38 protein-coding genes and 6 pseudogenes are annotated in these 41,715 nt (G+C 63.5%); 28 read left to right on the forward strand and 16 right to left on the reverse strand.

The window, feature by feature from the left end:
- From AC1RQK_RS38570 to AC1RQK_RS38585, 4 genes are all read left to right on the forward strand, one after another.
- Positions 1 to 7,824 (forward strand): amino acid adenylation domain-containing protein (locus AC1RQK_RS38570; protein WP_492814744.1); only part of this gene is annotated, 7,824 nt, incomplete at its 5' end.
- Positions 7,825 to 7,913: 89 nt separating this feature from the next.
- Complete coding sequence (locus AC1RQK_RS38575; protein ID WP_492814746.1) at positions 7,914 to 10,136, forward strand: TonB-dependent siderophore receptor; 2,223 nt, start codon at positions 7,914 to 7,916, stop codon at positions 10,134 to 10,136.
- A gap of 60 nt (positions 10,137 to 10,196) precedes the next feature.
- The gene (locus AC1RQK_RS38580) at positions 10,197 to 11,357 is read left to right on the forward strand and encodes a PepSY-associated TM helix domain-containing protein (protein WP_492814748.1); all 1,161 of its coding nucleotides are present in this window, start codon (positions 10,197 to 10,199) and stop codon (positions 11,355 to 11,357) included.
- The gene (locus AC1RQK_RS38585; protein WP_492814750.1) at positions 11,354 to 11,548 is read left to right on the forward strand and encodes a hypothetical protein; all 195 of its coding nucleotides are present in this window, start codon (positions 11,354 to 11,356) and stop codon (positions 11,546 to 11,548) included. Before AC1RQK_RS38580 ends, AC1RQK_RS38585 begins: the two co-directional genes overlap by 4 nt.
- Here AC1RQK_RS38585 and fhuF read toward each other — a convergent pair.
- The gene (gene fhuF, locus AC1RQK_RS38590; protein ID WP_492814752.1) at positions 11,490 to 12,272 is read right to left on the reverse strand and encodes a siderophore-iron reductase FhuF; all 783 of its coding nucleotides are present in this window, start codon (positions 12,270 to 12,272) and stop codon (positions 11,490 to 11,492) included. The two genes, AC1RQK_RS38585 and fhuF, sit on opposite strands and share 59 nt — an antisense overlap.
- 173 nt (positions 12,273 to 12,445) lie before the next feature.
- On the opposite strand from fhuF, the gene AC1RQK_RS38595 reads away from it, so the two are divergent.
- The 4 genes from AC1RQK_RS38595 to AC1RQK_RS38610 all read left to right on the forward strand — a co-directional run bounded on the left by AC1RQK_RS38595 (position 12,446) and on the right by AC1RQK_RS38610 (position 17,731).
- Entirely contained in the window at positions 12,446 to 14,104 is a 1,659-nt protein-coding gene (locus tag AC1RQK_RS38595; protein WP_492814754.1) for a cyclic peptide export ABC transporter, read from the forward strand.
- A 27-nt stretch (positions 14,105 to 14,131) separates the two neighbouring features.
- Entirely contained in the window at positions 14,132 to 15,130 is a 999-nt protein-coding gene (locus tag AC1RQK_RS38600) for an alpha/beta hydrolase (RefSeq protein WP_492814756.1), read from the forward strand.
- 95 nt (positions 15,131 to 15,225) lie between these two features.
- Positions 15,226 to 16,293 (forward strand): GNAT family N-acetyltransferase, encoded by a 1,068-nt coding sequence (locus AC1RQK_RS38605; protein WP_492814809.1) that lies wholly within the window; start codon positions 15,226 to 15,228, stop codon positions 16,291 to 16,293.
- Between the two features lie 67 nt (positions 16,294 to 16,360).
- Positions 16,361 to 17,731, forward strand: coding sequence for a lysine N(6)-hydroxylase/L-ornithine N(5)-oxygenase family protein (locus AC1RQK_RS38610; RefSeq protein ID WP_492814758.1), 1,371 nt, complete (start codon positions 16,361 to 16,363; stop codon positions 17,729 to 17,731).
- Here AC1RQK_RS38610 and AC1RQK_RS38615 read toward each other — a convergent pair.
- Entirely contained in the window at positions 17,695 to 18,345 is a 651-nt protein-coding gene (locus tag AC1RQK_RS38615; protein WP_492814760.1) for a 4'-phosphopantetheinyl transferase family protein, read from the reverse strand. The genes AC1RQK_RS38610 and AC1RQK_RS38615 overlap by 37 nt on opposite strands.
- Before the next feature lie 363 nt (positions 18,346 to 18,708).
- Here AC1RQK_RS38615 and AC1RQK_RS38620 point away from each other — a divergent pair, with 363 nt between their 5' ends.
- The 4 genes and pseudogenes from AC1RQK_RS38620 to AC1RQK_RS38635 form a co-directional block, all read left to right on the forward strand.
- A complete protein-coding gene (locus AC1RQK_RS38620) occupies positions 18,709 to 19,260 on the forward strand; it encodes an RNA polymerase factor sigma-70 (RefSeq protein WP_492814762.1) in 552 nt (183 codons plus the stop codon).
- A gap of 166 nt (positions 19,261 to 19,426) precedes the next feature.
- On the forward strand, positions 19,427 to 19,690 hold the full coding sequence (locus AC1RQK_RS38625; RefSeq protein WP_492814764.1) for a hypothetical protein: 264 nt from the start codon (positions 19,427 to 19,429) through the stop codon (positions 19,688 to 19,690).
- Positions 19,687 to 20,865, forward strand: a complete 1,179-nt coding sequence (locus AC1RQK_RS38630) for a hypothetical protein (RefSeq protein ID WP_492814766.1) — start codon at positions 19,687 to 19,689, stop codon at positions 20,863 to 20,865. The genes AC1RQK_RS38625 and AC1RQK_RS38630 overlap by 4 nt, the downstream gene beginning before the upstream one ends.
- A gap of 569 nt (positions 20,866 to 21,434) precedes the next feature.
- Positions 21,435 to 22,084 (forward strand): annotated as a pseudogene (locus tag AC1RQK_RS38635) (Tn3 family transposase); the annotation flags it as partial.
- 313 nt (positions 22,085 to 22,397) lie between these two features.
- On the opposite strand, the gene AC1RQK_RS38640 reads toward AC1RQK_RS38635, so the two are convergent.
- The 7 genes and pseudogenes from AC1RQK_RS38640 to AC1RQK_RS38670 form a co-directional block, all read right to left on the reverse strand.
- The gene (locus AC1RQK_RS38640) at positions 22,398 to 23,213 is read right to left on the reverse strand and encodes a hypothetical protein (protein ID WP_492814768.1); all 816 of its coding nucleotides are present in this window, start codon (positions 23,211 to 23,213) and stop codon (positions 22,398 to 22,400) included.
- Positions 23,214 to 23,381: 168 nt separating this feature from the next.
- Entirely contained in the window at positions 23,382 to 24,668 is a 1,287-nt protein-coding gene (locus tag AC1RQK_RS38645) for a hypothetical protein (protein ID WP_492814770.1), read from the reverse strand.
- Between the two features lie 298 nt (positions 24,669 to 24,966).
- Entirely contained in the window at positions 24,967 to 26,121 is a 1,155-nt protein-coding gene (locus tag AC1RQK_RS38650; protein ID WP_492814772.1) for an ATP-binding protein, read from the reverse strand.
- A 377-nt stretch (positions 26,122 to 26,498) separates the two neighbouring features.
- Entirely contained in the window at positions 26,499 to 27,185 is a 687-nt protein-coding gene (locus AC1RQK_RS38655; protein WP_492814774.1) for a hypothetical protein, read from the reverse strand.
- Positions 27,186 to 27,241: 56 nt separating this feature from the next.
- Positions 27,242 to 27,523: pseudogene (locus AC1RQK_RS38660) on the reverse strand (DNA-binding protein); the annotation flags it as partial.
- Between the two features lie 149 nt (positions 27,524 to 27,672).
- Positions 27,673 to 27,912: a hypothetical protein gene (locus AC1RQK_RS38665; RefSeq protein ID WP_492814776.1), complete on the reverse strand. Its 240-nt coding sequence runs from the start codon at positions 27,910 to 27,912 to the stop codon at positions 27,673 to 27,675.
- Positions 27,913 to 27,947: 35 nt separating this feature from the next.
- Positions 27,948 to 28,331, reverse strand: a pseudogene (locus AC1RQK_RS38670) (DUF4158 domain-containing protein); the annotation flags it as partial.
- A 422-nt stretch (positions 28,332 to 28,753) separates the two neighbouring features.
- Between AC1RQK_RS38670 and AC1RQK_RS38675 the strand changes: the two are divergent.
- The 9 genes from AC1RQK_RS38675 to AC1RQK_RS38715 all read left to right on the forward strand — a co-directional run bounded on the left by AC1RQK_RS38675 (position 28,754) and on the right by AC1RQK_RS38715 (position 32,154).
- Positions 28,754 to 28,951, forward strand: a complete 198-nt coding sequence (locus AC1RQK_RS38675; RefSeq protein ID WP_492814778.1) for a type II toxin-antitoxin system VapB family antitoxin — start codon at positions 28,754 to 28,756, stop codon at positions 28,949 to 28,951.
- A complete protein-coding gene (locus AC1RQK_RS38680) occupies positions 28,948 to 29,319 on the forward strand; it encodes a type II toxin-antitoxin system VapC family toxin (protein WP_492814780.1) in 372 nt (123 codons plus the stop codon). Before AC1RQK_RS38675 ends, AC1RQK_RS38680 begins: the two co-directional genes overlap by 4 nt.
- Before the next feature lie 85 nt (positions 29,320 to 29,404).
- Positions 29,405 to 29,647: a hypothetical protein gene (locus AC1RQK_RS38685; protein WP_492814782.1), complete on the forward strand. Its 243-nt coding sequence runs from the start codon at positions 29,405 to 29,407 to the stop codon at positions 29,645 to 29,647.
- Positions 29,648 to 29,690: 43 nt separating this feature from the next.
- The gene (locus AC1RQK_RS38690) at positions 29,691 to 29,867 is read left to right on the forward strand and encodes a hypothetical protein (protein ID WP_170302018.1); all 177 of its coding nucleotides are present in this window, start codon (positions 29,691 to 29,693) and stop codon (positions 29,865 to 29,867) included.
- Between the two features lie 12 nt (positions 29,868 to 29,879).
- On the forward strand, positions 29,880 to 30,452 hold the full coding sequence (locus AC1RQK_RS38695; RefSeq protein WP_492814784.1) for a DUF4337 domain-containing protein: 573 nt from the start codon (positions 29,880 to 29,882) through the stop codon (positions 30,450 to 30,452).
- 7 nt (positions 30,453 to 30,459) lie between these two features.
- Complete coding sequence (locus tag AC1RQK_RS38700; RefSeq protein WP_492814786.1) at positions 30,460 to 30,651, forward strand: hypothetical protein; 192 nt, start codon at positions 30,460 to 30,462, stop codon at positions 30,649 to 30,651.
- A 16-nt stretch (positions 30,652 to 30,667) separates the two neighbouring features.
- Positions 30,668 to 31,294 (forward strand): PIN domain-containing protein, encoded by a 627-nt coding sequence (locus AC1RQK_RS38705; RefSeq protein WP_492814788.1) that lies wholly within the window; start codon positions 30,668 to 30,670, stop codon positions 31,292 to 31,294.
- Positions 31,295 to 31,560: 266 nt separating this feature from the next.
- Positions 31,561 to 31,758 carry a hypothetical protein gene (locus tag AC1RQK_RS38710; RefSeq protein ID WP_492814790.1) on the forward strand — a complete coding sequence of 66 codons (198 nt, stop codon included), beginning with the start codon at positions 31,561 to 31,563 and terminating at the stop codon, positions 31,756 to 31,758.
- A gap of 132 nt (positions 31,759 to 31,890) precedes the next feature.
- Positions 31,891 to 32,154: a hypothetical protein gene (locus AC1RQK_RS38715; protein WP_492814792.1), complete on the forward strand. Its 264-nt coding sequence runs from the start codon at positions 31,891 to 31,893 to the stop codon at positions 32,152 to 32,154.
- 263 nt (positions 32,155 to 32,417) lie between these two features.
- Here the strand turns inward: AC1RQK_RS38715 and AC1RQK_RS38720 are convergent, their stop codons facing one another.
- The 3 genes and pseudogenes from AC1RQK_RS38720 to AC1RQK_RS38730 form a co-directional block, all read right to left on the reverse strand.
- The gene (locus tag AC1RQK_RS38720) at positions 32,418 to 32,738 is read right to left on the reverse strand and encodes a helix-turn-helix domain-containing protein (protein WP_441637171.1); all 321 of its coding nucleotides are present in this window, start codon (positions 32,736 to 32,738) and stop codon (positions 32,418 to 32,420) included.
- A pseudogene (locus tag AC1RQK_RS38725) lies at positions 32,728 to 33,095 on the reverse strand (type II toxin-antitoxin system RelE/ParE family toxin). The gene AC1RQK_RS38720 and the pseudogene AC1RQK_RS38725 overlap by 11 nt, the downstream one beginning before the upstream one ends.
- A gap of 220 nt (positions 33,096 to 33,315) precedes the next feature.
- On the reverse strand, positions 33,316 to 33,594 hold the full coding sequence (locus AC1RQK_RS38730; RefSeq protein WP_492814794.1) for a hypothetical protein: 279 nt from the start codon (positions 33,592 to 33,594) through the stop codon (positions 33,316 to 33,318).
- 219 nt (positions 33,595 to 33,813) lie between these two features.
- Here AC1RQK_RS38730 and AC1RQK_RS38735 point away from each other — a divergent pair, with 219 nt between their 5' ends.
- Together AC1RQK_RS38735 and AC1RQK_RS38740 are read left to right on the forward strand one after the other, a co-directional pair.
- Positions 33,814 to 34,404 (forward strand): IclR family transcriptional regulator, encoded by a 591-nt coding sequence (locus AC1RQK_RS38735; RefSeq protein ID WP_492814796.1) that lies wholly within the window; start codon positions 33,814 to 33,816, stop codon positions 34,402 to 34,404.
- Positions 34,405 to 34,520: 116 nt separating this feature from the next.
- Positions 34,521 to 35,113, forward strand: a pseudogene (locus AC1RQK_RS38740) (Tn3 family transposase); the annotation flags it as partial.
- 48 nt (positions 35,114 to 35,161) lie between these two features.
- On the opposite strand, the pseudogene AC1RQK_RS38745 reads toward AC1RQK_RS38740, so the two are convergent.
- Both AC1RQK_RS38745 and AC1RQK_RS38750 read right to left on the reverse strand, forming a co-directional pair.
- Positions 35,162 to 35,251, reverse strand: a pseudogene (locus AC1RQK_RS38745) (LysR family transcriptional regulator); the annotation flags it as partial.
- A 56-nt stretch (positions 35,252 to 35,307) separates the two neighbouring features.
- Positions 35,308 to 36,519: an MFS transporter gene (locus AC1RQK_RS38750; protein WP_492814811.1), complete on the reverse strand. Its 1,212-nt coding sequence runs from the start codon at positions 36,517 to 36,519 to the stop codon at positions 35,308 to 35,310.
- A 119-nt stretch (positions 36,520 to 36,638) separates the two neighbouring features.
- Here AC1RQK_RS38750 and AC1RQK_RS38755 point away from each other — a divergent pair, with 119 nt between their 5' ends.
- From AC1RQK_RS38755 to AC1RQK_RS38765, 3 genes are all read left to right on the forward strand, one after another.
- Entirely contained in the window at positions 36,639 to 37,595 is a 957-nt protein-coding gene (locus tag AC1RQK_RS38755) for a LysR family transcriptional regulator (RefSeq protein WP_492814798.1), read from the forward strand.
- A gap of 262 nt (positions 37,596 to 37,857) precedes the next feature.
- Complete coding sequence (locus tag AC1RQK_RS38760; protein WP_492814800.1) at positions 37,858 to 38,154, forward strand: hypothetical protein; 297 nt, start codon at positions 37,858 to 37,860, stop codon at positions 38,152 to 38,154.
- 97 nt (positions 38,155 to 38,251) lie between these two features.
- Complete coding sequence (locus tag AC1RQK_RS38765; protein WP_492814802.1) at positions 38,252 to 38,704, forward strand: hypothetical protein; 453 nt, start codon at positions 38,252 to 38,254, stop codon at positions 38,702 to 38,704.
- Positions 38,705 to 38,816: 112 nt separating this feature from the next.
- Here AC1RQK_RS38765 and AC1RQK_RS38770 read toward each other — a convergent pair whose 3' ends face one another.
- Positions 38,817 to 39,074, reverse strand: a complete 258-nt coding sequence (locus AC1RQK_RS38770) for a hypothetical protein (protein ID WP_477134730.1) — start codon at positions 39,072 to 39,074, stop codon at positions 38,817 to 38,819.
- Positions 39,075 to 39,200: 126 nt separating this feature from the next.
- Between AC1RQK_RS38770 and AC1RQK_RS38775 the strand changes: the two genes are divergently transcribed.
- Positions 39,201 to 39,770: an inclusion body family protein gene (locus AC1RQK_RS38775; RefSeq protein WP_416047073.1), complete on the forward strand. Its 570-nt coding sequence runs from the start codon at positions 39,201 to 39,203 to the stop codon at positions 39,768 to 39,770.
- Between the two features lie 49 nt (positions 39,771 to 39,819).
- Here AC1RQK_RS38775 and AC1RQK_RS38780 read toward each other — a convergent pair whose 3' ends face one another.
- The gene (locus AC1RQK_RS38780) at positions 39,820 to 40,257 is read right to left on the reverse strand and encodes a hypothetical protein (protein WP_492814805.1); all 438 of its coding nucleotides are present in this window, start codon (positions 40,255 to 40,257) and stop codon (positions 39,820 to 39,822) included.
- Between AC1RQK_RS38780 and AC1RQK_RS38785 the strand changes: the two genes are divergently transcribed.
- On the forward strand, positions 40,256 to 40,771 hold the full coding sequence (locus tag AC1RQK_RS38785) for a hypothetical protein (RefSeq protein WP_492814807.1): 516 nt from the start codon (positions 40,256 to 40,258) through the stop codon (positions 40,769 to 40,771). The two genes, AC1RQK_RS38780 and AC1RQK_RS38785, sit on opposite strands and share 2 nt — an antisense overlap.
- The last annotated feature ends 944 nt before the right edge of the window (positions 40,772 to 41,715 follow it).

A 41,715-nucleotide genomic window follows, 5' to 3' on the forward strand; every position in this document is an offset into this window, starting at 1 on the left:
TCCGCGTGGACTGGCCGAAAAGACGTACTGGTGGACCTCGAAAGCCACGGCCGTGTGGCGGGCGTGGATGATTCGCTCGATCTCAGCCGCACGGTCGGCTGGTTCACGACAATGTTCCCGGTGGCGCTCGACGGCAGCGGCGAGATCGGCACGGCCATCCGCACGGTCAAGGAGCATCTGCGCGCGGTGCCCGGCGAAGGCATCGGCTTCGGCCTGCTGCGACGCTGGGGCACGCCGGCCCAGCAGTCGGCACTGGCAGCGGTGCCCAAGCCCGAGGTGGTGTTCAACTACCTGGGCCAGTTCGATGCAAGCTTTGCCGAAGGTGCCGCGTGGCGGCCCGCGGCCGAAGGCACGGGCGCTAACCAGGACGCCGCGACGCCGCTTTCCCATCCCTTGTCGATCAGCGGGCAGGTTTTCGACGGGCGGCTGAAGCTGTCGTTGGCCTATACCGGCACGCGCTACCGTGCGGCAACGATCGAAGCGCTGGCGGCGGCCTTGCGCGGGGAGCTGGAGGCAGTGGTCGCGCATTGCACGTTGGGCGCCACCGGGCTCACGCCGTCGGATTTCCCGCTGGTGCGGCTGTCGCAGCCCGAACTCGACAGCCTGCTTCTCGATCCTGCCCGTGTGCAAGACCTCTACCCGCTGTCCCCGATGCAGACGGGCATGCTGTTCCACAGCGTCTTTGCCCCGGAAGGTAGCGCGTATACGAACCAGTTGCGCGTCGACGTCGACGGCATCGACCCCAGTCGCTTCGTCGCGGCGTGGCAAGCGGTGCTGGCGCGCCACGACAGCCTGCGCTGCGGCTTCCTCCATCGGGAGGCGTCGCCACTCCAGTGGGTGGCCCGGGACGTGGCCCTGCCGATGATCGTGGAAGACTGGGCTGGCCGGGACGCAAGCGATATCGACGCTTTCGCGGCCAGCCAGCGTGCCCAGGGATTCGATCTCAGGCAGCCGCCGCTGATGCGTGTGGCGCTGCTGCGCACGGGACCCGATCGCCATCATCTGGTCTGGACCGTCCACCATCTGCTGCTGGACGGCTGGAGCACCGCGCAGTTGCTGGGCGAGGTGCTGCGCCACTACGCCGGTGAAGGATTGCCCGGCGTGGCGGGCCGTTTTGCCGACTACATCGGCTGGCTGCAATCGCGCGATGCCGACGCCAGCGAATCGTTCTGGCGCGATCAGCTGAAGGCGCTCGACGAGCCGACGCGCCTGCTGGCGGCGCTGCGCGCCCCGGAAGCGGCCGAAGCGGGCCGCCATGGGCAAGGCGAGCAACTCCATGCGCTCGATGCGGGCGAAACGGCGGCGCTGGCCAGCTTTGCCCGCGCGCAGAAGGTCACGCTCAATACGCTGGTGCAGGCCGCGTGGCTGCTGGTGCTGCAACGCTGCACGCGCCAGCCCGCCGTGGCGTTCGGCGCGACGGTGTCCGGCCGCCCCGCCGATCTGCCGGCCGCGCAGCAGATGCTTGGGTTGTTCATCAATACGCTGCCCGTGATTGCCACGCCGCAGCCGGAACAGGCCGTCGGCGACTGGCTGCGCACGGTGCAGACGCTGAACCTGGCGTTGCGCGAACACGAGCACACGCCGCTCTACGACGTGCAGCGCTGGGCGGGCCGTGGTGGGCAGGCCCTGTTCGATTCCCTCGTCGTGTTCGAGAACTACCCGGTCGACGCCGCGCTGCGCCGCACGCCGGGCGGGCTGTCGTTTGCCAACGTCCGCAATCTGGCCGAGACGAACTACCCGCTGACGCTGCTCATTGCCCAGACTGATACGCTGCACCTGACCTGCCGCTTCGACCGCACGCTGCTGGCCGATGCGCAGGCGCGGCAATTGGTGGACACGCTGTTTGCCGTATTGCGGCAGATGGCCGCCGACGGCGCGGCACCGCTGGCAACCATCGGGCTGCTGGCACCCGCAGAGCGCACGGCGGCGCTGGCCGCCGGCACCGCAACCGTGCCATACCCGGCGGCCGAGCCCGTTCACAGGCTGTTCGAGGCCCGGGCGGCCGCGCGGCCCGATGCGGTGGCCCTCGTCTTTGGCGATGCCACGCTGACCTATGCCGAACTGAACCGGCGCGCCAACGCGCTGGCCCATCGCCTGATCGCGCGTGGCGTGGGGCCGGACGTGCCCGTGGGCGTGCTGGCCGAGCGGTCCGTGGAAATGGTCGTCGCGCTGCTGGCGATCCTGAAGGCCGGCGGCGCCTACGTGCCGTTCGATCCGGACTACCCGGCGGACCGGCTGGCCTACATGATCGACGACAGCGCGGTAGCGGTGATCCTGGTGCAACGGCCAGAGGCCATGCCGGCGTCGAGCGGCGTGGTCGCCTCCATCGATCTGACCGATCCGGCGCTGTACGCCGGTGACAATTCGGGCAACCCCGCGCCGTTGCTGTCGGCCGAGCATCTCGCCTACGTGATCTACACGTCCGGCTCGACCGGATGGCCCAAGGGCGCCGGCAACCGGCATGGCGCGCTGCATAACCGGCTGTGGTGGATGCAGGCGCAGTACCGGCTGGACGCCAGCGATACCGTGCTGCAGAAGACGCCGTTCAGCTTCGACGTGTCCGTCTGGGAGTTCTTCTGGCCCCTGATGACGGGCGCGCGGCTGGCGCTGGCCGCGCCGGGCGATCATCGCGATCCGCAGCGCATCGCGGCGTTGATTGCCCGCCACCGCGTCACCACGCTGCACTTCGTGCCCGCGATGCTGCAGGCGTTTGTCGGCGACGGGACCGATGGTGCGCTGGCGGCATCGTGCATGAGCGTGCGTCATGTGGTGTGCAGCGGCGAGGCCCTGCCTGCCGATCTGGCGCGACGCACGATGCACCTGCTGCCGTGGGCGGCCGTGCACAACCTGTACGGGCCGACCGAGGCAGCCATCGATGTCACGCACTGGACCTGCCGCGACGACGGCGGGCATTCGGTGCCGATCGGGCATCCCATCGCCAACGTCAGCGCCCATGTGCTGGACGCCGCGCTGCAGCCGATACCCGCCGGCGTGGCTGGCGAGCTTTATCTCGGCGGTGCCGGCCTGGCGCGCGGCTATCTGGGGCGCGCGGCGCTGACGGCCGAGCGCTTTGTCGCAGACCCGCATGGCACACACGGCGAGCGCCTCTATCGCACCGGCGACCTCGCACGGCGCCATGCCGATGGGCATATCGAATATCTCGGCCGCCTGGACCATCAGGTCAAGATTCGCGGCCTGCGGATCGAACTGGGCGAGATCGAGGCGCGGCTGCTGGCGCACGACGCCGTGCGGGACGCCGTCGTCATCGCGCTGACCCAGGACGGCCCGGCCCGGCTGGTGGCGTACGTGGTGCCGGCCGACGAGGCGGGCTGCGATATCGACGGCCTGCGCCAGTGGCTTGCGAAGGCATTGCCCGACTACATGGTGCCGAGCGCCTTCGTGGTGCTGAAGCGGATGCCGGTCACGCCGAATGGCAAGCTCGATCGCCGCGCACTGCCCTCGCCCGACTTCGCGGGTACCGCCGAATACGAGGCGCCGCAGCCGGGCATCGAAACGACGCTGGCCGAGATCTGGGCCGCCGTGTTGAAGGTGGCACGCGTGGGCCGCGCCGATAACTTCTTCGAACTCGGTGGCGATTCGATCCTGAGCCTGCAGATCGTCGCGCGCCTGCGCACGCAGGGCTGGCAGCTGACGCCCAAGCAGTTGTTCGAGCGGCAGACGCTGGCGGAGGTGGCGGCCGTGGTGACGGCGCTCGATGCCGCGTCCGCACCGTCGGCGCCGGTGCGCGAGCCGTCGCGTTCTGGGGATCTCGCGCCGGCACGGCTGTCGCTGGCGCAATTCGACGCGCTGGGGCTGGACGTCGACGCGGTGCAGGACGTCTATCCGCTGTCGCCGATGCAGGCAGGCATGCTGTATCACAGCGTCGCCCGCTCGGATGCCGGGGGCGGCGCCTATATCAACCAGTTGCGCGTCGACATCGACGGGTTGGACGCCGGGCGCTTTGCAGCGGCCTGGCGGGACGCGCTGCGCAGCCACGACACGCTGCGGACCGGCTTCCTCCAGCGCGGCGAGCAGCCTTTGCAGTGGGTGGCGCGCGACGTGGTGCTGCCGTACGCCGAGGAGGACTGGTCGCTGCGTGCGCCGGCATCGCTGGGCGCCGCGATCGACGAACTGGCGGCCGCCGATCTGGCACGCGGCTTCGATCTGGAACGTCCGCCGCTGATGCGCCTGACGCTGGTACGCACGGCGGCGGCGCGCCATCACCTGGTATGGACCGTCCACCATCTGCTGGTCGACGGCTGGAGCACGTCGCAATTGCTGGGCGAGGTGCTCCAGCGCTATGCCGGCGAAGCGGTAGCGGCACCGGAAGGCCGTTTTGCGGACTACATCGGCTGGCTGCAGGCGCGCGACGCGCAGGAGGCTCAGGCGTTCTGGAGCGGATCGCTGGCGGGATTCGACACGCCAACGCGGCTGGCGGAGACACTGGCCGCACCTGCCTCCGGCAGCGGATATGGCCTGCTGCAGCACGCCTGCAGCGCCGCGCAGACTGAGCGGCTGGCGGCATACGCCCGCGCGCAGAAGGTCACGATGAATACCGTGGTGCAGGCGGCGTGGCTGCTGCTGTTGCAGCGCTACACGGGCCAGCGGCGCGTGGCGTTTGGCGCCACCGTGTCCGGCCGCCCCGCCGAGGTGCCCGGCGCCCAGCAGATGCTGGGACTGTTCATCAACACGCTGCCCGTGCTGGCCGAGCCGCGTGCCGCGCAGGATCTGGGCGACTGGCTGCGGGAATTGCAGGCGTTCAACCTGTCGGCGCGGGAACACGCGCACACGCCGCTGTCGGACATTCAGCGCTGGGGCGGCCAGGCCGGCCAGCGCCTGTTCGACAGCATCCTCGTGTTCGAGAACTTCCCGCTGGAAGACGCGCTGGCGTCGGCCGGGCGCAGCGGCCTGCGCTTCGAGACCCAGGGCAGTACCGGCCTGACCGAGTATGAGATGGACGTCGAAGTCAGCCTGCGCCAGACGCTGCGGCTGAGCTTCACCTATATGCGGCGCGCGTTCGACGCCGAGCAGGTGGCCGCCATCTGCGCGCAGATGATGGCGCTGCTCGGCGCGATGGGGACGTCGCCCGCGCAGACCGTGGGGTCGCTGAGCCTGCTGGGGCCGGATGAACAGGCGGCGCTGCTTGCGCTGGGCCAGGGCGAAGTGCCGGCCGATGCCTGCATGCCGGTCCACGCGCAGATCGCCCGCCACGCGCTGGCGCAGCCGCAGGCCGTTGCCGTGACCTGTGGCGAGCAGACGCTGCGTTATGGCGAACTGCTGGCGCGTGCGGACCGGCTGGCCGCCGTGCTTCATGCACGCGGCATCGGCGCCGAGGATCGTGTGGGCATCGCCCTGTCCCGCTCGCTCGACATCATCGTCACGCTGCTGGCCGTAATGCGGGCTGGCGCGGCCTATGTGCCGTTCGACCCGGCCTATCCCAAGGACAGGCTGGCCTATCTGTTCGAGGACAGCGCGATCCGGCTGCTCGTCACCGAGCCGGCCTTGCTCGATACGTTGCCGGCGCCGGCTTCTCTGCCGGTGCTGACGCTGGATATGGTGGGCAACGGCCCGACGCTGGCCGCCGAGGTGCCGGTCCATCCGTCTCAACTCGCCTACGTGATCTACACCTCCGGTTCGACCGGACGCCCCAAGGGCGTGTGCGTGTCCCACGGCCCGCTGGCCATGCACGTGGCGGCGACCATCGACGCCTACGAGATGGGCGGCCACTCGCGCGAACTTCACTTCCTGTCATTCGCGTTCGACGGCGCCCACGAGCGCTGGCTTTGCGCCTTGGCCTGCGGCGGCTCGCTGGTACTGCGCGACGACGCGCTCTGGACGCCCGAGCAGACCGCGCAGGCGATGATCCGCCATGGCGTGACCAACGCGGGCTTCCCGCCGGCCTACCTGCGGCAACTGGCCGAATACGTCGAACAGAGCGGCGAACGCCCGGACGTCTCGCTCTATTCCTTCGGTGGCGAAGCGATGCCGCGAGGCGCCTTTGCCCAGGCACGGCGCGCGCTGGGCGCGCGGACCTATATCAACGGCTATGGCCCGACGGAGACCGTGGTCACGCCGATGGTGTGGAAGGTGCGCGGCGATGCGCCGGAAGCGGATTTCGCGGGCACCTATGCCCCGATTGGCCGCCCGGTTGGCGACCGACGCTGCTACCTGCTCGACGCGGAGCTGAACCTTGTGCCGCCGGGCGTGGCCGGGGAACTCCATATCGGCGGCGAGGGGGTGGCGCGTGGGTATCTGAACCGTCCCGGCATGTCGGCGGAGCGCTTTATCCCAGACCCATTCGCTGACGATGGCGCACGGCTGTATCGCACAGGCGATCTGGCGCGCTGGTTGCCTGACGGGCAACTGGAGTATCTGGGCCGGATCGACCAGCAACTGAAGATTCGCGGCTTCCGGATCGAACCGGGCGAGATCGAGGCGCGGATTCTGGCGCAGGCGGGTGTGGGCAATGCGGCCGTGCTGGCTATCGAGGGCCCCTCCGGCGCGCGGCTGGTGGCTTATGTCGTGCCGGCTGGTGGCGCGCAGGTGGATATCGCCGCCGTGCGCACCGCATTGGCCGCCGAATTGCCCGACTACATGGTGCCGGCGGCATTCGTCGTGATCAACGCCCTGCCACTGACGCCAAACGGCAAGCTGGACCGTCGCGCGCTGCCGGCACCGGAGGCCGAGGGCGCCGAGCACTTCGTGGCGCCGCGCAACGAAGCCCAGCGCTGGCTGGCGCAGGTCTGGCAGGAGGTGCTGGGCGTGGAGCGCGTCGGCCTTGACGATAACTTCTTCACGCTCGGGGGCGACTCGCTGCTGAGCCTGAAGGTGATTTCGCGCGTGCGCGCCAACAAGGCGCTGGGAATCGACCTGAAGCTGCGCGACCTGATGCGGACGCCGACCATCGGCCAGTTGCTGCCCGATGCGCAAGCCGCGCCCGTGGCGGCCACGGCGCTGCGGGTGCTGGCGCAGGGCCCCGCCGGCGGCGCCCTGCCGCCTTTGGCGTGCGTCCACGCCGCGCTGGGCACGCTGTTCGACTACGACGCCATCGTGGGCCAGCTCGGCAAGGCGCGGACGGTCTATGGCTTCCAGTCGCGGGTGCTGGCCGATCCGGCGTGGCGCGACACGTCGCTGGCGTCGATCGCGGCCGACTACGTTCGCGAATGGCGTGTCGCCCAGCCACAAGGGCCCTATCTGCTGCTGGGCTGGTCGCTGGGCGCGACGCTGGCCACGGAGATGGCGCGCGAGCTTGAGGCCCAGGGGCAGTCGGTGCAATGGCTTGGCCTGATCGACCCATTCGTGCCGGAAGGCCGGGCGCCGGCTGCCAACGCCGCGCCGGGCTGGCCCGTGGCGCTGGCCGATTTCGCGGCGCGGTTGCTGCCGGGTGCCGGCGCCCTGGCGCTGCCCGCGCAGCCGGCCGCTGCGCCGGGGGCCGACCTTGTGGCCAGCCTGCTGGCACCGCTCGTGGCCGCCTCGCCATCGCCGCAGGCCGGGCTTGGGGCTGCAGAACTGGCGCAGATGTTCGTCGCCGCGCACCGATTGGGTGCCATGGCGGCATCGCAGCAGGCGGTGCCTGTCGTAAGCGCGCCGCGCGCCGTCTGGTGGCGTTCCAGCCGCGATATTGCCGCTGCGCGGCTGGCCGCATGGCAGGGAGCGCCATGGCGGGAGGCGGTGCTCGATGGGGTGGATCACCACGGAATCGTCCGCGACGGGCGGCTGCTGGCCGATCTGGCCGCCAGCCTCGACGCCGGGCTTTCGGGCGATGGACGCCCGCATTCCCCTGTGCCGACTGGGGGCATGTCCGCCACAAACCTACCGACGTAGGCCAGGAATCGTGATTTTATAAATGCAAATGCGAATAGTTTGCATTTAGAATAACTACTCCATCAAAAAACTGCAGAATCAGGAGAAATATGAGAACGGGTAAAAGCGCCAGGCCGCGTCAGGCTTGGGCGAATCGGCAACCATTCGCGCTGACCGCGCTGGCCATGGCTGTCACGATCCAGACTGCGTACGCGCAGACGAACGACGCCACGCCTGCCCCCGCCAGCGGCGGCGAAGTCCGGTTGCCGGCCGTCAGCGTGCGCGCCGATACGGTCGCCGAAAACTACGGCCCCGTGGGCAAGAAGTCGGTATCGGCCACCAAGACGGACGTGCCCATCGAGGACACGCCGCAGTCGATCAGTGTGGTCACGTCGGACCAGATCCGTGCCCAGGGCGCCCAGCGCGTGGAAGAAGCCCTGCGCTACAGCGCCGGCGTGCGCACCGAGCCGATCATCGATACGCGGCGCGGCACGTACTACATCCGCGGCTTCAACGCCGCCCAGAACGGCCAGTACTGGGATGGGCTGAAGATGCCCTGGTCCGGCGGCTATGCCTACTGGGACCTGGAGCCGTACAGCCTGGAGCGTGTCGACATCGTGCGCGGGCCCTCGTCGGTGCTCTACGGCCAGACCGCGCCGGGCGGCCTGATCAACCAGGTCAGCAAGCGGCCGCAGGCGGAATCGTCGAACGAGATCAATCTGAGTTTCGGCAACTACGATCGCCGCGAGATCTCGGGCGATTTGACGGGCGCGCTCGACAAGGACGGCAAGGTGCTCTACCGCCTGACCGCGCTGGCGCGCGACAGCGGGACGCAAACGAACCACGCCGGCGACGACCGCCTGTTCATTTCGCCGCAGATCACGTGGCGCCCCACCGACGCCACCAGCTTCACGCTGTACTCGCAGATCTATCACGACAACGCCGGCAACAGCGCCGGCTTCCTGCCGGCCGTGGGTACGATCACGCCGTTGGCGAACGGGTCCAAGATCCCGACCGACTTCTTCCCGGGCGAACCGTCCTTCGAGCGCTTCAAGCGCGAGCAGTACATGGTGGGCTACGAGTTCTCGCATCGCCTGAATGACACGGTGACGCTGCGCCAGAACCTGCGCTACAGCCACATGTACACCAGCTACGAGGACATCAACGGCAATGGCGGTCTCGTATCGAATCCGGCGAATGGCCCGTACCTGCTGCGCCGCATCGGTCTGAGGTCGAACGAGTCGTACAACCTGTTCACTGTCGACAATCAGGCGCAGATCAAGGTCAAGCACGGCATCTTCGAGCACACGATCCTCACCGGGATTGACTACACGCGGTCCACGTTCGGTCGCCTGCTGGGCCAGACCGGCAGCCTGCCGACGCAGCAACCGCCTATCGACATCTTCAACCCGGTGTACGGCAACTTCGTGGCGCCGGCGTACCAGAGCGACACCACCACGGTGCGCAGCCAGGTGGGCTTCTACCTGCAGGACATGCTGCGCGTGGCGGACCGATGGGTGGTGCAACTGGCCGGCCGCTACGACAAGGCAAAGGTCGATGCCGACGCCCGCACGCTGGCCACCAACGTCGTGACGCACTCCGGCACCGACGACGGCAAGTTCACCGGCCGCGCCGGCCTGCTGTGGGAAGGCCCGTATGGCCTGTCGCCGTACTTTGCCTACTCGACCTCGTTCGAGCCGACGGCCACCACCGTGCTGTACGGCGGCGGCGCGCCGAAGCCCACCACCGGCAAGCAGTACGAGGCCGGCCTGAAGTGGCAGCCGAAGGGTACGCGCAGCTTCGCGCAACTGTCGCTGTTCAACCTGACGCAGCAGAATGTGCTGACGACGTCGCCGGTGCCCACCCAGGTCTCGCAGCTCGGCGAAGTGCGCTCGCGCGGTGTGGAACTGGAAGGCACGTGGGCCGTCACGAACAACTTCAACATCCTGGCGTCGTACACGTACACGGATGCCGAAGTCACCCAGGCGGGCCCGAACGCGCCGAACGCAGGCAAGACGCCGCAGTACATCCCGCGGCACATGGTCTCGCTGTGGGCGGATTACCGCCTGTCGAGCGGCTTCCTGCGGGGCGTCTGGCTAGGCGGTGGCGTGCGGTACATGGGCAAGTCGTATGACCAGACGAACGTGACGACCGTGCCGGCGTACACGCTGTTCGATCTTGCCGCGAGCTATTCCTTCGCCAAGCACTACACGCTGCGTCTGAACGTCAACAACCTGTTCGACAAGACGTATGTGGCCGCGTGCGACAGCGCCACGAACTGCTACTACGGTCGCCGCCGCACCATCATCGGTACGGCCACCTACCGCTGGTAAGCAGCAAGACGCCGCCCGTCCGTCCGGGCGGGCGGCATTGCCTTGCAGGAGTCCAAGAACATGAAAGCCCCCACGCTGCGCTTCTGGTACGCGATCCATCGCTGGACCAGCCTACTCTGCACATTGAATCTGCTGGTGCTGTGCGTCACCGGCCTGCTGCTGATCTTCCACGAGGACATCGACGCGCTGCTCGGCCAGGAACATCACGGCGCGGTGGCTGCCGAGCGCACCGTTGCCGTGCCGGCACAGCGGCCCGCAGTGCAGACGCTGGTCGACGCGGCCCAGGCCGCGCATCCGGGCCAGATCACCAAGTCGATTTCGTTTGCGGACGACGATGCCGACGCCGTTGGCGTGCGCGTGGGACCCGTTGGCGAGCCGAAGCTGCGCAATGGCACGACGGTCCAGTTCGACGCTGCCACGGGCGCCACGCGCAAGCCGGGGCCGCCGGGCGAAACCTTCAGCGGCTTCATCCTCAAGCTGCACCTGAATCTGTTCCTCGGCCTGCCGGGGCAGTTCTTCATCGGCTTTATCGGCGTGCTGTTCGCGCTGAGCCTGATGAGCGGGCTCGTCGTCTACGGGCCGTTCATGCGCAAGCTGGCTTTTGGCCTGATCCGCTTCGGCAAGCCGGTGCGCATTGTGCAGGCGGACCTGCACAACCTGTTCGGCGTCGTCGTGATGGTGTGGGCACTCGTGGTCGGGCTGACGGGGACGTTCCTGTCGTTTTCCCCGCTGATCATCGGGGTCTGGCAGAAGACCGAGCTGCAGCACCTGATCGCGACGCTGCCGGGGCCGACGACCGCATCGTTCGTGCCGGTGGATCGCGCGCTGGAGCAGGCGCACAAGGAGGTACCAGGGAAGGACCCGGCCTTCGTCTTCTATCCGAATACCGAGTTTTCCACCGGACGCCACTACGGCGTGGTGCTGCGCGGCCACACGGAGCTGCAGAAGCGCGTCTACGCGATCGTGCTTGTCGATGCGGGCGACGGCAGCGTGGCCGCCGTGCGCGGCATGCCGTGGTATCTGCAGGTACTGCTGCTGTCGGCGCCGTTCCACTTCGGCGACTATGCGGGCCGGCCGCTGCAGATCCTGTGGGCGCTACTGACGGTCATCACGGCGGGCGCCACGGTGACGGGTTTCATTTTCTGGCTCAAGCGACCACGGCGCAGCCGCGAGGACGCCACTGCAACGCTGCCGCCGCAACTGTCGGGAGACCAGGCATGAAGCTGATCGACGATACTTGGCCGATGCCGGTGCTGCTTGGCGTGCTGTCCTTCGCGGGTCTGGCGGCCGGCATTTTCGGCGATGGCGCGTGGGACGTCCTGTGCTGGATCGGCCTGGGGGTGCCCGTTGCCATCACGGCGTACTGGCTATGGCGACATTGGCGCGTGCGGATGGCGTCCGCGAAGGAGTAGGCACCGTGCGCGGGCATGTGCCGCAATGGCCCTCGCCCGGCAGGCGGTAGTTCAGGCAGCAGATGCGTCGCACGGGCGCCACGCACGGCTGGCCTGGTTCCGCGCCAGGTCGGAATGCGCCATGGAACGGGTTGGCGAAGCCGTCGATGGACACGGGTGCGTCGATCCATGCCAGCACTTCCGCGCGCTGCGCGGGCGTCAGCACCGGATGCGCGGCCAGTTGCCGCGCGATGCCCGCGGTGGCCACGCCACCCGTACACCAGAGCAAACGCTGAGATACCCGGGCGGCTACGGAAAACGCCGCCACCACACGCGGCAGATGGGCGTTGACCAGCGGTGACAGCAGCGCGGCAAGCGTGGCGCCGGACGCCTCGCCGCCGTCCGGCAGCACCAGCATCGCCAGCCAGCCATTGGCTGCGCCACACCAGACCACCGCGTCAGCGTCGAACGTCAGGCCGCGCCGATGCAGCGTGGCCGCGACAAGCGCTCCTGGTAGCACCGCCATCGTGTAGTCGCGGAACCACGCTGCGGCGAGCGCCCGCAGGTCCTCGCAATCGCTCGCACGGGACGCACGCGCCAGGCATTCGGCGGCCCAGCCAGCATCCAGACTGGCACCGCGTGCCATCACCCCCAATGGTTCCGACCCCGCCGCACCGGCCAGCGCGAGTCGTTCGGCATAAGGCCGCAAGGGCCCGGCGAAGAATGGGGCGAGAAAGTCGATCATGCGGTACGTGTTGCGTCGGCTATGGCGAGATGCCGGCCTGCCTGACGGATGACGAATGGCCTGCGATGGAAATTAAGGAGGTGGCTCCATGACGATGGGCCTGCACGACGGCCCCTAATTTTCCCCGCGCGCCGCACGTCATCCAGACAATGCCGATCCCGGATCTAGCCAGCATGTCGCTTATTGCCTCCCTGCCGCGCAAGCTGCGGCTCACCATCGTCCTGGCCGCCGCGGCCAGCCTGGCCGCTGGCCTGTGCGCCGTCAGCATGGTGGCGCTCATCAACCGCGTGCTGGCCACGCAAGGCGCGGACGCGCCGCAACTGGCACTGCCGTTCGCGGCGCTGGCGATCGCCGTGCTGGCGTGCCGCACGCTGGCGTCGACGCTGTTCGTGCGCGTCAGCCAGAGCGCGCTGGCGCGTATCCGTGCGCAGATCTGCGAGCGCTTCATTGGCGCGCCCTACCCGCATATCGAGCAGACCGGCAATGCGCGGGTGCAGGCGGCGCTGGCCGATGACAGCACGCACGTGGCCAACGGCCTGTCCGTGATTCCGGTGGTGCTGACCAACTCGATGGTTGTGCTCGGCTGCCTTGGCTATCTGGCGTGGCTGTCGCTGCCGACGTTCGCCATCGCCTGCGCGATTCTCGGTGCCGGCTCGTGGTTCTATCACTGGAACCACCGCCGCGCGCTGGTGCACCTGAAGCAGGCCGGTATCGCACAGGATGCGCTGCACGGCCATTTCAAGTCGCTGGTGTCGGGCGCGCGCGAACTCAAGCTCAATCACGACAAGCAGCGCAGTTTCATTCGCGACAGCCTGGGCGTGACGCTCGATGCCGTGCGCACCGCGCGCACGCGTGGCCTGTCGATCTTCTTTGTGGCGCTGGGCTTCGGCAGCTTCCTGTTCTTCGCGGCGATCGGCGGCGTGCTCTTCGCGCCGCGCGCAACGCCGCTGGACCCGGCCGTGATGACTGGCTTCACGATCATGTTCCTGTACATCATGTCGCCGCTGGAATCGCTGCTCAACGCGCTGCCGGCGCTGAGCATGGGGCGTGTGGCGTACGCGCGCATCGAGGCGCTGGGCGCCGATGCCGCGCCCGAGGCTCCGCCCCGCGACCGAGCGGTCTCCCGCTTTGCCAGCGTGTCGCTGGATACCGCCAGCCATCGCTACTTCCACGAAGGCGAAAACAGCTTCTTTGCGCTGGGGCCGGTCGATCTTGCGCTCCATGCCGGTGAAATCGTGTTCCTGGTGGGCGGCAACGGCAGCGGCAAGACCACGCTGGCCAAGCTGATGGCTGGCTTGTATCCGCCGCTGGCCGGCGAACTTCGCCATAACGGCGAGGCGGCCGACCCCGCGCATCTCGCCGACTATCGAGCGCAGTTCTCCGCCGTGTTCTCTGATTTCCACCTGTTCGACACGCTGCTTGCGCACGATCCGCAGGACGACGCGCTGGCCAATCGCCTGATCCAGCGCTTCCAGTTGGGCCACAAGGTCACCGTGCGCGACGGTCGCTTCACCACGCAGTCGCTGTCGCAAGGCCAGCGCAAACGACTGGCGCTGATCGTCGCGTGCCTGGAGCGTCGCCCGGTGATGATCCTCGACGAATGGGCCGCCGACCAGGACCCGCTCTTCAAGGACGTGTTCTATCGCGAAGTGCTGCCGGAACTGCGCGCGCAGGGCAAGGCGGTGCTCGTGATCTCGCACGATGACCGCTACTTTGACCTGGCCGACCGCGTTGTGAAGATCGAGAACGGCCAGATCGTCAGCGACACCGTGCAGGCGCATCGCGGGGCGCGGAGCGACACGGCCACGCTGGCCACGGCCACCGCTGCCTGACGCGCGGCAACGTTCACGGAGAATTCCATGCCCCTGCATCCCGACCTCGAAGCGCTGCTCGACATGGTGGAAATCGCCACCGCAACCGGAAAACGCCTGGTGATTCATCAACTGACGCTCGCGCAGGCGCGGCGCGAGTTCGATGACGCGTCCACGGCGCTCGACTTGCCGCCCGAACCCGTGGGCCGCGTCGAAGCGCTGCATATTGCCACGCGAGACGGGTCCGACATCGACGCCCGGCTCTACGCGCCCGAGCGACAAGGAGACGGGGATGCGCTGCCGGTCCTGCTGCATTTCCATAGCGGCGGTTTCACGGTCGGCAGTCTCGATTCCCATGCGTCCCTATGCACGGCGATCGCCGCAGCCACGCCTTGCGCCGTGGTGTCGGTGGCGTACCGGCTGGCGCCGGAGTTCAAGTTTCCAACTGCGGCATATGACGCCATCGATGCGCTGGCATGGCTGGGCAGGCATGCCGCATCACTGGGTCTGGACGCCTCCCGGATCGCCGTGGGCGGCGACAGCGCGGGCGGAACCCTCAGCGCCATGCTTGCCCTGGCGGCGCGCGACGAACCCGCCCTGCCCCGGCCATGCTTTCAGGTGCTTTGCTATGCGGGCCTTGGCGGCACCACCGACACCGCTTCGCATCGGCAGTACGGCGAAGGGTATCTGCTCGATACGGACACGATCGAGTGGTTCTACAGCCAGTACCTGCGCGACGAGGCGGACCGTCGCGACTGGCGCTTTGCGCCATTGCGCGCCGAGGACCATCGCGGCGTGGCGCCCGCGCTGATCGTGCTGGCCGAATGCGATCCGCTCTGCGACGAAGGCCACGCCTATGCGCGAAAGCTCGCCGATGCCGGCGTGCCGGTCGTCGTGCGTGAATACGCGGGCATGGTTCACGAGTTCCTGCGCATGGGCAATATCGTCGCCGACGCTGGCGAGGCCCGCGCGGAAATTGCCGGCGCACTGGCCCGCGCCTTCCAAACGCGCGATGCAACGGCGGTGCCGTTGGAACGCGGCGCCTGAGCGCTAAATTCTCCACGCCGCGCATCGTCTCGATAGGCATGACGGCAGACGTCATGCACCGTCCAACGAATGCCATGCCAGACACGAAGATCCATATGCCGACAACGCTTGCTCCTTTTTCGCGCCACCTGTCGTTCGCGGCGCAGCCCACGTTGCGCCGCGAGAGCCGCTACGACGGTTCGCGCCTGACGGTTACGAGGGACGGCCAGCCCCTTGCCAGCTTCCAGTTCGCTGGCGACGTGCTGCGCCTGCACGACAGCCACGCCGATGACCACGAACTGGCCCATGCGACGATGGCCGCGCTGGATGCCGCTTTCGCCAACGGCGCGCCGTACGCGCTGCGCGTCGATATCGAATCGCGCGGCGCACAGGATCGTCTTCACCAGATCGGCGCGTTGCTGCGCGAGCCCGGTGGCGCGCGTGGTGGTATCGCGTGTACTGCGCACGCCAGCCTGCTTTGGCAACGCCCCGAGTTGTACATGGCAGCGTCCGAAGGGCCGTTCCCGCTGCGCTATGCGATGACCGATGGCAAGCGCCATCCGCTGCGGCCGGGCAAGCCGGATGGCGTGGTCTATGCGCGCCATATCCCGTGGCTCGACAAGACGCTGATGCTGCGCGCCGCTGAACTGGAGCGGGATCTGCCGCTGCTGCATCGCTGGATGAACGATCCGGATGTCGCCTACTTCTGGAACGAGGAAGGCGACGAGGCCAAGCATCGCGCCTATCTGCAAGGGCTGATCGACGATCCGCATATGTTGCCGCTGATCGCGTCGTTCGACGACACGCCCTTCGGCTATTTCGAGGTGTACTGGGCCAAGGAAAACCGCATCGCGCCGTTCTACGATGCGCTCGATCACGATCGCGGCTGGCACGTGCTGATTGGCGAACCGGCGTTCCGGGGCAAGGCGTTCCTGACGGCGTGGTTCCCGGCCATCCAGCACTACCAGTTCCTGGACGATCCGCGCACGCAGCGCATCGTCGGCGAGCCGCGCGCCGACCACGTGCGCCAGATCGCCAACCTTGACAAGGCGGGCTTTTCGAAGATCAAGGAGTTCGACTTCCCGCACAAGCGCGCGATGCTCGTGATGCTGCTGCGCGAGCGGTTCTTCTGCGAACACCGGCTCTTGCCGGACACCACGGCGCCAGCCATGCCACGCAACTGATTCCTCTGCCACGGGGCGCGCGTGCGCCCTCTTCCCTCTTTCCTGATTGCTCAGCAAGGACCGAAACATGACGCTCCGCGACATCTCTCCCGCCGTCCACGATCTGGTCGGCATCGGCTTCGGGCCATCGAACCTGGCCCTGGCTATCGCGCTTCAGGAGCAGGCGGCTTCCGGCCGGCCGCTCGACGCGCACTTCCTGGAAAAGCAGCAGAACTACCAGTGGCACGGCAACACGCTGGTTTCGCAGAGCGAGATGCAGATCTCGTTCCTGAAAGACCTCGTGTCGATGCGCAACCCGACCAGTCCGTACAGCTTCGTGAACTACCTGCATCGCCACGGGCGACTGGTGGACTTCATCAACCTGCGCACGTTCTATCCGAGCCGCATGGAGTACAACGACTATCTGCGCTGGGCCGCGGGCCACTTCGCGGGGCAATGCAGTCTGGGCGAAGAGGTGCAGACGATCGAGCCCGAGATGGATGGCGGCAGGATCGACCGCGTGCGCGTGATCTCGCGCGATGCGCAGGGGCGCGAACGCACCCGCGTGGCACGTTCCATCGTGCTGTCGACCGGCGGCACGCCGCGCATTCCGGAAGCGTTCCGCGGCATGCGCGATGACAGCCGGGTCACGCACCATAGCGGCTATCTGAACTGGATCCGCAACCAGCCCTGCGTGGGCGGCAAGCCGATGCGGATTGCCGTGATCGGCGCCGGCCAGAGCGCTGCCGAGGCGTTCATCGACCTTCACGACAACTATCCGTCGGTAAAGGTGGACTGGATGGTGCGCGGCGCGGCGCTGAAACCCGCTGACGACAGCCCGTTCGTCAACGAGATCTTCGCGCCGGCCTATACCGACGTGGTGTTCGAGCAGGCCCAGGCTGGCCGTGACCGGCTGATCGAGGCGTACCTGAACACGAACTACTCGGTCATCGACGCCGACCTGATCGAGCAGATCTACGCGATGCTGTATCGCCAGAAGGTCAGCGGCCAGTTCCGCGCGAACCTGCTGACGTGCAAGGCCGTGCGGGCCGCCCATGGCGGTGCGAATGGGATCGAGCTGACGGTCGTCACGACGGCGCCCGGCGCGGGTATCGATGCCGATTCCGAGACGCGCCGCTATGACGCCGTGGTGCTGGCCACCGGCTACGAGCGCGAAAGCCATCGTCGCCTGCTGGAGCCGCTGGCGCGCTATCTCGGAGACTTTTCGGTGGATCGCAACTATCGCGTGCAGGCGGCGCCGGAGCTGGCCGTGCCCGTGTACCTCCAGGGCTTCTGCCAGAGCAGCCATGGTCTGAGCGATACGCTGCTGTCCGTGCTGCCCGTGCGCGCCGAGGAAATCGCCGGGGCGATCCACGATGCATTGAGCGCGAATCACGATCGTTGCTGGGCCCCGTCTACGGTTCAGAAGGGTGGCAACCAGGCCATTGCCGCGGCATAGCCCGGAGGCGCGTCCAGCCGATAGAGCCGGGTCCGCGCCAGCGCTGCCGCATGGGCAGCGAGCTGGCCGGATTCTGGGCGGACGGCGAGCCAGCGCGCGCCGTGCGCGTCGCCCACATCGCCTTGTTTCGTATCGACGGCCACCGAAACGTGCTGCAGGTGGTCGGCAATCCCCAGCCCCAGCGCCTTCAGCAAGGCTTCCTTGGCGGTCCATAGCAGGTGAAACGCCTCGGGCCATGCCGCCGCCGGCATGGTTTCGAGCCATTCGCGCTCCCGCGCGGTCAGGCAGTGCGCCGCCATCTCGCGCAGCGAGTCCTGCCCTAGTCCGGGGTCGATCCGTTCGATATCGACCCCCACCTCCCCGCCGCCCTCCGCCAGGGCGATCCACGCGAAATCTCCCGCATGCGACACGTTGAATCCCGGGGCCGCCGAAATATCTAGCCATGGCTTGCCGTGCGGGCCGGTTTCAAAGCGCAGGGAATCGGCAGGCAGGCCAAGCCTCCGCCCCAACAGCGCGCGCAGTGCGGCGCGGGTGGCGGCGTAGCGCAGTCGGTCGGATTGCAGCCGAAGATTCGCCGCATGGGCTTGCTCTTCGGCGTTCAGGCACTCGATCAATATGCGCCTTGGGGCGCTTTTCCCGTCGAGATGCAACTGCCACAGCGCGACACTCGGCATCGGACTGGGAAGAGATGTGAGGGGCGGCACGCCCGGGGCGAATCGGATCTCCATTAAGGCCATGACGTACGGCGAGCGTATCTATTTAGATGGGCCAGCCGATGCGTCACGTGGTTGCCAAGGCGGATCAACCGCAGCCTAGACGAATGAGCAAAGGCGAAATTTAATGGCTTTCACATCCCGAAATCGTGATCGAAATCTCATCTTTACTAACAACAGTGTTACTTTTTTATTAATTGACTATCATTCTCATTCTTATTAACGTACCTGCTCCGCACTGCACCAATTCAAGGAGCCGCCCCCGTGATTCCCTTAACCGAAATTGGCACCAGTCTGACGCCCGTCCTTGGCGCGGACACGCTGTTGGGGCTTTTCGTGGCAAATCGACGTGCGCTGGTGGGTGCCGCGGCCCGCATCGTGGGTTCTCGCGACGAGGCCGAAGACGTGGTGCAGGACGCCTTCCTGCGCTTGCGCACCATGACGGACGAGCCGTCGATCCGCAGTCGTCTCAGCTACCTGTTCCAGATCGTTCGAAACCTGGCGATCGACACGTACCGACGGCAGTCGCTGGAACAGAAATGGATGGCGCCGGAGGACGAAGGCGTCAACGCGCCCTCCCCGGCCACGCTGCCCGACATCATCGTCCGGGATCGCCAGGCGCTGTGCGCGCTGATGGGCGCGCTGGCCGAACTGCCGGAGCGCACGCAACGCGCGTTCGAGATGTGCCGCGTGCAGGGCATGGCGCAGAAGGATATTGCTTCGGAACTCGGCGTCTCGCCGACGCTCGTGAATTTCATGGTGCGCGATGCCTGCATCCATTGTCGTGCCCGATTGACCCGCCAGCAGGCCATCTGACTGGCGCACCCAAGACCGCCTCGAATCGCCGCCACGCCGTTATCATGGCCGGCCCCCCGCTGGCAAGGCTGACCGAAGCCTCCGAGTTGCCAATCCACCGAGCCCCCTTGGACAATCCGGAATCGGCACTGCTATATTGCGTGAACCGATTCCGCCCCCCGATTCCATGGCACGCTCGCTTGCGCTCGTCGCGTTGGCCGCTTCGCTGTCTGGTTGTGCCGGCCCCCCATCCATAGGCTTGTTTAGAGCCTATTTCCCGCTCTGGCTGCTGAGCGCCGTGATTGGCATCGCGGGCGCCATCGTTGCCTGGCGCATCCTCATCGCCACGGGCTGGGCGGATATTCTCGGTTTCCCGCTGCTCGTCAACACGGCAATCGGCCTGATGATGGCTGAGATCGTCTGGCTCCCCGGTACGGGGCACATCCTATGAAAATGGCCGGTGTCCGCCGCGGACCGCTGCGCGGAAAGCTGATCGTCCTGCTCGCCGGCCTCCTGTCGGTCTACGCGTACGAACGCACCGTCCGCTATCCCGCTTCGGACGACGCCTCGCTCGATGCGGACCTCGCCCGCGCGATGCTGGGCACGCGGCGACACACCATCGGCCTGGTGATCGGACTGGCCGATTTCACGCTCGACAGCTCGATCCTGCGCGTTGCGTGCATGGCGGTGCTGTCCGCCGGCCTGCTGTTCCTGAGGTCCGCCAGGAAGCTGCGACCCATTGGCGCCATTCTCGCCATGATCATCGGCATCGGTCTCGACGAACTGGGCGTCGTGCACTCCGGTGAACTGGCCACGCGCGGGCTGCTCTATGCGTGGCTGATGGTCGCGATTCCCATCGGTGCCAACGTCGTGGTCAACCTCGCCATCGATCCGTCGCCACGTCGGCCCGCGGGCGACCGGCCAGGTCCTGCGCGATGGCGTGCAGCCCATGGCCGGCTGGCTGAAGCTCGCCCGCTTCGAGGGCAGTGCGAGCGCCACGGACGCCGCCGCATTCGTGCAGGCTGCGACGTTGACCGTGGCGATCCCGATGGCAGCCGACGTGGCCTGCAGGCAGCAGGGAGCAAGGCCGCCAGCTTCGCAGACCGAACCGATTGCCGATACGCTCGAAGCGATGGCGCGCATGCTCGACGCCGGCGGCTATCCCGTCGACATCACGCTGCCGCTACCCGACGCGGCGTTGACGCCGGTCCAGCAGTCGGTCTGCAGGGAACTCCGCATGGCGATCGAGCGCTACGCGGAACCGGAAGCCTCAGAAGCCGGCGCAGCGCCGCACGCAAAGCCGGCCCCGGCGCCCGCGAAATCGGGCGGTTTCCTCGGCGCCGACGCCTGGACGAACCGCGTCCACATTCACTACGCCCTGAAAACCACGGGCGCGGCGATGTTCTGCTACCTGCTCCACCAGCAACTGAACTGGCCCGGCATTCATACGTGCTTCATTACGTGCTATGTGGTGTCGCTCGGCACCGCCGCCCTGGTCTACGTGGTGCCGGCGCTCTCGTCGGTGGCGGGCCTTGTCGTGCTAGTTTTCGTGGGGACGTGGCTGTCGGCATGGGTGGCGCAAGGTTCGCCGCGAATCGCCCATGCCGGCTTCCAGATCGCCTGTGATCCAGGGCGCGGCGCCCGGTTTCGCCCTGACCATCGCGCGCGACCGGGTCATCGGCATAGTTATCGGCAATCTGGCGGTGTACGTGGTGTTCACGCGGATCTGGTCGGTCAGCGTCGCCGGACGCATCGAGACGGCGCTGGCGTCGCTGGTGGCCCAGTGGCACCAGCTGATCCAGACGCCCGCGACGCGGCTGCGGCGCCAGCACGCGGCCACCGCCTTCGGCCTGCAAGGCGCGATCGCGCAGGACCTTGCGCTGGCGCGCTACGAGCCAGCGTCGGTGGGACCGGCGCCCGCGTGGCTGGACCTGCATCGGCAGCTGCTGGGCGTACTCGACACTATCGCCGGCCCGCTGTTCCTGCTGGCCGAGCGGTTTGCGGGCGATCCCGATGTGGCGGCACGGCTGCACGTGGTGCGCGGCGACGATGCCGCCGCACCGGCGCCCGTACCGGCAGAGGTGCAACCGTCCACCGCACCCACCCACAACGCGCTGCTGGCGCTCGTCGCCCACCATCTGGCGCAGGCGTCGTCCCCAAGGGGGCTTACCGCAGCGGGGCGACAAGGTGAACATCGGAGGCGCGTCATGCCGAGCGGCAAGCGCATGCCGCAACCCTGGCGCGGCTGGAGGCCGGGCGGGCGTCGACTGAGCCTCATTGAGTGCGCCTGGGACGAGCTGGTGCGGATTGCGGCATCCGTGCAAAGCGGGCAATGCACAGCAGTCCAGGCACTTACGCGCTTTGGGGTGGCGGCGCGCGGACAACTCGTCTATGAGGCCGGCATGCATCTCGGACGGTTGTTTCGTACGATCTTCCTGATCGACTATTTCACGAATACCGCATTTCGCCATGAGATGCAGCACGCGCTGAACCGCGGTGAAGCGGTGCACATTCTCCAGCGGGCGATCCATTCCGGCAAGATACCGATCGAGCTGGCCCGCCATGACGCGTCGCTGGCGGCAGTGTCATCGGCCTTGACCTTGCTATCCAATTCGGTGATGGCTTGGAATACGATGCACATGCAACGCAGCTGGAACATCCTCGAGAAGATCGGCGGCGACTCGACTCGACTCGATCTGAGGGCCTTCGGCATATCGGTCCCACCCATATCGAGGGAATCAATCTGCGGGGCACTTTTGAGTTTCCCATCGCGCGCTATGCGCACCGGCTCATGCCCACTTCGGCGTTCCAGCCCGACTCACCTTCGCAGTGGCGTACGGCATGACCATTTTGCTTTGAAAGCGGCTCAGACGACGGTGCCAAAGACCTGCGCATCAGCGGCATATATCCCCTGCCGGCAAAGGCTTGGCGTCGGTCCATCCGTCGGCCGCGATTAAGCCTTTTGGAGGCTTACATCCCTGCCTCCGCGGCCATGCTTGTGTCGCGATCGGTACATCTGCGGATACGGGGAATGGACCAGTCAGCAAGTGTTTGATTTTGCGGGAATTTATTGGGGAACCGACCGGAAACCCGCATGAATACTGGGGGCTGCTGCCCCGGTAAACTGCAGCGAAAACAAAGCGATACCGGCTACGAACTCACCGGCGCTCTAGCGCCTTGACAGCGCAAGACCGCAGCATTTCACTCCCACCAACCTCGTTCAAGCGTGTCAATGGGTCTGTCGCGAACTTGTCCGATGGCATCGGCCAAGGAGGCGACGCTTTGGAGCGCGGGAAGACGATGAAAGCCATGTTGCCTCGAGGAACCCCTGCACCGGTTCGTGGATTCGGATTGTTTCCGCCCAATGCCGAGCCCAGTGCGATCGACATCTCGCCTAATCTCGCCTTGGGAGGGCCGACTTCTGCCACGATAAACGGTGACTGTTTTCCATTGTCGAGATTAATCGCAAATCCCAGGTCTCCGACAGTTCCTGTACCCGCGAGCTTATAGAAATTTCCAGGAAAAACGAGATAAGGGACTGAGGACGCATCCACATACTTCGAGGGATCTATAGCCGGTTTCGACGCGTCCTTCAACGAAGTCTGTGAGACGAAGAAGCCTTTGAACTCTCCGTCTGGCTGGACATATGCCACGTCATTGCGATGCGGATCCGGGACGATTGCAGATCGCCACCAAGATTGAGACGGATACCCGCCATTAGCCGGACAATCGAGCCCTTTGAAGCCCGTCCCTGACACACAATTTAGCCCAACATCGTCCGGATGATAGGCGTTCGGAGCGCCGTCCGCGTCCACCTTCACTTCTTGGACAACGAACATGTAATATCCGGTCCGTTTTTCTTTGAAAAGTGTGACACCACCGTACTTTATCCACTTTTCCATCCGGCAGGAATCTTGCGCGTGCGCCGTTATAGCGGACGAGAGAAGTATTGCAAGAACGTAGAAAATTTTCATCGTTTCCTCCTGTTAAACCGTATTAGTAGTGCAGTCGTTTCTGCGCTGCGCATAATGCATCCTCGATCTACGATGATTTGAGGTATCCGCTAACTTTGCCTTCAAATCCTCCCGCCTGCTGGTTCATGCATTGATCATCCAGCTATGATGGAATCTGCCTCCGCATCTTTACTTCGAAGTCTTTACCTTAATTTCGGTTGTATTTGGCATGAGACTGCTGTCGAATACGCGCAGCGTATATGCGTTGCCCCCAGTCGCGCCGGACGGTTCTTGGAGAAGTATTTCCCGATCGGCTTCGCGCCACGTATAGACCGCCTCTTTTACCGACGGTCTCTCGCCTATCCATGAAGCCCGAATTGGTGCGCGCCCGCCGCTCACAGTGAGAACGAACCCCTCGTCTCCTGGGTGGAGTGTTACGGTATCTTGACTGACCTTTAATGCTGTTACCCCTGACGCGACAGCGGTGGTCGAGCATGCTTTCGACAAATCGCTCAAATTATTGACCGGCGTACTTATCGTTGCAGCGAGCGCCTCGAACGTGACCTTGTATTTGTCGAACGTCGCAAGATCTTCGCCTTTGCATTGAGGCACCACTGGCAGTACCGCCGCAGCCGGCCCTCCCTTCGCGCCGGGTAGTACGGCTGCCGTAGAGTAACTAGAAGTGGTTAGCGTGTTGCCAACGGCAAGTGCACTGTCACCGGCATGCAGGAAAGCTTCTGGACTGGGTCGTAAGGCAGCAGATTGCTTCCTCAATGATTTGAGAGCTTCTGACTTTGCATTGTTTAGCAACTGGGCTAGAAGCTTATCCGACGCCGCGACCGCATTCAGCGATGCATCCGACTTTTCTTTTGCCGCCTTCATATCAAGGTACTGCTTTTCCCGCAAACACGCAGCAGGTGGCGATCCCACCTTCTTCCACTCGAGGTCTGCCTTTCTTCGCACATCACCATAGGTGACCAACAAATTATTACCATGTTGCGCCACACAGTACAGAGCATCACTTGTATCGAGATATGCCTGCTCGGATGCGCGAGGAAAGAACAAAGTGCCTGCGGTGTAGCTGGCGCCCGCAGCCAATGCCAGATTCTTCGCGCTATTAGTTAGTGCACCGCCATGGACTACCTTAACGGCAAATCCCGTCGCAAGACCGAAGGTAGCCACATCCAAGACCTGTGACGCGATGGCCTTGTTATTCACCTCGTCACCTTTGCTCTTTGCAATACCGCCGATACTCCGAACTTCGGTCGCGACCCACGGCAAATCTGTACATTCTGCTCCATTTGTCGCGGCAGGAGCACCCGCAACGGCGACAGAACCACTTGGCGGACAGTAATCCGTAACAGGTGGAAAGCTGTAGGGTGCGCAGCCCTCAAGCACCCCTAGAAAGCTCGCGATAGATAGTAGACGCAGTACAGGCAGAACCCTACCACCATCATAAGTGGCTGTTATATTCATGACTTCTTCCCCTGGAGCCAAAATTTACGGGCGTAGTTTTCTTGTATTTTTACGGCAACTAATAATAGTAACTTCCAAAGGAAGTTTGCACCCCTTCTTAGTAGGGTTGTTTCCTTCCGCGGTTTATTTCATTTCAACCCGGATATCGAATTAGAATTTATTATGCGGAGACTTACGCTGCGCTAGAGCGAGCGCTCGAGCGAGCGCTAGAGCGGCCGACCCGTCGCGCACATAAAAGTCGCGTTCTTTATTACTTCCAGCCTTATGTGTCATTTCCGGCTTTATCCCGGCATGCCCCCTATGCCGCCGGCACTGGCTTCAGCATTCCCGCCTGCTGCATCAGACTCGCCAATCCGGTCTCCTCGAGCGCGTAGACGCCGCGCGCTGCCCGCCATACAAGCGCTTTGTCCTGGAGCGCAGAAAGCGCCTGCTGGGCATTCGAAACATCGACTCTCGCGTCGGCGCCCGGGGCAATCGCCTTCAAGACGGCGTCATACGCCTCCATGGTGGCTGCCTCGAACGGCGCGTAATTGCTCCCCCGAACGGCCATGACTCGAAGAACTGTGGATTGAAGCGGCGTCAGACTGTGAACCACGCGCATCTGTTCGGTGTTGCTGACCGCGATCTGCTCTTCAACGGCGGCCGCAAATCTCGCGGGGATGTCTCCTGCCGGAAGTCCGAATTCAAACCGAAGCGCATCAGCCGCAGCACCCAACAGTTCCGGGCGGAAAGCGGCTCGCTTGAACAGCTCGAACACCTCTGCCGGGTCAAGTTTGGCTCCCAAGTCAAGTCGATCACAGAACCATTGGACATAGGCCATGTCCAGCGCCGGGAAGTTGACGAGGGGAGCTCCGTAGAACGCCTGGTCTCGGCTATTGCGAAGCATGGCCAGCTTGTCACGATTGGAGCCCGTCGCGACGATTCGCAGACCCTTATGTCTGCTGCTATTCAGTTCATCCCGCGCGGCCTTTAACGCGAACAGGGCGTCGTTCCCCTTCTCACTGACAATCGCTTGCTGCGCTTCGTCGATTACCAGCACAATGGGCTTGCCCGCATCATCCGATAGGGCGGCAAGTGCCGCCGACAGGGAAATCCCTTCGCCAAGGCCAACCCGATCAAGGGAGAACGACATCCCGCCAACCGCGATTTTCTCCATTCCGGCAGAGCGAGCGAGTCGCTTAATGACGCCTTCATGGCTCGCGAGCTCGGCCCGCACGGCCCCGACAATGACCTCTCCTGGGTCAGCTCGGCGGTCTTCCCACAGATCGGCATAGACTACAAGGGCACCGAGGTTCTCCAACGCCGGCCGCAGATCCTCCCTTAAGAAGGTCGACTTGCCGGTTCGTCTTGGCGCCGCCAGAAAAAGGCCGGAACTGGACGCGGAAGTCGGTGAGACCGTCAGAATTTTGGTGGCCAACTCTGTTGCTAGTGCCTCTCGTTTGAAAACTTCCATCCGCACGCTCCCTAGAATATGTTCGATTAGACCAAACTATAGTCGATTATAGTCAAGGTCGCTAATTTGTGGATTTTGGGCCATATCTGTACGGTTTCGCCGCTCATTATGTATATCTTGCAGCACATTCTAGAGGGCGAAGCGAGTCTGTCGCGATGGAGCGCTGACGTGGCGGGCACTGGGTACATCCCAGGGCTCCTTGGGGGAGCACGGCGGCAGTCGGGAACGCCACATTTCCTCGTAAGGAAGGCCGCGCCCTATTTGGCCGCCGTCCCCGCGCGGTTTGTCCACAGGCTTATCTCGTGGCGCGGTGGACAAATCCCACCCTCGCACTCGGGCGCTCCCTTAGACCGGCCCGGGCTTGAACTTGGTGCGCGTCACCGGCGCCCGCCGCCTGGGCGATACCAGGCGCGCGTCGCGGCGGCTTGCGCATCGGCCCGCTCGGCGCGCCGCAGTGCCGTTTCCAGTTGTGCCAGCAGCTCATCTTGCGCCGCCTGCCCATCCGCCAGCGCCTGTTGCGCCTGCGCCAGTTGCAGGCGGAGCGTGTCGCGCTCGGCGTGCTGCCTTGCCCGTGCCTCGGCACTGGCCACGGCGGCGTCCTGCGACCGCGCCTGCACCGCCGCCTGCTCGGCCTTCTGGCGCAGCGTGCGCTCCTGGTCGATCTCGCGCAGCGCACGGCGCTCGGTGGCGCTGGCCCGCTCCTGCGCGACGGCGACCTGCTCGCGGGTGCGCTCCAGGTCCGTCGAGAATTGGGTACGCAGCTCCAGCAACTGCCGCTCGAGCGCCTCGACCTGACGCACGCCCTCCTCCTGACGCGCCCGCGCGGCCGCGTGGGCCTGGCGCTCGGCTTCCAATTCGCCTTGCAGCACCGCGCGTGCGCGCTGGACGGCGTCGCGCTCGGCCTGTACAGCGGCTGTCTCCTGCTCGGCCACCGCCACCGCCACCGCCACCGCCACCGCCGCCCGCGCCTGGTCGCGCTGCGCCTCCGCCTCGCTCGCCTGCAGCCGCGCTTCGGCGCGCAAGGCGGCCAGTTCGCCGGCGACCGCCTCGTTGGCGGCCGCCATATCGACTGCACGGCGTCGGCCGCGATCGCCTTGAGCGCATCCGGCAGACCGGGCTGTTCAATGGTCACGCGCATCTTGTCGCGTAGGTCCCCCCAGAACTGCGCCAGCACCTCGGTGGGCGTGCCCATGCTGCCCTTGCGCACCAGGCCGTAGAGCTTGTTGGCGGTGGGCGTGATCCCGTAGCGGAAGAACAGCAAGCCACAGACCTCGCGGTAGAGCGCGCGCGTCTCGGGGAACTGTGCACTCAGGGTTCCCACGTCGGCGGCGAGCGTGGCCTGCAGGGCGGCGCCGGGAGACGTGGATTCAGGGCTGGCAGTCATGCGGAACAAACCGCGCATCGCCCGCCGATAGAAAGCGCCATAGTAGGTTCACCAACCGCGGATGACCGAATTGGATTGCTCCGCAAGCTCAGCCAACGTCGCTGGACTTCGGCGCGACCACTGCCACCCCCGCACTACCGCACGCATCCGCTTGAGCGCCTCGCCGCTTACCGCCGGCAGGAAACTGGTAAAGCGCCGGCCCTGCTGGCTCTGCGCTTCCCTGGGCCGGAACGTAAAGCCCAGAAACGTAAACTGCACGTTCGGATACGCCTTCTACGGTTGCTGTCCTTGCAGTACACGATCTTCGACTTCTCCGGATGCATGGTCAGCCCACATTCGCCCAGTCGTGAAGCAATGGCGGCTTGCATCACGGCCCTCGCCTGTGCCTCCGTGCGGCAGTGAACCACCGCATCATCGGCGTAGCGTGCAAAGGGACATTGCGGATCAGGGCGAGCGTGTTGCGCTCGATCTCAGCCCAGACAGATCGTCCGAGATCCCCCAATGTCCGGTCGGCGGGAATCAGAATCCTTCGTTCATACAGCCAACAGTTCGCGTGCTGGAGCAGTTCGTCGAGCGTGAGCGATTCCGTGGCATCCTGGTGCATCCATGCCATGCTTCGAGGTCTGCCCTCTGGTCCGGGCCGATTGACTTCAAGCCCAAATACCCGCAGGTCCAGATCAGGTGGTCGTAGAGCGTCTTTCCGAAAGCGCTCAATGATCGCCGCGACGTCGCTGTCGGTCAGCGCGAAATACAGTTCCACATCGAATTCCAACAGCCGCATCGGCAACCGGTCACTTCCCACATAGCGAAATCCCAAGCCCGGCATCTCTTGCCCCCATCGAGATGGCGCGATCCGAATCGCGGGCGGCTATGTTGCGCCCTCCTCTCATTCGCAGCGGCCAACAGGTGTGGGCTTGTCGGAAAGTGTTGTCGACAAAGGCTTTCGGGGAAACCGCCAGATTTTGCACGAAAAGTGCGATTACCCCCCTTTAGCGCGTCCGGGAGACCGCGCCAAACCGGGGGTGACTAAGCAGTAAGGCGGTGGTCTTCCTCTCCGGCGATCGAGGGATACCATCGTTCAACATACGACCGTAGCTGGCGCGCATTTGAGGTGGCTCATTGGCCTCTCAGCGCTTGTCCGGTCGTTTGCCCCCGTTTTGGCGCGCTCTCCAACTACGACATGACGGAATGCACTATTATAAGCATCAACCGATGCTATAATTTGTGCCGATACTTACGGAGGCTCCCATGCGTACGACTATTGCGCTTGATGGCGACTTGATCGCCAAGGCTCAAGCCTATACGGGCCTGGAGGAAAAAACGGCACTTGTGCGCGAAGCACTAAAGGCCTTGATCCAGCGTGAAGCCGCGAAACGACTCGCGAATCTTGGCGGTAGCCAACCGGGCATCAAGGGGGCGCCGCGTCGCCGGCAGGTCGTCGAATGATTCTTGTCGACACGTCGGTCTGGATTGACCACATCAACGCTTCTGATCCTATGCTGATTAGCCTGCTTGCCGAGGAGCGTGTGCTGGCTCATCCATATGTGATAGGCGAGATTTCGCTCGGTAGTCTGCGTGACCGTGACGTCGTGCTTGGCGCGTTGCTCGATCTGCCGCGCGCGCTAGTTGCAACGCCGGAGGAGACCTTTTATCTGATCGAGCGCGAAGGTTTGTTCAATCGTGGAATCGGATATGTCGACACGTCACTGTTGGCGTCCGCGCGCCTACAACCAGGCATCACCATCTGGACGCGCGACAAGCGATTGAAGAAAGTTGCCGATGAACTCAATCTTGGCGCGGTGCTCGCGCACTAGATAACGGAAAGGTGATCGCCGTGATGGAGTAGCTGGCGCCCCAGCAGACGGGTGTGCGGCAGTGATCGACTAGAAAGGACGAACGATGAGCCTGCAGATTTCATCTGCGCCGCTTGATGCCGCCTCCAAGGCGATTCTTGCCAAGTTGGTTAGCAACGGCTGGAACAAGGCTGGTGTTCAATATGTTACGGACGAGAACGTCGTTTCGGCGGCCGAGTTTGCATACCTGCTGAAGCACGGCGCGGTAGAGCTGCGTACTGAGAATGGGGTGATGTTCGCTCCCATTCTCAACATGTATGCCAAGCCGGCATTTGGTCCTGAGGTTTGAAAGATTGGATTCCAACTGAACATCGATCTCATGTAGGAAAAGCATGAAAATTCTTGCACATAGCCATACGTCTATTGTGGACCAGGCAGCCGGCGCCGTGGTACGCAGCGCGACCAACCACACGGTCGGCGCTCTGATGCGTGGTCACGGTTTGGTAGGCGTCATTGTCATCGCCATCGTGCTCATTTTGGGCGTTTGGGCCGTCAAGCAGCTGTTTTGAAGCGGAATAACAATGTCAGAGGGATTTCACGTACACGGTGCCCACGACCACGCGATTGAGCACGCGGCGGAAATCGGTCATGCCGACAGTTTTTCGGGACGTATTGCGGTGATGACAGCGATCCTGTCGACGGCTGGCGCGGTTTTCGGCTATCAGGGCGGGGCGACCCAAAACGAAGCGCTGCTTCTGAAGAATGAGGCCGCTATTCACAAGACCGAAGCAGCCAACCAATGGGCCTACTACCAAGCGAAGGGACAGAAGCAAGCGATTGCTGAACTGATGGCACAGCTGCCCGGCGTGGATCAAGCCGCCGCCAATCGGGAGGCGCTGCGCTACGGGGCGGAGAAGGAGCAAATCCGGCAGAAGGCAGAGGCGCAAGAGCGAGCGGCTAGGGACGCTGACGAGGCCAGTGAGAATGCTGTCCACCATCATCACCGCTGGGCACAAGCCGTCGTAGCAGTTCAGGTTTCTATAGCCTTGGCGGCAATCACGCTGCTCACGCGGCGCCGATGGTTGCAGGTGGCATCGTACGGGGTAGGTGCGATTGGCGGTGTGCTGGCTGTCCTTTCAATGCTCCACATCTAGGAAAAAGATGAAAGCGACAAGCAAACAGCGCGGCTGGATTGTCCGCAGCGGAGACGGCTATCTCTGCCCAAAGGATGGCGACGTTGGCTACACGGCTAACTTGGTCGATGCGGGCACGTTCGACACCGAAGAGGAAGCCAAGGACGCCGGCCGCGATCACTGCGATCCCGGATTTGTGGTGATCCGTGACCCGCGCTGACGAAATGGACAGAAAGATGCCCGGCCCGATCATTCTCGTCGACATGGAGAACATCCAGCAGCTCGCACCGGCTGCGGTGTCTGGGGGAGCCCGCCTGATTGTCTTCGCCGGCGCCAGCCAAAAGTCCATTTCTCTGGATCTGGTGATCGCAGGCCAGGCACTTGAGCCGCCGGCACAATGGATCCGAGCCAGCGGCAGCGGTCGCAATGCACTGGATTTCCACATCGCTTTCGAGCTGGGACGACTTGCCGAGCGTGGCGAGCGCGGCCCCGTTTTCGTCCTGTCGAAGGACAAGGGTTACGACCCGCTCATTGTTCATATCGCCAGCGGCGGCATGCCTTGCAAGCGGATTGAATCGCTTTCGGAAGTACCACCGCCTGCGAAGACGAAGAACAGTGTTTCCGTGCAAGCCTCTGATGGCATTGATATTGGCGCGGCCTTCGCCGCGACTATCAAGGTACGCGAGATCTTGGGCCGGTCACCAAAGACAGCACGGCCGGGCAAGCGCGCGACCTTGGTCAAGCATCTCAAGGCGATGGAGCACTTGAAGCTGAAGGACAAGGATATCTCAGGTGTCATTGACGAGATGCTTGCCACGAAGCTGATTGTAGAGGCCAAGGGCAAGCTCTCTTACAATTTCTGATCAAAGAAGGCATCTGCGAAAAATTCGCTGCCCGCTGGCGTAGCGAAGGTGCTCAAGCGCCTGCACTATCCGCTGGACGTAACCGGCCACATACGTGCCGACCGTGATTCCGGAGTTAAATGGAACCAGGGCTGGCGCGCGGGATGGACCGTTAGCGTCGCACACGGAGCGTGAACTGCAGACTGCTTAAGTTTGCTGCGAGCTCAGGACTCCATACACCGCCGGGCGCGCGTCGCCTCGTCAGAATCCGCAGCCTCTTCGGAAATATGCTGATTCTGCAGCCTGCTGTGCATGGCCTCGCATCGGATCAACATCATCGCTGCGGGATCCTCCTCACCGCCGGCAATGCCAGCCTCAGCAGCGACTCGCAGATATACTTGCCGGGAGGCAACGGCGACGATCACAAGGATGGCGCCGACGCCGACGGCTCGGACTGCAATTTGGAGGTCTTGCCCTATGGCTAAATTGGACCGTATAGCAGGAGGTGATTGGCAGCGAGACTACACGAGGATGTCTCAGGACGGTGCCACGCCGTTGCGGGATTGACACAATCCGGTTCGCCGCGGCGGGTCGGATCGCTCGTTGTGTGACACCACATGGCAGTTCTGAAGAAAATGCCCCGAAAATCGATCACGGCCTTACCGAACGGCCGCCACTGGGCCACGCCCCACGCGCCTTTCCCGCTGGACGGTCCAAACGGCCATGAGGAGGTTTTTCCCGGCGCGCAATGCCTCAGCGACGGCAAATGGGTCACGTTCTATAAGGACGGGGAAGAAGTATGGGCGTGCAATGCCGTGTATGCTGCCGCCCATTTCGACTTTGCACCGGTTCCAACCCACCGCTCGCCGACGGGCAACTGACCGCTGGATGGTTCGCCAGGCCGTGGGGTACGTTTCGCACCCTACAAACAGTCGAGTGCATTTTTCGCGGACCGGGCGTTAAATTCGGCCCCAATTCAATTGTCTACTCAACGCGGAGACAATGTCCTCGCCCCCTCTTGGCAAACCGGAGTGAACGCCAGCACCAACGACGTCCTCACAGGGCACAATGACCTGCGGATGTTGCGACGGTACCCCCATCTCGACACCCCTACCCTGTCAGCCCTTGACCGGGCAGTCGGGGTTCAAGCAAGCACTTCCAAACCATGCTTCTGGACGACTTGCAGCAACCTCGCTGCCATCCCGCTAGGCTGCTTCTGCCCGCTCTCCCATTTCTGAATGGTTGACGTACTTGTGTTCAGGTAGCGAGCAAAAATGGGCTGGCTCACTTTGACCGATTTGCGAATCTGAACGATGTCCTTAGCATCGAAGTGTGGCGGTTCTTCCAGGCACAAGTCGTCATACTCGCGCATGGTTTTCTTGTCGATGGATTTCGCCTTCAGAAGGCCAGATGCGGCGCTGTGGATCGCCTCAAAGGCGTCGGTCTTGAATCGTTTAGCAGTCATGGCAAATCTCCAGTAGCTCCCCTTGATCGAGCAGTCCAGCGATCTGCGACGCGGAGGCTGCCGCGTAATCCTTGGAAAGCTTCTTGAACCCTTCCAGTTCCTTATCGCTGATGTTTTCCCGGTCCTTCTTCGCGAACAAGTAGGTGATATCCATCGCTTGCCGACCTTGTTGAGGACAATTGAGCGATGCCTGTTCTTGTTGAGCCGCGTCTTCCAAACGCCGCCGCCTAGATCATCGCCTTGGCTCAGCATCAGTTCCTGTGCAGCCTCACATAATTCAGCATCGTCGATTCCGGCCTTGCTTGCCATCTTGCTGAACCAGTACGTTTTGAAGACACGCTGCGCAGGACTTTTCATGTAGCGGGCAAGAAATCAGAGAAGAAAGTCTAGCACTCGGTGCAACACTTTTCAATAAAGCACATGACAAGTACCGCATACCACACCGCTCCGCGGTCACCTGCTGAGCAAGCGTTACGCAGATCAGGCGCCCATAATGTAATGTATACGCCATATAAATAGTCACTTCGTCCGTCTCGCCTTCTGCTCGGCTTGACGACTACTTGCTGGATTGGCAGCGCTATGCACCGACCACTTGGTCGAGTATGGCAGTGATCGGATCGTGGACGGGCTTGCGGTAGTCATCCGCAAGCACTCGGTCCGACCGACACGGAAATGTTCCACGGTGCCCGGCATTGACCGCGCGCTGCAGCCAGTCGGGCCGCGCGCCCTCCCCGTCCCAGCTCTGGCCATCTGCACTGCGATAGCGTGCGACGGCCGGGGACGCCGACGAAGCGACGTCTGTCGGGAAACACCCTTCGGCGACCAGGCCGTCGAGCGTGAGGGGAAAATTGGCCATGTGGGTTCGGATCCGAATGATGGCCTCAGCCCGCTGGCGCAACTGCTGGGCGGGCCGGCCTGCAGGATTGGAAGCACATCATGCCGCGGTACTACGCGATGGCGGAGCGGATGCTGGGTGTGACCGAAAACCAGCTTCGTGGCGAGGCTGACCTGCGACTCAAGAAGATGGCCGACTTGCAGGGCGTGGGCAACACATTTCACAGCGGCCGCGCACTTCGTGCAGAAACTGGCGCACGAGACCGAGGAAGCCACCAATCTGAGCGTGCTCGACGAGGCCGATGTGGTGTTCGTCTCGCGCATCGTCAGCCGCCATGTTCTGATGCGTAGCTTCCAGGTTGGCTTGCGCATACCGGCATTCTGTACCGCGCCGGGCCTGGCCATGCTGGCCAACATGCCTGACGGCGCGGTGGAAGACGTAATGCGCAAGTCGCGGCTGGTGCAGTACACGCGCTTCACCGTGACCGAGCCGAAGCGCTTCCGGGAGCGGCTCGAGCAGGTGCGGCAGCGCGGCTACGCGCATACCGCTGAGGAGTACTGCCTGGGCGCTTATTCCATCGCCGCGACTGTCGTCGACGATGCCGGGGTGGCCCAGGCGGCATATCGCCGTGGCGGGCCCGCGCTGGCAGGCGGAGACCGACGAGAAGCGCTTTGCGGACCTACTGGTGGCCACGGTGGCGTCGATCGCCGGGCAGCACATGCCTGGCTATTGAGGCGGGGCGCCTTGGCCGATGGCCAAAGACGACGCGCGCGTTTGGGGTGGGAACTGCCGGTTCTTCATCCTGGGCAAGCGGGTGTGCGTTCCTCGTGATGATTCGCTCGCGGGCGCGATTTGATTTTGGTTCCACTGTGGATCCCTTCGTGTCGCCTGACCCGCCTAACACGATGCTGATCGACCAGGCCATCACTGCGTAAATGCCGCAGATCAGCAGCCTCGATGTGCTAACCGAGACGGAGCAATGGCTGAATCTGCATAAGCTGTTCGGCCCACTGTCCGGCTTCGATGCCAAGCACGACGACCCTCGCAAGCGCGTTATCTGCACGCTGTTCTGCTACGGTTGCAACCTGGGGCCGAGCCAGACGGCCCGGTCCGTCAAGGGGCTGAGTCGCAAGCAAATTGCGTGGCTGAACCTGCGTCACGTCACCGAAGAACGGCTCGACAAAGCCATTGTGAAGATCATCAATGCGTACAATCAGTTCGCGCTACCGAAGTCCTGGGGCAGTGGCAAACGCGCGTCCGCGGATGGCACGAAGTGGAATCTGTATGAGCAGAATCTCCTGTCGGAGTATCACATCCGTTATGGCGGGTACGGCGGGATTGGCTACTACCATGTCTCCGACATGTACATCGCGCTCTTCAGCAACTTCATTCCGTGCGGCGTGCATGAGGCGGTGTACATCCTGGACGGGCTCATCAGAAACGACTCTGATATTCAGCCGGATACCATTCACGGTGACACGCAGGCACAGAGGGGGCCGGTGTTTGGTCTGTCCTACCTGGTGGCATCAACCTGATGCCACCACTAGCGTCCCACTCGCTGAGCGCATTCGCTTCACTCCCAAACGTCCGCCCGCTCGATGTGCAGCTTCTCGGCTGCGCGGGCGAAATGGAGTTCTTCGGCCACGGCCAGGAAACAGCGTAGATGTCGAAGCTCCATTAATTAACCTCAAACGCCCGTCATGAATCTGACGGTCTAGCCGCTGGATCAAACGTTCATCGACGCGGGCCAGACGTAAACCCATAGATGTTCGCGCGCCAAGCGGTGAGGAAACCAATCATCAGTATCAACAGCATTACCCAAGGAAAAGATGTAGCTCCTGCGGACTCAAGCAGTACCCCGCCAATAATCCCGCTGCCGGCGAACGAGAGATTGAACACCGTTACCAGCATGGATTGAGCAACGTCAGCACCGTTACCCGCTGCATCGGCCAATGCGGTTTGCAACAACGTCGGCGCACCGCTAAAGGTCAAACCCCAGATCGCCACACCAACGCATATGACTACAAGTGACGTGCTTCCCAAGCCGAATGCCAGTGAAACCAAGGCAAAAGAACCCAGTCCGGTCAGCACCAGAAGACGCAGCCATCGGTCAACGAGAGAACCGACAAGCCATATGCCGAACATGGCAGACACGCCAAAAATAAGCAGTACGGAGTCCACATTGCCGGCTAGCCCAACCGATGCCAGGAAGGGAGCGATATAGGTATAGAGAATGTAATGCGGAAGAATCCAAGCCATCACGACGAACAGCACAGGTCGCACGCCAGGGGTGGCAAGGACTTGCCTCATTGGCAAACGACCGTCGGCCGTCTGGCCGGGGTAGTCGGGAACCGCCCAGAAAACCCAGCCCATTAACACCAGGGTCATTCCCGACATGATGCCAAAAACGCTGCGCCAGCCGATCATGGTTCCGAGCCAGGCGCTCAACGGTACGCCAACCGATAACGCTAAAGGGATGCCAACCATTGCCACCGCAAGCGCGCGGCCCTGCATGGACACTGGAACCATACGGCGTGCATAGGTTGCCAAGAGACTCCAGGCAAGCCCCGTGGCAAGCCCCACTGCGAACCGCGCAACCAGTGTCAGTACATAGTGCGAGGACGCCGCCGTTATCGCATTGCAAACGAGAAATGCAACCAGCACCAGCAACAGGACATGCCGCCGTTGCCATTTGCTCGTAGCTGCCGTCAACGGGATAGCTGCCAAGCCTGATCCGAGTGCGCAACTCGTCACAAGCTGCCCAGCCCAAGCCTCGGTCACATGAAATCCTTGAGCAATCTGCGGAAGCAAGCCAGCCGGCACAGTCTCGTTCGCCGTGGCAATAAAACTAGCCATCGTCAACGCCAGCAACCCTGGCATGGGAAGCCGGCCAGCCGGCGCCACACATTCGATCCTCTCCACTACCATACCGCTACTCTCGTCCATCATGCCGTCCACCTCTCGCTGTCGCCTTTCAGTCAGGGTTGCAAGGACGCAGTTTGGCTGGTACACATAGATTTGATAATTGGGGCATATTTTGAATCAAATTCAAATCTAAATGAAAGATGGCGACCGATCGACTAGGTGATATGCGTTTGTTCGTAGAGGCGGCGGCACTTGGCAGCCTGTCTGCCGCGGGCCGCAAGCTGGGCTTTTCGCCAGCCGCTGCGAGTGCTCGGCTGACCAAACTGGAAACTGCGCTCCGCACGAAGTTGCTCGATCGCAGTACAAGGCAATTGCGTTTGACAGAAGAGGGCCGGCTATATCGTCGACATTGCTGCATCGCCCTGAGAGCCATTGAGGACGCCGAAGACGCGCTCCATGCGAGTCAGAATGTGGTGCGCGGAAAAGTTCGTATTTCGGCATCAGCCGATTTTGGTCGTCATCAGCTTAATCAATGGCTGGACGACTTCATCCGTGCGCAGCCAGAATTGAAAGTCGCCCTGACGTTGACCGACTCGCCCTCGGATCTACTGCACGATGACGTAGACTTCGCGGTTCGTTTTGGAAAGCCGGATAACGATTCGCTCATTGCACGTCGGCTAGCGCCAAACTGGCGGGTGTTATGCGCGTCCCCTGAATACCTGGCTAAACACGGTACGCCACGTACTCCGGCAGACTTGGTTACACATCAGTTCGTCATCCTAGTCACGGCTGCCGGCCCACTGAACGAATTTCATTTTGCGTCAGCAGGAAAGCACTGGACTCACACGGTAGCGATGGAAAATGCGTGGGAAACCAATGACGGTGCGTTGGCCCGTACATGGGCACTGGCAGGATATGGCATTGCCCGCAAGACGATCTGGGATGCGGCTGAGGATATTCGTGCTGGCACACTCAAGGCCCTGTTACCAGATTTGATCGAAAGCGAGCCCGGAATCTATGCTGTATTCCACCAGAATCGGTACATGACTCCCCGCGTGCGGGCGTTATTGGATTTTCTGATAGACCGATTTCAGCACGCATCCGACGATATTCTGGCGGATCTCCCTTCACCATTGACGTCCGCTAAGACAGGTTGATGCAAGCGGGCACGCACTTAAGTTCTCGGACCACGTTGCCGCCGGCATCCCAGTCGAAGCCAGGATGGATATGCATGACCGGTTTAAAGGGTCAGCCACCGACCATGGCGAACCCGGGACGTAGGCAATAGCAAGGAGCCATCGTGGCGAGAAACGGCGCCGATTTGCTCGAGCTTGATAATCGCGTCGGTTGGCTGTAGCGGTTGGCGACTGTTCATGGCGGCTCTCCTCTGACTTTTGTTGAGGGTCCTGCAGCGACCTCGTGCAGCTTGCCAAAATGCATGGCATCGGCACGGCGGCCGGCCCCGGGGAAACCGCCTATGTCCTCTTCAGCAGCTCCGGCTTGCCGCCGCGCGGTCCGGACCGCAACCGCAACCGCAATTGGACGCACGACATCTATGTCGCCGAATCGAACACGGCCCAGCCCAGTCTGGGCAAGCGCCGCTTGCTGGCCGCGGAAAAGGAAGCCCAGGAACCTGTGTCGGTAGCGCAGAATGCCGCGGGCCGCATCATGCTGACTTTCGAGGATGGCTTGAATACCGCCAACGGCATGAGCTAGCGCTATCGCGTGTACAAGACGGCATTGCGGCCGCAGCAGGCAAGCTCGGTCGATGTCTGGTCCAGCGGACACTCCGGCCGCGTCGCGCCTTGCCTGCATGCTGGCAAGCGTACACGAGGACGGTATCACGGTGGCCGGCGAAATGGCGTTCGCGCCCGCGCAGGACGGCCGCCTTCTGCATCTGAAGCTGTCCGCGGATACGATCGAATTGCGCGGCAGCCAGCCATCGCCCATCCGCTGGGCTATCCAGATCAACCTCGGGCTGGTGCGCTCGCCTACGATGTTGCACTGGGTGTCGCTGACGCCGACGGGGCGTGCGGGAGGCGGATTTCGATCTTGGCAAGGCCCGGCCGCCTTCGGCCGCCGATCTGTGCTGGTAGGCGCGCGCGCCGTTGCCGGGCAGTCTCGGCGACGGGCCGCCTTTCGTGCCAGCCAGCCGGCGATGTCCTGCGCAAGGGCACGCTCGTCAGCGCCGCCCGGAACTCTTCGCATTCCCGGCGCGGCTTCCTTGAGCATTGACCTCTCCAGCGGCAGGGGCGCGGCCGGCTAGAGCGAGGTGGCCACGGGGCGGCAGAAGAGCACGGAATGCGATTTCGCCCCCCCCGATATAGGGGATTCGAGAAATAATCGCTCCTGCATGTAATGAAATAACGCCTCAACGCTCAATGGTTATGGCTGATATAAGCATGACGAATTTGCAATGAGGCATGCGCTGGCATACTCTCCACATCGTGGCGGAACAAAACACCGCACCCCGGTGGCCGATATTGACCGCCCGAATCCATAAAATCAGCAAAGACGGTGAATAATACCGCGCGCATCACATTGCGTGCCGCTGAACGGGCGATGGATATTTTAATAGAATCGTCCACCGTGTTATATTTTTTGAATGACGATCGTGCCAAATTTAATTCCGACATGCGGATTTATTTTTCTGAATTTTATGCTAAATGCGATTTATTGATGGGGTCACCCCCATTTATCCTGAATTTCACCGGGATTGCCGAAAACCGGAAAAAGAGTAGGCGCGATGAGAGGAGACCGTCATGGCAGAGGCAAATGCACCCGTCAAAGGCAAGACAGCCGCAGATTCAAGCCAGAGTATCACCATCAATGTGATGACAACGATGAATGTCGAAGCCATCATTGCTGCCAATGGCTCATTGAGTCAGAACCCAACGAGTCCCACACCGATCGGACATGGGAATATCTACATGGTTTCCGACGACCCCCGCGGCTGGAGCGCCGGAGGAGATCCTGGCAACATTTCACTCAACGCCCACGTCAACGACACGCTGTCATTTTACTGCAGCAGCACCTCCGGCAATTCGGACAGCGCGGCTTTTATCTACAGCCTGTCGGGTGGCGGTTCCGTTCTCAATAACCCGGTGGTTAACGTCATCACGCTTCAAGGGGCCGCCCAACCGACGTCGCCTAACGGCTATCCTTTCAAATTTGTTCCGGAGAGCTTCTCCAGGTGCGATACCCTGGTAGCCAGCAAGGGCACGGCACAGAATTTCTGGGCTTGCGCCGCGCTGTTCACCGTGGATGACGATAACGAAAACCAGGTATTGGCTGGATACGTTACCTGGGATCCGACCGTGGTTGTGGCTTGATTCTTTGACGGGTTCTTCGGCAGTTGATGCGGGGGGCTGGCAAACTCATTTACCTGCCAGCCCCGTCAAACCGCTCCAGGCTCGCACTCTTGACCGGTATCGGCGTGAGCGTGGCGATGGCCATGAGGGGAACTTCGCGGCAGCGCAAGAGACACCGGACTGCCGACGCTTCACGGATTGCCGATCCACGGCATCCGGCCAAGGCCGTGGGGGGCATCGGCGACGTTGCCAGACGGCGCGACGCGATGGCTTCGGCTTGTGCGCGCTCGGCCTGCAGTTGCACCCGCGCCTCCGCGGCGGCCACGGCGGCGTCTTGCGCCCTCGCCTGCATGGCCGCCAGCTCGGTGCGCAGCTCCGCGACCGCCTGCTCGGCCTTCTGTCGCAACGTGCGCTCCTGGTCGATTTTGCGCAGCGCGCGGCGCTCGGTGACGCTGGCGCGCTCCAGGTCCGCCGAGAACTGCGTATTCTGGGAGATGTGGCTCAGCATGATTGCATTTGCGTTTGTGGCCAACAGCATCGAAGGCACGGGCTGGGCGCTGGCGGCAGTGGTATTCCTGATTGGCTTTCCCGTGGCTTATTACTTGGTCGGCCACCAGCGGGCGCTCGACCGCGTGCTCGGTGCGCTCGCAAACGCCCATGGCGAGCGCTTCTACGATGCCACGCTAGGCCGTTTCGTCGCGTCGTTGCAAGCGCATCAGCCCGATGCATTGGCCAGCCTGCTTGCCAAGCCGCAAGCATTTACCGCCCGTTTCCGTGGCTTTCTCGAAGACGGCGAGCTCAAGCCGCGGCTGGCACGCCGCATGGCCCTGCATTTTGCGGACAAGGAGATAGCAGCGGTGCCGTTTTCTGGGCTGGCTGCGCAAGACGCACCGGCAGCCATGCGCATGGCTGCCGTCACCGCGCTGCAAGACCAGTTCGACGCGTCCTGGCAGCCTTTCCTGGTCGTGGCCGCGGGCCAGGCCGCCGCAGCCGTCGCAGCCTGGTGGTGGCTGTCCCGGTAAGCGCATTGTCACCCTTCTGCATGGAACAGGGCGGCGTGCGCTGTGCGACATTGATTGGCGCGCGTCCCGCGAGCGCAGGTTCGCCTATGGGGACTCGGTCGGCGCACGCAAAACAATTGCATCGATATTCTTGAGCACTCGCCAGGCATTCCGGAGCGGTCGGCGACCAGATGACAACTGTCGAACACCGGCCACCGGCCGTACGCCATCAAGCGGCGCAATTGGAGCCCCTGCCTCCGTCGATACCGCCTCGTCGTTGGGTGGAGACGTTACCAACGGCCATCGCGCCATACTCGCGCTCCAATTGCTGCGCCCCTCGCGTGAGAACCTGCCTGGGTAGAAAGCGAACCTTATAGCGACGGCGGAGAATTGCTGCCGTCCAGCATTCAACAAGAGTTGGCATGGCGGAGATGATGGGTGGATACCTCCGATATTAGGTCTCCGGCGGAGTGCGCTTTCGCTCGAAAAGAAGCGAGAAATGGTCGCTTCCCTGACGTCACAACTGCGCGCGATGGCCCGCGACACCATTCCGACCGCTTACCGAGCGGTAGCCACCGTGCGTGCTACGTTCTCACGTTTGCTTCGCGACACCGTTGGACAACGAGATTTAACCGGACAATAAGTTGGTAGCGAGGCCTGCATTCGGCGTAGCCCTCGCGCAGCAGCGCTTCAACGCGTTACGGACAACTGCGCGTCGCAGTGCCAACTCCGGCCGATCAATGTGTCCCCGCCTCCCCAATGTCTGCCGCGGAGGTCCAAGAGTCAATCGAAAGTCCAGCATCAGCATTGGCTGAAGCTCATCGGGAGTCGGCGGGCGGCAGGGAGGCATATTCAAGGGGGGCGGGGAGCGGATTCACCGTTGGCGCAGATGGTTGGGACGCCGCTCGCCTCAAGTCACGGCACTCACGAAGGCCTCGAACGCGCTGGCCTCCACCGGCGGACAG

The organism is Cupriavidus sp. GW822-FHT02D05, assembly GCF_058802485.1.

Excerpts from the sequence above, each read along its gene's own strand:
- AC1RQK_RS38575 (WP_492814746.1), top strand. The coding sequence starts at position 7,914 with ATGAGAACGGGTAAAAGCGCCAGGCCGCGTCAGGCTTGGGCGAATCGG.
- AC1RQK_RS38580 (WP_492814748.1), top strand. The coding sequence starts at position 10,197 with ATGAAAGCCCCCACGCTGCGCTTCTGGTACGCGATCCATCGCTGGACC.
- AC1RQK_RS38585 (WP_492814750.1), top strand. The coding sequence starts at position 11,354 with ATGAAGCTGATCGACGATACTTGGCCGATGCCGGTGCTGCTTGGCGTG.
- fhuF (WP_492814752.1), bottom strand. The coding sequence starts at position 12,272 with ATGATCGACTTTCTCGCCCCATTCTTCGCCGGGCCCTTGCGGCCTTAT.
- AC1RQK_RS38595 (WP_492814754.1), top strand. The coding sequence starts at position 12,446 with ATGTCGCTTATTGCCTCCCTGCCGCGCAAGCTGCGGCTCACCATCGTC.
- AC1RQK_RS38600 (WP_492814756.1), top strand. The coding sequence starts at position 14,132 with ATGCCCCTGCATCCCGACCTCGAAGCGCTGCTCGACATGGTGGAAATC.
- AC1RQK_RS38605 (WP_492814809.1), top strand. The coding sequence starts at position 15,226 with ATGCCGACAACGCTTGCTCCTTTTTCGCGCCACCTGTCGTTCGCGGCG.
- AC1RQK_RS38610 (WP_492814758.1), top strand. The coding sequence starts at position 16,361 with ATGACGCTCCGCGACATCTCTCCCGCCGTCCACGATCTGGTCGGCATC.
- AC1RQK_RS38625 (WP_492814764.1), top strand. The coding sequence starts at position 19,427 with ATGGCACGCTCGCTTGCGCTCGTCGCGTTGGCCGCTTCGCTGTCTGGT.
- AC1RQK_RS38630 (WP_492814766.1), top strand. The coding sequence starts at position 19,687 with ATGAAAATGGCCGGTGTCCGCCGCGGACCGCTGCGCGGAAAGCTGATC.
- AC1RQK_RS38640 (WP_492814768.1), bottom strand. The coding sequence starts at position 23,213 with ATGAAAATTTTCTACGTTCTTGCAATACTTCTCTCGTCCGCTATAACG.
- AC1RQK_RS38645 (WP_492814770.1), bottom strand. The coding sequence starts at position 24,668 with ATGAATATAACAGCCACTTATGATGGTGGTAGGGTTCTGCCTGTACTG.
- AC1RQK_RS38650 (WP_492814772.1), bottom strand. The coding sequence starts at position 26,121 with ATGGAAGTTTTCAAACGAGAGGCACTAGCAACAGAGTTGGCCACCAAA.
- AC1RQK_RS38655 (WP_492814774.1), bottom strand. The coding sequence starts at position 27,185 with ATGGCGGCCGCCAACGAGGCGGTCGCCGGCGAACTGGCCGCCTTGCGC.
- AC1RQK_RS38675 (WP_492814778.1), top strand. The coding sequence starts at position 28,754 with ATGCGTACGACTATTGCGCTTGATGGCGACTTGATCGCCAAGGCTCAA.
- AC1RQK_RS38680 (WP_492814780.1), top strand. The coding sequence starts at position 28,948 with ATGATTCTTGTCGACACGTCGGTCTGGATTGACCACATCAACGCTTCT.
- AC1RQK_RS38685 (WP_492814782.1), top strand. The coding sequence starts at position 29,405 with ATGAGCCTGCAGATTTCATCTGCGCCGCTTGATGCCGCCTCCAAGGCG.
- AC1RQK_RS38690 (WP_170302018.1), top strand. The coding sequence starts at position 29,691 with ATGAAAATTCTTGCACATAGCCATACGTCTATTGTGGACCAGGCAGCC.
- AC1RQK_RS38695 (WP_492814784.1), top strand. The coding sequence starts at position 29,880 with ATGTCAGAGGGATTTCACGTACACGGTGCCCACGACCACGCGATTGAG.
- AC1RQK_RS38700 (WP_492814786.1), top strand. The coding sequence starts at position 30,460 with ATGAAAGCGACAAGCAAACAGCGCGGCTGGATTGTCCGCAGCGGAGAC.
- AC1RQK_RS38705 (WP_492814788.1), top strand. The coding sequence starts at position 30,668 with ATGCCCGGCCCGATCATTCTCGTCGACATGGAGAACATCCAGCAGCTC.
- AC1RQK_RS38710 (WP_492814790.1), top strand. The coding sequence starts at position 31,561 with ATGCTGATTCTGCAGCCTGCTGTGCATGGCCTCGCATCGGATCAACAT.
- AC1RQK_RS38715 (WP_492814792.1), top strand. The coding sequence starts at position 31,891 with ATGGCAGTTCTGAAGAAAATGCCCCGAAAATCGATCACGGCCTTACCG.
- AC1RQK_RS38720 (WP_441637171.1), bottom strand. The coding sequence starts at position 32,738 with ATGACTGCTAAACGATTCAAGACCGACGCCTTTGAGGCGATCCACAGC.
- AC1RQK_RS38730 (WP_492814794.1), bottom strand. The coding sequence starts at position 33,594 with ATGGCCAATTTTCCCCTCACGCTCGACGGCCTGGTCGCCGAAGGGTGT.
- AC1RQK_RS38750 (WP_492814811.1), bottom strand. The coding sequence starts at position 36,519 with ATGGACGAGAGTAGCGGTATGGTAGTGGAGAGGATCGAATGTGTGGCG.
- AC1RQK_RS38755 (WP_492814798.1), top strand. The coding sequence starts at position 36,639 with ATGGCGACCGATCGACTAGGTGATATGCGTTTGTTCGTAGAGGCGGCG.
- AC1RQK_RS38765 (WP_492814802.1), top strand. The coding sequence starts at position 38,252 with ATGCTGGCAAGCGTACACGAGGACGGTATCACGGTGGCCGGCGAAATG.
- AC1RQK_RS38770 (WP_477134730.1), bottom strand. The coding sequence starts at position 39,074 with ATGTCGGAATTAAATTTGGCACGATCGTCATTCAAAAAATATAACACG.
- AC1RQK_RS38775 (WP_416047073.1), top strand. The coding sequence starts at position 39,201 with ATGGCAGAGGCAAATGCACCCGTCAAAGGCAAGACAGCCGCAGATTCA.
- AC1RQK_RS38785 (WP_492814807.1), top strand. The coding sequence starts at position 40,256 with ATGATTGCATTTGCGTTTGTGGCCAACAGCATCGAAGGCACGGGCTGG.
- AC1RQK_RS38780 (WP_492814805.1), bottom strand. The coding sequence starts at position 40,257 with ATGCTGAGCCACATCTCCCAGAATACGCAGTTCTCGGCGGACCTGGAG.